Raw genomic sequence first — 57,671 nt, forward strand, 5'->3', positions numbered from 1 at the left:
ATACTCACCTTACTCGTTGGCAAGCTCACTATGCTCATATCAGTTGCTTTGATAGCGGTGCTTTTATTTTTATTGATGAAAAAAGTACGTAAAAATATCCTCAGCCTTTTAGCTATTTTGGTTTTGGTGGGTGGATTTATCTTCTCTATAGATTATGCCTTCGAAAACATCCTCCAAGAGCACCAAAAGACAAGGATCGAAGTTCTATTGGGAATGAAAACGGATTATCGGGGAGCTGGGTATAATGTTCATCAATCATTGATCGCTATAGGTTCTGGAGGACCAACTGGAAAAGGATTTCTTCAAGGAACCCAAACCAAATATAATTTTGTTCCTGAGCAAAGCACCGATTTTATCTTTTGTACAGTTGGCGAAGAGTGGGGGTTTTTGGGGACCGCAACGGTAGTGATTCTGTTTTTATTTTTGCTTATTCGGATTATCATTGTCGCAGAACGACAACGTTCCTCCTTTAGCCGGATTTATGGATATGGGGTAGCATCAATACTATTCTTTCACTTCTCCATTAATATCGCCATGACCATTGGCTTGGCGCCAGTGATTGGTATTCCTCTTCCTTTCTTTAGCTATGGGGGATCTTCCCTTTGGTCTTTTACTGTGCTACTATTTATTTTTATTAAAATGGATTCTTATAGATTGGAGTTATTGTAAAAGATAGTGCTTAAAATACTTAGAGTTTAAAGTAAATAAAGTTTAAAGTGTTTTAAGTGAGTAGTTTCCCGACTAATAAGAGCGCCTTTAGGGCATGGAAATAAGGAGTGGCATTTCCCAATTTCTTTGCTGGCCTTTGTGAGAAATTCTTAGTGTCATTCATTTGCGTGGAATACTATCAATTATGTAACATTTACTACTTGAATTTATTTGATCAAAAAATGCCCAAGGAAATATATTCCTCAGGCATTATGGAGATATTTAAAAGAAGTATTATTTCTTCAAATGTCCATCAATATAAAGATACATTTTCTCTAAAAGGTGAGCTCTATCAATACCTCTTACATTATGTTCTGATCTAGGATATACAAAATAGTCGACTTGCTTTTTCTCTTTAATGGCTTTCTGAACAAATGCTAAACTATGCTGCCAAACCACTGTTGGGTCAATGGCTCCATGAATAATTAGTAAATGGTCTTCCAGTTGATTTGCTTTCTCTAACAGATTAGCGTTTTTATAACCTTCAGGGTTTTGTTCTGGAGTATCCATATATCTTTCGCCATACATAATTTCGTAATACTGCCAATCGATTACCGGTCCGCCAGCCACTCCAGCTTTAAATAGGCCAGGGTTTGAGAGCATCAAATTAGTGGTCATAAACCCACCATAACTCCAACCTTGAATTCCCATTCTGTCACCATCAACAAAGTCTTGCTCCAATAAAAAATCAACACCCGCAAGTTGATCCTCCATCTCATATTTTCCTAGTTTCCTGTGGATGGCAGTTTCAAAAGCAAAGCCACGATTTGGTGTTCCCCTATTGTCTAAAGTGAAAACCACATAGCCTTTTTGTGCCATTAGTTGCATAAATATATTGGATCCACCCATCCAGCTATCTGTAACTAGTTGAGCGTGTGGACCACCATATACATAATAGAAAACAGGATATTCTACAGCGGTGTCAAAATTTGCAGGTTTAATCATTCTATAATGAAGCTCAATGCCCTCCTCATTTTCAATAATACCTAAAGTGGTTTCACCTAAGCTATAATCTTTCAGAGGATTCTCATCTCTTAATAACTCGTAAACTTCTTTGCCTTTGGTATTTCTTAAGGTATATACTTTGGCTACATCAGTTGATGAGTAGCTGTCAATAAAGAATTGCATGTTTGGACTAAAAACAGCATTGTGAGTACCGTGCTCTTTGGTAAGTTTTTTAACTTTCTTCGATTTAATGTTTACGCTATAAATATGCTTTTGAATTGGGCTTTCTTTAGTACTAGAGAAGAATACATTCTTTCCCGATTCATCGAAACCCAAAAATTCATTCACCATCCATTCGCCTTGGGTTAAAGCTACTTCTTCCAGTGGTTGTCCGTTGGTTTTATAGATATACATATGCATCCAGCCGTTACGCTCCGAGAACCAAATAAACTCGTCCTTCTTGTCTTTCAAAAAATACATAGGGAATTCTGGTTCTACCCAAGTGGTAGCTTCCTCCTCCAAAATAGTATGAACAAAACTACCATCCTCGGCATTATACTTATTCAACCAAATATGATTCTGGTCTCTATTCAAAACGGTGATATAGATATATTTTTCTTCAGGCCCCCAAGTGATACTAGTCAAATAATGGTCAACAGAATCGCCAGTTTGTACAAATAGTGTTTCTTGAGTATTTAAATTGAAGATGCCCAGCTTTACAACTTCATTTTTCATTCCAGCCATAGGGTACTTGATATTATTAACTTCGGCTTCACGAGCGGTAATATCAACCAAAGGATAATCTTTCACCATAGTTTGGTCGTTTCTATAAAATGCCAATGCATTTCCTTTTGGTGACCAGAATATACCATTAGTTATTCCGAATTCGCTTCTGTGAACACTTTGACCATTAACTATACCATTAACACTATCATTGGTAACGGTAATTTTTTCACTTTGTTTAGCAATGAAAAGGTTGTTTCCTAAAGTATAGGCCAAATCATTATTTACAGAAAATTGTGAGTTTTCAGCACCTTCTTCCCATGTATTAAGCTTTTCTAAAACTTTAGTTTTGGTATTAAATTTCAATAACATGTTTTCGTGATTGAAAGTTATCTCATTTTTCTCAGTCCATGAAAACCCTGGAATTCTACTTAGCTTTAATGAATCTTCTCCAAGCGCTAAGTCTGCAAAATCGGCAAGACTTAATATGGTATCAGCTTTTGCTTGATCACTAATGGAGCGGAGAACTATTTTCCCATTTTCTTTATAGCTAAAATTCTGGCTATTGCTTTGCCAAGATAAGCTAGAAAGCCTTTTGGGTAAAATGTTTCTGTTCTGATATATGGCGTCTTCAAAGGTGAGTACCTTGTCTTGAGCCCATAAAGAGGAGGCCATCAATATTAATATACCTAAAAGTATAAAACTTAATCTTTTCATTTTATTCATTTTATTATTGAGATGCAATTTTACAAAACCTTTTCTTAAGTTTTTATCGAAATATTCGATTTCATCTATTATTTGGAAATGGTGTAAAATGGGTATGTTAACTATACTTACTCATTTTTATTTTTGTAATGAGTTAAAGAAACTTAAACAATTCTATTTTTTATGGAAAGCCATTCGGATATTTAAATTATTTGAATAAATTTGCGCCTCGCAATATGGTATTCCATTTGCTATAAATTTGAAACTAATTATATTACAATGAAAAACATATTTAAATTATTTGTCGTTTTATTAATTGCTGGGTCATCTTTAACAGCTCATGCTCAGACAGCTAAGATTGGTCATGTCAATTTCCAAGAATTATTAGGAATCATGCCTGGTCAAGAAGCAATAAATCAAGAATTGGAAACTTTTGTAGCTGGTTTAGAAACTCAATTACAAGCTATGCAAAGTGAATTAGAAGCTAAGTATGCAGATTATCAAAATAATCAAGCTACAATGTCAGAAATCATCAGACAAACTAAAGAAAAAGAAATTATGGATTTGCAACAGAGAATGGAAGCATTCAATCAGCAAGCTCAGTACGAAATTCAAAATAAGCAAGTGGAATTATCAGAGCCTTTAATCAAAAAAGCTCAAGATGCCATTACAGCTGTTGCTTCGGAAAATGGATTCACTTACATCATTAATGCAAACGACCAAGTTTTACTTTACAAGAATGGTACGGATATTTTACCAATGGTGAAAGCTAAGCTAGGTTTATAGTTTAATGTTTAAAAATATTTAAAGCCATATCAAGCCAATTGATATGGCTTTTTTGTATCTTTGTTTTCTAGAAATAATCTTTTTATGGAAGCTTTTAAAGGTTCAATTATATCAAAATCTCCAGGGGTAAAAACCTCTATTTTCGCAGTGATGTCGCAAATGGCTAATGAACACAACGCCATTAATTTAGCTCAGGGTTTTCCTGACTTTGATGTGGATGCTGAGCTCATTAATCTCATTGCAAAGAATATGAGGAAAGGGCATAATCAATATGCTCCTATGCCTGGTTTACCAGAACTTCGACAGCAGATTGTTGCCAAAATCAAAAATACTTTTGGTGCTGAATATAATGCTGATACAGAAGTTACCGTAACATCAGGTGCTACTCAAGCATTATTTACCGCTATTTCTGCATTTGTTAGAGACGAAGACGAGGTCATTGTTTTTGAGCCAGCTTATGATTCCTATTCCCCTACCATAAAACTCAATAGAGGAATTGTTAAATATGCCAAGCTTCGCCTTCCCGATTATCATATCGATTGGACAGAAGTGAGTCGTATGATTTCTCACCGTACGAGAATGATTATTCTGAATACTCCTCATAACCCTACTGGAGCTGTGCTTTCAAAGAAGGATTTGGATGCTTTGCATAAGCTTACTAAAAATACGGATATCATTATTTTAAGTGATGAAGTATATGAGCACATTATCTTTGACAAGAAGAAGCACCACAGCCTTTCTGCTTATCCAGGATTAGCCGAAAGAAGCATTGTGGTGGCTAGTTTTGGGAAAACATTTCATGCTACAGGTTGGAAAATGGGTTATGCAGTGGCCCCAGAAAATTTGATGAATGAGTTTAGAAAAACGCATCAGTTTATTGTGTTTACTGTGAATACTCCAATACAACATGCTATAGCAGAGCATTTAAAAGATGAAGGTAATTATTTAGGATTAGGTTCTTTTTATCAAAAGAAAAGAGATTATTTCTTGAAACTGATTAAGAATTCAAGGTTTAAGCCTGTTCCCTCATTTGGGACTTATTTTCAGGTATTAGATTATTCAGAAATTAGTGACTTACCAGAGATGGAATTTGCAGAATGGTTGATAAAAGAGCATGGTGTTGCTAGTGTTCCAGTGTCGGCGTTCTATCATAAAAACGATGACCATAAAATGCTTCGATTCTGCTTTGCCAAGAAAGAAGAAACCTTAGAGAAAGCAGCCGAAATACTATGCAAGATTTAACAGTAACTTTCATTCAGTCCAATTTAGTTTGGAATGATTTTCGTGCCAACCTATTAACTTTCAGTGAAAAATTAAATGCTGTGTCAGAAAAAACAGACTTGGTTGTATTACCAGAAATGTTTAATACTGCATTTGTAGTTGAGCCAGAAACTGTAGATAAAGAAGCGGCTCATATTTCTTTAGATTGGATGATAAGGAATGCTCAAAAGTATGATACCGCCATTTGTGGAAGTATGATAGTTAATGAGGAGGGCAATTATTACAATCGTTTCTATTGGGTGGAACCAAATGGAAATATTCAAAAGTACGACAAAAGGCATTTGTTTACATTAGGCAACGAGCATTTGAAAATAACTGCTGGTCAAGAAAACATAATAATCGAGTACAAGGGTTGGAAAATAAAACCTTTAGTATGTTATGATCTTCGTTTTCCTGTATGGGCTAAAAACACTTATGCGAACGGTCAATATGAATACGACCTTCTTATTTATGTAGCCAATTGGCCAGCAGCAAGAAATTATGCATGGAAATCATTATTGGTAGCTAGGGCTATCGAAAATCAGGCTTATGTAGTTGGAGTCAACAGAATAGGACCCGATGCTAATGGAACTAAGCATACCGGATTCTCTAGCATTATTGAGCCGAAAGGTGAATTGATTTCTGAGGAGGTTGAAAATATAGAATCCTCTCAAACTATATCTTTATCAGCTGTCGATATGAATACCTATAGAGAGAAGTTTACAATTGGAATAGACTGGGATGAGTTTTCTGTAAAAAAAAATAAGCCCGATTAAAAGGATTAACCGAGCCTATTGTTTTCTATTAAAATCTTTTGGAATTGGCTCCTAAGAATTATTCTTAAGAACAGCTAGATTTTATTGTAAGATGTTTTATAGCTTTTGAAATTTAATATGTTGGTTCTTACCTTCAGAAATGGTCTCAAGAATATATGAGCCAACTGGTAGATTTGAAATGTCAAGAGTGTTAGTGTAGGTTATATTGTTCATAATATAAACGCTCTGCCCAGTGGCATTCAGAATTCTAATACGCTCTGGTAAACTTTTAAAGTTAACATTCAAAATATCATTGGCTGGGTTTGGATAAGCAATAAAGTCTAATCCTTTTATGTTTTTATTACCAGTAATATCGCTAACATCCATTATAGCTTTTATATACATTTTCCCTCCATTTGATTCCACATCAAAAGTTGTTTCATAAGTACCTGGAGTATTATAGTTTGAAGCGTCAAAGGTAAATTCATGTTGATTTGAACCATATCCCGTAGTGGTTCCTCCGTTATCGTTTGTGCTCAACCAAGATGCAGTATTACTAGTATTAACAATATAAGAAAGGTTTCCGCCTCCTTTGTTGTTGATGTTAAACGGAATAGTTTGAGTATCACCCATCTGTATGTCTACCCAAAATACGCTGGTGTCTGCGCTTATCATGGCAGAGTTTGTATAATCTAACTTCATAACTCCATGATTGTAGGTCCCCATCCAGGCTTCATTTTCACGAAAAAAGAAAGCTTGAATATAATTATTAATAAGGCCAGTAGTCTCATCAAAGTGAACAAATAAATTTTTATCATCTTCATAAATGCCCACACCTTTATAATTATAGAATCCTTGTTCACCGGCAAACCAAATAGACTGATAATCTGCTTGGAAGTTATACATCATAAAACGAATCCAGTCAAAAGGGATTAAAGAGTTACTAGTTTTAAACTCTGCTAATTGATTAATTTCATTATCATAATAATATAGTCCTTGAACAGGGGAGTAACCACCTGACCAAAGGTTATCTTTTTCATCATAGTCAAAATCAAAAGTAGTGATAGCCTCATGTGTAGTAAAAGATATTCCATCAAATTCAAGAAAACCCACATCATCCGAAGCAAGTATCTTTTTCCCTTCACTATTTATGTCAATTTTCCAACAATCGTTATTTAACTCAGGATAATTGATGTAATCAAACACGGTAAAAGTCATTGTTGAAGGAACTAAAGAGTATAACCAAGATTCTACTGTGTTTCCACCCAGAATCCAAAGTACACCTTCTTCATCCATTACCATATCCATAAACATAAATCCAGCACTTAATTCAGGAGTTCCTTCTCCAAAGTAGGCCCAGTTTGTACCATCAAACTTCCATAGTCCTGCCTCACCGCAGGCCCAAATGTTTCCATCAAGATCCTCAATAATCTTATGAATCCAAATCCAGTCCCAAGGGGCATTCATCACACTCCAGGGGTAATTAGTCCAGGTGGTTCCGTCGAATCTTGAGATTCCTTTTCCTTCACCAATCCATATATCTCCATTGATTTCGGTAATACTTGAAACTCTATCTACAGAAATACCTGCATTATCTGTATTATAAGTTGTTACAGTTTGTGAAAATATTCCTATAGTAATAATTGCAAAAAGGATAATTAGTAATTGTTTTCTCATAATAAACATGTTAATTAATCATTTGTTTGTGTCATTATTTTATCAGTGCAAACATTAGAAATTTCTTATTGAAAAGTGATTCCCACCACCTATACTAATACTATACTTGGCGTTTTGTCACCTATACAAAAACCATACAGTAAGATGTAATATATTGATATGCATAAGGATGAGATTTGTGAAAAACTTTACTAGGAAACGAGTATTTGTGGATTCTATTAGACTTAGTTTATTGCAAAACGGAAGGTATTCTGTAGAGAGTTCTATGATGGGATGGTTATAGATACTTCTATTCATGGAGAAAGATTGATTATATTCCTACTATTATTAAAAAAGATCTTCTTATTATTTGGAAGATCATTTTTTCCAGAAAGTAGGAGAGAAGATAATTAATACTGTGAATAATTCCAATCTTCCAAGCAGCATCAAGAAACTTAGTACCCATTTTCCAAAATCGGGGATATGTGCATAATTGTCAACAGGACCTAGTGAGCCTAAGGCAGGACCAATATTACCTAGTGCGGATGCTGATGCTCCAACTGCCGATATAAAATCAAGCCCAATAGCAGTCATGAAAACAACTCCTACTACAAAAGTAGTGATATAGAAAAGGAAAAAAGAGGAGACTAAGAATACAATATTTTGAGAAACAGGTCGATGATTGAGTCTTACAGGTAAAATGGCATGTGGGTGAAGTAATCTTCTGAATTCTAACAAACTATTTTTAATAAGAATGAGAATCCTTACTACTTTCACTCCTCCACCTGTGCTTCCTGCACTTCCTCCTACAAAAAAGAGAATAAAGAGAAGGAACCATAAACCTGATGGCCATAATAGGTAATCGGCTGTTACAAAACCGGTTGTTGTTATTATGGAGACTACTTGGAATAGACTATCCCTGAAGGCTTGTTCCCAACCCATATTCATTTTTAATATCAATCCTCCAGTAATAATCAAGGTAACTACAATAATAATTCCAATATATAATTGATATTCCTCATTAGCTTTTACTTTGGAGAACTTTCGTTTCAACATGAAATAATGTAGAGAGAAATTGGTTCCAGCCAATATCATAAAGAGGATGATGATATATTGGATATATGGCGAAAAGCCTGCTACACTGTCGTTCTGGGTTGAGAATCCTCCAGTGGCCATAGTGGCAAAAGCATGACAAACCGCATCGAAGAAACTCATATGTCCAATCATTAGAAGGATAATTTCTGCTACAGTTAATATGACATAAAGTCCCCAGAGTCTTTTGGCCATTTCTTTTACCTTGGGATGTATTTTATCCGCGGTTGGACCTGGTGATTCGGCTGTAAATAATTGCATCCCACCAATCCCTAGTAATGGTAAGATAGCTAAGGACAATACAATAATCCCCATCCCACCAATCCAATGTGTCATACTCCTCCAAAAAAGTAAGCCATGCGGAATAGACTCTATATCATTTAATATGGATGCTCCTGTTGTGGTGAATCCTGACATGGTTTCGAAAAAAGAATCGGTGAAGGATTCAAAATAGCCGCTTAAATAAAAAGGAAGACTACCAAATAATGAGATGGCCATCCAACTAAAGCTAACTATCAAGTATGCTTCTTTTTTTGAGATGTGCTTAGTAGCTTTTCGTGTGTAAACAACAGAGAATAAGCCAATAAAAATAGTAAACAATCCTGCTATTAATATAGGGAAGAATTCTGATGTTCCTTTCATGATATGGAAATCATAAAGTCCTTCAGGGTGGTAAAACCAAGAAAATGGCAATGCTGAAAAAATGGTTAAGCCTTCCAATATTAGTAAGAATCCAATTACTCGGAAAACCATTTTAAAATTTATAGATTGCCTTCGCATGTCTAGTGTTTAAATAGTTTGTTGATTTTATGAATCGCCTCAGGTAATGCAAAAACTACCGCTTTATCACCCTCTTGCAATTGGAAATCACCAACCGCAATAAAACTTTCATCATCTCTAATGATACCACCAATAATACTGCCTTTTGGCATTGATAATTTTTTTAATGGCTTTTTAGTAACGGCAGATTTAGGCATAGCTACTAATTCAATCACATCAGCATTTATTCCACTCAAACATTTAACGGTTGTTACTTTTGCCTCCATGGTATATAGGTTAATCACACTTGCAGTAGTTAATTTTTTGTTGATGATGGTATCAATACCTATGTTTTGGGCAATATCTATATATTCAATGTTTTCAACTAGGGCTATGGTTTTCTTTACACCAAGACTTTTTGCATGAAGACAAGTGAGGATATTTGTTTCAGTATGATTGGTCACCGCAATAAAGGCGTCCATTTCTCTAATACCTTCATCTTCTAATAGTTCCATATCTCTGGCATCTCCGTTAATGATAAGGGTATTCTCCAAATCGTTGGTTAGAGAATTGGCTCTTTTATTGTCATTTTCAAAGAGCTTGATGTTCATTTTGTCTTGAAGTTTGGAAGCGGTCATCCTACCAATTCTACCTCCTCCAATTAACATAATGTCTTTGATGTCAAAGTTTTGTTTACCACCCAATTCCAATAGTAACTTTACGCCATCAGGTTTCGTAATGACATAGGCCAAATCATTTTCACGAAAAGAATCATTGCCTGTTGGGATTATGGTTTTACCATTTCTATGAATTGCAACAGCTCTAAAATCAAGGTTAGGGTAATCAGTAGCCAATTGAGTTAGTGTTTTATTTACGACCAAAGCGTATTTGTCTAACTTTATTAGAAAAAGCTGCAATTTCCCCCCTGAGAATTCGAAAATTTCGGTAGCTGCAGTTTGATTCAATAGTTGAATAACCTCATTTGATACTACTTGTTCAGGATTGATTAAAATATCTACGCCTTTTTCTTCAAATATGGCGCGGTTTTTTTCGCTCATAAATTCCACATTGGAAATACGAGCTACGGTTCTTTTTACTCCAAGTTTTTTTCCGAGGATGGCTGTTAAAAGATTAATGGCTTCGTCATGCAAAACTGCAATTAGCAAATCAGCGCCTTTGATTCCTGCCTCTTCTAATACATCTACTGAAATAGAGCTTCCCACAACTGGCATAATATCAGTATGATTACCGATCATAGTTAAGATCTCTTCATTGGGATCGATAAATATGATATTATGATGCTCATCTGCTAATAGTTGAGCAAGGTGTAAACCCACTTCTCCGTCTCCTGCAATAATAATATTCATAGCCGCCAAAGTTAATAGAATCTGTAAAACTTTAAAATATTCTTTTCTTAAAAAGTATTTTTTGTAATTAAAAATCAATCAGGTAATTAGAGGCTTTTGTCTTAGCCTTTTCCAATTATAATGGCCATAAAAGAGTAGTGTTTTTGAAAAAATACAGGTGATTATAAACTTTTCTCAATGATTTCGAGAAGAGCATCAGCGGCTTCATCTTCGGGTACATTTTTCTGTATTAAATCATGCTTTTTGTAGATGTTTACTTTCCCGCGACCAGCTCCCACATAACCAAAATCGGCATCAGCCATTTCTCCTAAACCATTTACAATACATCCCATCACTGCAATTTTTAATCCTTTAAAAGCCGTTGTTTTCTTTTTAATGTCTTGAAGCTTCTCTTGAATATTGAATAGAGTTCTGCCACAAGAAGGACAAGCGATGTATTCTGTTTTACTCACCCGCTGCCTGCTGGCTTGTAGAATACCTAAACTGATTTCATTGGTATTGAAATTTGGTGAATCAATCCATAAGCCGTCCAGTTGACCTTTTAGAAAAAACGGTCCAGCTATTACTGCAGACTGTATCATTAATTTGTTTTCCGATTTTTCATGATTTCGAAGCTTCAATATGATAGGAAGGTTAATACGCAACTCATTAATACTATGTATAGCTTTATGTGTATCCGCAATATCACATTCGTCTGTTTTTTCTAATACTAATATTAAATGATTAATAGGGGAGACTAGTTTTGCAAATTCGGTGTTCCATTCTGATGCTTTTAGATTCAGAAAGTAGTTTTGGTCTTTGGAGAAATGATCGTTTTTGAGTTGTTCGAGGGAAAGTTGTTGGATGTGAGTGTTATAATCTTTGGAAACCCAGATGTCATCTTCAAAATAATAATCAGCTTCTAGTATGGTATCCGATTTAAGATCTGAATTTCCGATAACCGCAGGAACCTGTTGAGCTCCAAAGTTCAAGACTTTTACACTCTTTCTTCGGGCATAACTTGTTTGCTCGTCCTGATGTTTCCAAGGATTTTCTTTTGAAGCTTTTGCGATTTCAATGGCTACTGGAATTTCATATTCAGGCTCTTCTGTTAAAGAAACTCTTATGGTTTCTCCAATACCTTGACTCAATAAACACCCAATACCCACAGCAGACTTTATCCTGCCATCCTCAGCATCACCAGCCTCAGTTACACCCAAATGTAATGGGAAAGAAAGATTTTCTTCCTCCATCTTTTGTTTGAATAGTTCATTGGCCTTTACCATAACCAATACATTGCTAGCCTTTAGTGAAATAACCAATTGATTGAAATCTAGCGCCTTAAAAATTCGGATAAATTCCATAGCAGATTCAGCCATACCCTCTGCTGTGTTACCATATTTGTTTATTATTCTTTCGGAAAGAGAACCGTGGTTCACTCCAACTCTGATAGCTGTTTTATGGGTTTTGCAGATTTCAACTAATCCGCTTAATCTTTCCTTTATTTTATCAAGCTCTAAATGGTATTCTTCTTTGGACCAGCTTGTTCTTCCGCTCTTTTTATCAATATAATTTCCGGGGTTTATTCTTACTTTTTCTACTAGTTGTGCAGCTACATCTGCTGCTTTGGGATTAAAATGAATATCAGCTGAAAGAGGAATATTATATCCTCTTTTTTTTAATTCGTTTTTGATTTGGCCTAATGCTTGGGCTTCGCGAGTATCACGAGCCGTTATTCTGACCAAATGAGCTCCAGCATCCGCTATTCTGATGCATTGTTCAACAGTTGCATCAATATCCATGGTAGAAGTTGAGGTCATGGATTGTAAAATTAACGGTTCTAGGAGGCCCATTTTAATAGAGCCAATATTTACTATGTTTTTTTTGGGTTCAGATGAATTCATCTTTTTGAGTATTTAGATTGCAAAGATGCAAACAATATATTTACACTTTGTCATTAAACCGCATGAAAAAGTGTAGAAATGTGCCGAAAGACGTAGCTTGAATTTTCATTTCTGTCGTTTTGTCATGAAAAATGTCGTGAAAAAGAGGGTGTTTGCTTTGGCATAGGAATTGAGAAAGGTTGTTTACTTGAAGACAAAAAAACAAGAAATAAATAAAATAAAAATATATAAAAAGGAGATTTAAAATGGGAAAAATAATTGGAATTGACTTAGGTACTACCAACTCCTGTGTTGCGGTAATGGAAGGAAATGAGCCTGTTGTTATTCAAAACAGCGAAGGACGTAGAACAACACCATCAATTGTTGCTTTTACTGAGAATGGTGAGCGTAAAGTGGGGGATCCTGCAAAGCGACAGGCCATCACAAACCCTGAAAAAACAATTTTCTCTATCAAGAGATTTATGGGAGAAACATTCGACAGAGTTCAATTAGAAACAGGTCGTGTTCCTTACAAAGTTGTTAAAGGTGAAAATAATACACCAAGAGTACAGATTGATGATAGAAAATATACTCCACAAGAAATTTCAGCTATCACACTTCAGAAAATGAAGAAAACTGCTGAGGATTTCTTAGGACAAGAAGTAACAGAAGCTGTTATTACAGTTCCTGCTTATTTCTCTGATAGCCAACGTCAAGCCACGAAAGAAGCTGGTGAGATTGCTGGTTTAACAGTAAAAAGAATTATCAATGAACCAACAGCTGCGGCTTTAGCTTATGGGTTAGACAAAAAAGATGTAGACCAAAAAATAGCTGTATATGATTTAGGTGGTGGTACATTCGATATCTCTATCCTAGAATTAGGTGATGGTGTATTCGAAGTATTATCTACTAATGGTGATACCCACTTAGGTGGTGATGATTTTGACCAAGTTATTATTGACTGGTTGGCTCAAGAATTCAAGAACGACGAAGGTGTTGACTTGAAGAAAGACCCAATGGCATTACAGCGTTTAAAAGAAGCTGCTGAAAAAGCTAAAATTGAATTGTCTTCTTCTTTAGAAACAGAAATCAACTTGCCTTATATTATGCCTGTTGATGGTGTGCCAAAGCACTTAGTGAAGAAATTATCTTTAGCTAAATTTGACCAATTAACTCACGATTTAGTTCAAAGAACTATAGAGCCTTGTAAATTAGCACTAAAAGATGCTGGAATGTCAGCTTCAGATGTTGATGAAATTATTTTAGTGGGAGGTTCAACTCGTATTCCTGCTATTCAAAAAGTAGTAAAAGAATTCTTTGGAAAAGAGCCTTCAAAAGGTGTTAATCCAGATGAGGTTGTTGCAATTGGTGCTGCTATTCAAGGTGGTGTTCTTTCAGGAGATGTTAAGGATGTATTATTATTAGATGTGACTCCACTTTCAATGGGTATTGAAACTTTAGGTGGTGTTTTAACTAAGATGATTGAAGCCAACACAACTATTCCAGTGAAGAAAAGTGAGACTTTCTCTACTGCTGCTGATAACCAGCCTTCAGTTGAGATTCATATCCTTCAAGGAGAGCGTCCAATGGCTGCTCAAAATAAGAGCTTAGGTCGTTTCCACCTAGATGGTGTGCCTCCAGCTCCACGTGGTGTTCCACAAATTGAAGTTACTTTCGATATCGATGCCAATGGTATTCTTAACGTAAGTGCTAAAGACAAAGGAACAGGTAAAGAGCAGAACATTAGAATTGAAGCTTCTTCAGGACTATCTGATGAAGAAATCCAAAAGATGAAGCAAGAAGCTGAAGCCAATGCAGATGCTGATAAGAAAATAAAAGAAGAAGCTGATAAGCTAAACCAAGCGGATAATTTAGTATTCCAAACTGAAAAGCAGTTGAAAGAATATGGTGATAAATTACCTGAAGACAAAAAAGCAGCTATTGAAAAAGCAGCCGCTGATTTGAAAGAAGCGCATCAGAAAAAAGACTTCGCTGGAATTGATACTCACATGGAAGCTTTGAATGCAATGTGGCAAGAAGCTAGTCAAGAGATGTATAAAGGACAAGAAGGTCAGCCAGGTGCAGATCCAAATGCAGCACAAGGACAACCTAACCCAGGTGCCCAAGCTGATGGTGGCGACGAAGTAACCGACGTTGATTTCGAAGAAGTGAAGGAAGATAAATAATATCGAATAGATATAAATTCACCCTCCAGACCAATGGTTTGGAGGGTTTTTTTGTATCTTTAAAAATCCTTATTTTTACATCTTAATGAAAGAAATACAAATCATAAAAACTAAAATAGAAATTCATACGGAGCGAATCGTTTTGCTCTCCGGAAATGGGCAAAACGTAGGCAAAACTACATTTGCTTGTCAGCTCATCAAACATCTGAAAAATCTCAATCAGAAGGTTTATGCACTAAAGATTACTCCGCATTTTCATACGGAGACTCCTCCTTATTGTATTTTTAAAGATGATAGGTTTATTCTGTCATTGGAAAAGGAAATAAATACAGGTAAAGACAGCAGCCGATTTTTGGAAGCCGGCGCTGATGAGTCTTTTGTTCTTCAAGTGAAGGATGCTTTTTTAGCTGAAGCTATTAATTTTACTTTTTCTATGATTTCTGAGGATGTTAAGGTTGTGATTGAATCTGGAGCTTTTCGAAGATTATATATGCCTGCTCTGTTTTTATTTTTAATGAATGATAGAAAAGATACCATTAAAGAATCTGCCATTGGCCTAGCTTCATTGGCCAATAAGATCATTCTTTTTGATGGAATTGGGTTTAGTGAGAATGTTGAAAAAATTCAGCTTAAAAATGAGCAGCTTTACTGGAAAGATTAATTTTGCATTTAGCTTATAATGATGTGTTGGGATATTATATCGTAATAAATATCCACAAAGACACGAAAGTAGATATTATATTGTTGTTATCTTAGCTTTGTGTCTTAGTGCTTTCGAGGCTAGACAATTCTACCCTAAGATTCAGAGCATAAAGAATGAGTATATATGAAGACAAACCAAATAAAAGGCATTAGAGCCCAGATTTTCCACTTTATTTCTAAAGACCAATATGAGTTTTTTGAGGATGGTTTATTGATTATGGATCATGGATTAGTAAAAGCTCTTGGGTCTTATAAAGATTTAAAATCGCAATGGAGTTCACAAGTAGTCATAGAGCATTATAGAGATAGGATTTTGATGCCTGGTTTTATTGATGCACATATTCATGGAGTACAAACGGCTGTAATGGCATCCTATGGAGCCGATTTATTACAATGGCTCAAAGAATATACCTTTCCATTAGAAAACCAATTTTCTGATGCCGACTTTGCTAAAAAAGCTACTCATTTTTTCTTTAGGCAAATGCTGAAAAACGGAACCACAACAGCTGCTATCTATTCTTCAGTTCATCAGGAATCTATTGTAGCTATAATGGAAGAAGCGCTTCGGTTGAATATGAGGATTCAAGCAGGGAAAACCAATATGGATAGGAATGCTCCAGCAAATCTTTGTGAAGCTACAAATGAGACTTTCAAAATTGGAGAGGAACTCATTCAAAAATATGAAGGCAAAGGCCGATTGAACTATTTATTGACTCCTCGTTTTGCTATTACTAGTACTCCAGAGCAACTCCAACAACTTCAATTACTCAAAGAAAAATATCCTCATATAGGAGTACAAACTCATATTTCAGAAAATCATGAAGAAATAGAATCCACTAAAAACTTGTTTCCAGATAGAAAAGACTATTTAGATGTTTATGAACATTATGATTTAGTGGAGAAAAATACCCTTTTAGGTCATGCCATCCATTTCTCCGTAGACGAGTGGAAAAGAGTGAAAGAATCTAATGCTAGCTTAGTTCACTGTCCAACTTCTAATCTATTTTTAGGATCTGGATTATTCAACTTGCAAAAAGCTTGGGAAGAGGATATTCCCTTAGCTTTAGCCAGTGATGTGGGAGGAGGAATGAGTTTTTCCATGCTCAAAACTGCAGCAGCAGCCTATCAAGTGGCCGCTCTCAGAGGATATAAGGCCACCGCTTTGCAACTCTTCTATTTGCTAACCTTAGGAGGAGCGAGAGCAATGGGCTTAGATGATAAGATTGGCAATTTCGAAATTGGTAAAGAAGCCGACTTTATTCTTCTAGACTCCTCAAATATTGAGCTTGTAGACGAGCGTTTGAAAACCGCCAAAACCTTAGAAGAGAAACTTTTTGCTATTTTGATTCTTGGTGATGATAGGTTGATGGATAGTGTTTGGTTGATGGGGGAGAGTGTTGAGTTTTAAGGTACTCTTTCAGGGCTACTTATTAGATGTACCTGATGCGATGCAACAGGTTAACTTAAAATGCCCTTACAGGGCTTTGGTATCGTATTCCAGATTCTTTTGAGCCCTGAAAGGGCGACTTATCTTAAGCCAAGGTAAGGCCTTGGCTTAAAAAGATACCTGCTGAATAAGAGCCCTGTAAGGGCGGCTTAATCTTCCCATAGAAATTGTTCGTCATAACCTATTTCATACTCGTCAAGTAGCTCAAGATACTCTGTTTTAAAATCAACCTTTTTATGATGTTCTTTTTGGTTTAAGATATAGTTTTTGGTGTTATTAATTGCTGATGGACTTACGGAAAAAGCACCATGCCCACCTTGCCATTTGAAGTTTTTATAGTGTTCATGTTTGGTTTTTATCCATCTACTGCTGTGTATCTTTACTTCTTCAAATAGTTTTGCTAATGCCATGTTTTTCGATAAGATGCAAAGGATATGCACATGGTCTGGAACCCCATTTATGATGATTGGGATTGATATGTTGTCTTTTATTATCGAACCCATATACGCATATAGCTCTTCATCTTCTTCAGGTGTGATTTTTATGAAGTTGTTTTTTACATGGAATACCATATGAACAAAAATACAAGAGAGTGATTGCGACATTTTATTGTGTTTTTAGCGAGGTGATAAAGTTAAGAAGATTTTTTTAAGTCGATATTTCATGGGTTTGTGTTATGTTTTTACCTTAAACGATGTTATGTTCTTTTCAAAAGGGGCTTGCCAGATATAACTGATGCTATGTAGCATGTTGATTGGATTAAAGCACTCGGAATTTTTATCAATTAAATTCATCAAAAAATAACACCACAAATCCTCCATAATCGTATCTTTGCAGAGCCCTATTTTTGGGTGAACATTAGAGGATATTGATAACATACTCTAATACATTTAGATTAAATTATGGATTCACAAGTACACAATAAATCAGCACTCCATGTGCAAGCTGGTATTGAGAAACCAGCAACAGTAAATCCTCGTTTTGCCAGAGGAAAAAGAAAGAAACTTACTGAGCAGCCTGCCTCTTGGTTTTTAGAAGGAATCAGGAAAGGTGATAGAAGTATTTTAAGCCGTGCTATTACCTTGATAGAAAGTAATTTGCCAGCGCATCGTAAATTGGCTCAGGAGATTATAGAATTATGTTTGCCTTACTCTGGGAAGTCTTTCCGAATAGGAATTACCGGAGTTCCAGGCGTTGGAAAGTCTACATTTATTGAGGCTTTCGGTATGCATGTTACACAGGATCTGGATAAAAAGTTAGCCGTTTTGGCCATCGACCCCAGTAGTCAAAGAACTAAAGGTTCTATTTTGGGTGATAAAACCAGAATGGAAAAGCTCACCAATGATATTAATGCTTTTATTAGGCCATCCCCATCAGCAGGTTCGCTTGGAGGAGTCGCTCAAAAAACACGCGAGAGTATTATTTTATGTGAAGCCGCTGGATATGAAATTATTTTGGTGGAAACAGTGGGAGTGGGTCAAAGTGAGACAGCCGTTCATGGTATGGTCGACTTTTTTCTATTGCTGATGTTGTCAGGCGCTGGCGATGAGTTACAAGGGATTAAAAGAGGAATCATGGAAATGGCCGATGCCATCCTCATCAATAAGGCAGATGGTGATAATAAAAATAGAGCCGAACTCGCTCGTCGTCAATACGCCAATGCCCTTCATCTTTTCCCACCTACAGAATCGGGTTGGATACCTAAAACTCAGACTTGTTCCGCATATACCGGCGATGGTATTAGCGATGTTTGGACCATCATGGATAGCTATATTAATGAGACCAGAATAAATGGATATTTTGATCATAAGCGTAAAGAGCAAAAAAATTATATCTTGCAGGCTAGTATTGAGAATAACTTAAAACAAAATTTCTATAATAATGAAGAAGTGAAAAAGCTCTTTAAATCTATAGAAGAACGTATTTTAAGTGATGAAATTTCTGCCTATAAAGGAGCAGATAAATTATTGGAAACCTATTTTAAAAACATAGATTTTGGCTAAAGATAAGATTGAACTAAAAAAGGAAGAGAAGAAAATAAAAGCTCAAGAGAAGGCTGAAAAGCAAAAAAGAAGCGAAGCCTTTGAGCGATTAAAACCACTATTGTATTCCTTTGCTTTGTGGGGTGCTTTAATGGGAATAGTCTATATTCCTTTTGTTTACGATTTTATAATGAGTTTTTTAGTTGATTTTGTGGTTGATTCTACTGTAGCTTTAGGCAGCGTTTTGTTTATTCCCATTGAAACTTCCGGTAGTCCTTTAATAACAGTGGCAGGTTATACCATGAAAGTGATTTTTGAATGTACGGCCTATAATTTTTATCTCTTTGCCATAGCGTTAGTGGTTTTCGGAAAATGGTCACTTAAAGATAAGTTTCTGAATCTTATCATCTTTGTGGTCAGTATTTTCTTTTTAAATGCAGCCCGATTCATCATCATGGGCTATGTTGGAAAAGCTTGGCCTCATTTGTTTCACCAAATACATGATTATGTTTGGACCATCGTTTTTGGATTGGTGGTCTTCATTCTTTATATTTGGCGTAACGATAGAAGTATAGAATCATGATCAAGAAGATATCCATATTAATAAGTAGTACCATAGGACTGTATGCGCTTTGGTTATTAGGGTTGGAGAAGATTTATGCTCAAATATTAAAGTTTGGTGCTTCTTTCATCTTATCCCCTTTTTCTAATGTGACTCCTGTCTTAAAGCTCGATCAGGCCCATCCTGACTTTTGCGTGGCTGTGGGGCAAGATGGATATTGTATGGAGTTAGAGTTGTTTGGTTTATCCATCATTGTGATGTTGAGTTGGTATATCATGTTGGTGGCTTTGAATACTTCCAAGAAAATGCTTGTTACAGCCCTTAAACATATTGGAATCTTCTATTTGCTTCAAATTTTAACCATGGCCACATTGGCTTTATACGATTTTGGAACTTTCTTTCAACAAGTCAATAGTGCCATGCGTCAGAGTTTTATCATTATCGCTTTGATATTTATTATTTGGGATAATTACTTGTATGGGGTATTTAGGTTTGGAAAAGAGTAGGGTAACAAAGTCACCTTACTAGGCATCCCAAATGTTCTTGTAAATCCGGCACTTGATTTTTTATTGATAAATGCTTATATTTGATGTGCTTAAAAATTAACACCTCTCAAAATGAAAACGTTTCACACAATAATCAAGCAGATCTTGCTTCTGCAGATTTTGCTATGGGCCCCAGTTTTATCTGCCCAGCTTCCCTCAGTCAATATTTATTCCTTAGAAGGCCGCATGGTTAATGCGAGTAGTCTCAATAATGATAGCATGCCCATGGTTGTGGTATTCTTTAAAACCTATGAACAAAAATGTTGTCAACAGCTGGTTTCTATTTGTGAAAAGAAAGAGCAAGCCTTTTCTGATAAAGGCATCAAAGTGATTGGAATCTGTCTAGATTGCAATGGTGATATGGCTCGAATAAAGCCTTTTGTTTATGGTCATGATCTGCAAATAGATGTGTATGTAGATAAAAATGGTGATTTAAGGCGTGATATGGGAATTAATGCATTTCCCTACACCATTATTTACGATCACAATAAGGAACTGATATGTAAATATGCTGGTTACTGTGCCAATAGTGATGATTTGATTGGTGATAAACTCACGGAATGCCTAAAAAAAATCCATTCAAATAAATGATTCCCAGATTATAGCTGAATTATTTGATTGATTATTGGTAAAAGTCAATTGGATTCAATAGTATTAGTCGAGTAATATGGGATTTCTATTGGATTTTAACCAAAAGGCACTACTGTGGGCTTTTTAATTTATGTGTATTTTGTAAATTGCCCACTCAAATCCAAAATCCTTTTTATGAAAAAAACAATCAAGACTTTGCTAATATTATCCATTACTACCTTATTTACTGCATGTCAGCCTAATGTGGAGATCAATACGAATACATTGGACAAAGTAGATTTGACTTTTGATTCTATTAAAGCCATAGAATATGGGGCCGATGATTATGGAATGAAAAAATATGTGATGGCATTTTTAAAAAGAGGAACAAACCAAAGTCTTTCTAAAGATAGTTCCAATGCTTTACAGATGGCGCATATGCAAAATATAGATTTAATGGCGGAACAAGGAAGATTAGTTTTAGCTGGACCGTTTTTTGGTGATCAAGATTTAAGAGGAATCTATATTTTTAATGTGGAAAGTATAGAGGAAGCCAAAGAACTCACCAATACCGACCCTGCCATTGAGGCTGGAGTATTACAAATGGAATTGATGGAATGGTATGGTTCTGCTGCATTAATGGGTGTTAATGATGTGCACAATTCCTTGACAAAGAAATCTTTTACTGACTAGTTTCAAATAGTCAATGGGTTAAACTTGGCATATTTCTATAAAAGTCCTAATTTAGCAATCAATCTAATTAGCTAATTATGAAAAAAGCATTAATTGTAATTGTGGCTTTAGCTTTGTTGTTTTTTATGGGACCCAAAGTTGAACAACCAAGTGTAGATGGCAAAGTTCCTGAAGAGTTTGAGGAAGTTGATCTTGGATTATTAAATGAACAGATATCTAATTCTGAAAAAAATACTGATTTTATAAAACCTGATAATGAAAGTCGAATCATTTTTGCAGATTCTATTCCTGAAAAAACAGAATTTGTTCTTTTATATATCCATGGTTTTTCGGCTAGTCCCCATGAAGGTTATCCCTTAAATGAAGATTTTGCTCAGCGATATCATATGAATGCTTATTTCCCTCGTCTGCATGAGCATGGACTAGAAACTCCTCATAATTTATTGGATATGACACCAGATAAGCTTATTGAATCTTCAAAAGATGCACTCAAAGTAGCTCGTCAACTGGGTGATAAGGTGATATTAATGAGTACCTCAACTGGAGGGACCTTGTCTCTAATTTTGGCAGCTGATAATCCAGATATTGCGGGAGTTATTCTCTATTCACCGAATATTGAAATGGCGGAGGACATGACTAAAATGCTCACTTTCCCCTGGGGATTACAAATTGGGAAACTGGCTCAAGGTGAAATGATTGAATATCCTGATGATCCTCCTCTTGTTAGTAAATATTGGCAGTCGACTTATAGAGTGGAAGCAGTGGCCTATCTTCAAAGTTTGGTTGAAAATACAATGACTATTCGAACTTTTGAAAAGGTAACACAGCCCATATTTTTGGGATATTATTTTAAAGATGCAGAACATCAAGATGGTACTGTAAAAGTGAGTGCTATGCTCGATATGTATGAGCATTTGGGGACCCCTGAAAATCAGAAAATAAAGTATGCTTTTACAGAAGTAGGAGTACATCCTTTGGCAAGTGATATAAAATCAAAAGATATTGCCTCGGTGAAGCGTGAAACTTTTAAATTTGCAGAAGAGATATTACAGATCAACCCAAATTAAAAAATAAGAATATGAGTATACATATAAACGCCAAACCTGGCGATATTGCTGAATCTATTTTATTACCGGGCGATCCTTTGAGGGCAAAGTTTATTGCTGAGAATTTTTTAGAGGATGCCGTTCTTTATAATGAAGTGAGAGGAATGTTAGGTTATACAGGTTATTATAAAGGTAAACGAGTTTCTGTTCAGGGAACCGGAATGGGTTTACCTTCTATTTCCATTTATCTTAACGAGCTGATGCAGGAATATGGTGTTCAGAAGTTAATGCGTATTGGTACTTGTGGTGCCATTCACCCAGATATCAAACTTAAAGATGTGGTTTTAGGCCAAGCTTCTTCAACCGATAATGGTATGAATACCCATCGTTTTGGGGGAATGCATTTTGCACCAATAGCTGATTTTGGTTTACTCAACCAAGCTTATAATTATGCTAAAAGTAAAGGTATAGATGTGAAAGTGGGTAATATTTTGGCTTCAGATACTTTTTATAATGACGATTATGGAGTAGATCCCTATCAAAAATGGAGAGATTTTGGAGTAATGGTGGTAGAAATGGAATCTGCTGCCCTTTATACTTTAGCAGCAAAGTATGGCAGAAAAGCCTTAACCTTGCTAACGGTGAGTGATAGCTTGGTGACAGGAGAAAAATGTTCAGCTGAAGAACGACAATTGACTTTCACAGAAATGATGGAAATTGCATTAGAAATCGCATAAATAATAAATCGCCATGAATAAAACTGCATTAATTAGTGGAGCTACCGCCGGAATCGGAGAAGCTTGCGCTATAGAATTCGCTAAAAACTGTTATAACCTAATTCTTACGGGAAGAAGGATAGAAAGACTGGACGCCATCAAATCTAAGCTTGAAAAAGAGTATCATATTTCTGTATTAACTCTTAATTTTGACATTCGTGACCAAAAACAAGTGGAAAAAGCAATTGCCAGTATTCCAAATGATTTTAGAGAAATTGATGTGTTAGTAAATAATGCAGGATTAGCAGCGGGTATTAATCCAATTGATAAAGGAGTACTTTCCGATTGGGAGCAAATGATTGATACCAATATTAAAGGATTGCTCTATTTAAGTAAAGAAATTATTCCATTGTTTAAAGCCAGAGGAAAAGGCCATATCATTAACATTGGCTCCATAGCTGGAAAAATGGCTTACCCCAATGGGAATGTATATTGTGCCACCAAATCAGCAGTGAATGCTCTAACTGAAGGCATGAGGATCGATTTGTTACCCTATGGTATAAAGGTTACTCAAGTAGCTCCAGGGGCTGTAGAAACGGAATTTAGCATGGTGAGGTTGAAAACTGATGCTGAAACCGCTAGCAAAGTTTATAGTGGCTATCAACCCTTAGCGGCAGAGGATATAGCTAATGTTGTTTATTATACTGCGAGTTTACCCCCTCATGTGAATATAAATGATGTGCTAGTGATGCCATCAGCACAAGCTAATGCCTATATGTATCACAAAAAATAAAATATTCAATATTATTTCCTTTGAAATGTCTGATAAAGTTCTTACTTTTGAAAAGGAATCATTAAGATGAGCAAAATGGAAAACCAAAGAGAAACCTATGATTGGTCAGATAAAACAGTTTTAATAGCTGAGGATGTTGACGATAATTTTTTATTTTTAAAAACGTTTTTGCGTAAGACAAAAATTAATGTGCTTTGGGCAAAGGATGGCAAGGAGGCTATTGAGTTTTGTCAGAAGGATGATAATATAGATATAGTACTGATGGATATTCGAATGCCATTTATTGATGGCTATGAAGCCACTCGGAAAATTAAAGAATTCAAACCCGACCTGCCAATTATAGCACAAACGGCTTATGCTTTAAATTCAGACTACCAGAAGGTTTTTGATGCGGGTTGCGATGAATATATCACAAAACCCATTTTAGGAAAGATTTTGTTTCAGAAGATGGAGAAGTTTATTAAAAAATAGAGGATAGATATAAAGTAAAAAAAACGCTTCTTGAAGCGTTTTTTTTATGTCTTAAATTTTAATGTAAAATCTTAAATATCAACTCACGCAATATTTCACCACTGCTTAGATTTCCAGTGGCTCCCACACCCTTTGCCTTTAAATCGGCATCTTTTAAATAACCAATGATGGCAAAAAGTTTCATGGGTTGGTAGTTCCTAGCACATTGCTGATAGCGAAAAACTAATCCTGGGTGAATACCTAACCTTGAAGCGACACCTTTTGAGTCACTTTTGTTGGGAAGTTGGAATAAAACAAGCGACTTATAAAAGAAACTATGAAGTACAGGAATAACTCCATGAATGGAATGGTTTTTCTCATCACCTATGAAATACTGTACTATTTTATTACATTGGAGAATATCCTTTTCTGCAATAGCATTCTGCAATGCAAATACATTATACTCTTTACTGATTCCGGTGTTTTCTTCAATCACATCAGGAGTAATCAAATCACCTTTTTTAAGGCTTATGGTCAGTTTTTTGAGTTCATTGGTTATTTTGCTCAAATCATTACCAAGGTATTCTGCCAGTAAAGCACTTTCAGCCGGTTTAATTTTAAATGAATTTTTTTCAATATAACTTTGAATCCAGCTTGGGATTTTGTTCTCCCAAAGCTTTTTGGAATGGTAAGTGACTCCTTGTTTCTTAATGGCTTTGTACACTGTGGTTCTCTTGTCGAAATCCTTATGTTTATATGCTAAAACTAAAATTGTTGAGTCTGAAGGGTTTTTAAAGTAAGCTTCCAGCTCGTTTAATCCTTTTAAGTTTTGAGCTTCTTTCACTATCACTACTTGATGATTCGCTGACATGGGATAGCTTCTTACCAAATTAATCAAAGAGCTCACATTGGTATCTAGTCCATAAACCACTGTTTGATTGAACTCCCGCTCCATGGCATCCAACACATTCTCTTCAATAAAGCTCGTGATGGAATCTATAAAAAAGGCCTCCTCTCCTGATAATAAATACACAGGATAGTAAATCTTGTTTTGTAGATCTCTGAGGATGTCGTCGTATTGGAGTTCTGGCATATCTTTTAAATATCGAATCTAAGGTGTTTCACTGCTGTTCTATTATGTTTGATTTCCATCAAAGCTGCGATACCTATTTCTAAATGTTTCTCTGCGAAGTTTTCTGTTATTAATTTGTCACTTTTCGAGGTTTTAACCCCATCAGCAATCATGGGTTGATCGGAGATGAGTAAAAGAGCTCCCGTTGGTATTTCATTATGGAATCCAACAGTGAAGATGGTTGCAGTTTCCATTTCAATGGCCATGGCCCTAGTTTCTCTCAAATAATCTTTAAACTCGTTGTCATGCTCCCAGACTCTTCTATTGGTGGTATATACTGTGCCTGTCCAGTAGTCGAAACCTCGACTTCTAATGATACTCGAAATAGCTCTTTGTAAGCTAAATGCTGGTAAGGCAGGAACTTCAGGAGGCATATAATCATTACTAGTACCGTCTCCTCTAATAGCGGCAATAGGTAAAATGAAATCCCCTAATTTATTTTTCTTCTTTAGGCCCCCACATTTACCTAAAAACAAACAAGCTTTAGGTTCCACTGCACTAATTAAATCCATAATGGTAGCTGCATTTGGACTTCCCATACTAAAGTTAATGATGGTGATGTCCTCAGCGGTGGCCGAGGGCATGGCTAAATCTCTACTTGTAGGCTCAACTCCGTGTCTTTCAGCAAATAAATCTACATAATTTTGAAAATTAGTGAGCAGGATATACTTACCAAAGTCTTTCAGCTGTATTCCGGTATATCTTACCAACCAGTTACTGACAATTTGTTTTTTGGTTTTCATAGATGAAATTTCGCACAAATATAGGTAATTCTAGCTATTCTAGACTCCTCTTTTTAGCATATATTATTAACATTAGATTCAATTTTTTCAATTTAGAAACGCTATATTTTCTACTTTTACCAAAATTATAGTCATGAGTTTAAATCGCTTTAACCTTCCATCTAAAAAACTAAGACTTCGTCAGAACGAAGGAAAAGTGGAAGTGTTTGACGTACTTAGAAAAAAGTGGTTGATACTGACTCCTGAGGAAGAGGTTAGACAACTTTTTGTTCATTATATGATGGAAGAAAAGAAATATCCAGCTGGATTATTGGCTCTAGAATATAGTTTGAAAGTAAATTCCTTAAAACGACGTGCCGATGTGGTTGCTTTTAATCACTTTGGTCATCCATTGTTATTGGTAGAATGCAAGGCCCCATCAGTAAAAATAGATCAAAAGGTTTTTGATCAAATTGCACGGTATAATCTAAGTATGAAGGTGGACTACCTTATTGTTACTAATGGCTTAGAGCATTTCTGTTGCCAACTCGATTTTCAAAATCAGAAGTATTATTTTCTCCAGGATATTCCTTCTTATGACGAGATTGTTTAAATTCTGTTTACCAATGAGTGCTCTTAGTTTTCTATGACGGATATCAATGCGATAAAGTTCACTAATGTTAGAAATTTGCAAACATTTTATTCCGTTTTTTCCTTCGGAATATTCTACTTATTTTTGAAGTTTAAATTGAGATAAATGCTTTTTGCTGCTATAGATATAGGTTCCAATGCTGCCCGATTATTGTTTGCCAATGCTTACGATAAAGATGGAATAGTGAAATTAGATAAAGCTTCTCTTATCCGCATTCCAACACGATTAGGAGAGGATGTTTATAATGATGGTATTATTAGTAAAGAAAAGGCTAAATCTTTTATTAAAACAATGAAAGCTTTTAAGTTATTGATAGATGTATACCAGCCTATCGGATATATTGCTTGCGCCACAGCGGCCATGAGAGAATCTAAAAATAGTGAAGAGATTTTATCAAAGATTAAAAAAGAAACAGGTCTGAAAATCCAAATTATTGAAGGAAGACAAGAAGCAGAAATTTTAAGAAATACAAACCGAATCATTTTTCCAACACCTAAGCATTATGCTTTGTTTATGGATGTTGGAGGCGGAAGTGTAGAGTTGAGTATTGAAAGAGAAGGTAAGCTGTTGAAACAAAAATCTTTTAAGGTTGGAACATTGAGAATGCTCAACAACAAGGTGAAGAACAAAGTTTGGAGTGATATGAAAATGTGGTTGGAGGAGTACGATTCAAAATTCCATGATTTTCATATCGTAGGAACTGGTGGCAATATTAACCGGCTTTGTAAGTTGTATGGAAATAACGACAGACAAGAGTTGAATATTGGGAATTTAGAATTTGGTTATCAGCAGCTCAAAAATATGAGCATTGAAGACAGAATCTCTCATTATGGCTTTCGTCCTGATAGAGCCGATGTGATTGTACCTGCGGCATATATCTATCGATTTGTGATGAATACAGTTAAAGCCTCTTCTATTTTTGTACCTCGCAAAGGATTGGCTGATGGATTGATTCTGAAACAATATAAAGAGTATAAACGATTGTAAATAAAAAGTATATAAAATGTCAGAAGTTAAAAATTATATTCAAGAGAATAAGGAAAGGTTTCTTGAAGAACTATTTGGATTAATTAGAATTCCATCTATCAGTTCCATAGCAGAAAACAAGCCAGAAATGTATAGAGCAGCTGAATATTGGAAAAAACTGCTTTTAGAAGCTGGTGTTGATAAAGCAGGAATCTTTGAGACAGATGGTAATCCTGTAACTTATGGAGAAAAGATTGTAGATCCTGCATTGCCTACAGTTATGGTTTATGGTCATATGGATGTCATGCCAGTTGATCCTCTAGAATTATGGGATTCTCCTCCTTTTGAGCCAGAAGTAAGAGATGGTCGAATCTGGGCTCGTGGAGCTAATGATGATAAAGGACAAGGATTCATGCATGCCAAAGCGTTTGAATATGTTCTAAAAAATGATCTTTTAAAAGTGAATGTAAAATTCATGATTGAAGGAGAAGAAGAAATAGGTTCTCCAAATTTACCAAAATGGTGTGAAGCGCATAAAGACATGTTGAAAGCCGACGTGATTTTGGTTTCTGATACCAGCATGATTAATCCACAAACCCCAACTATTACAACTGGTTTGCGTGGCTTAGCATATTGGGAAGTGGAGGTTACTGGACCAAATCAAGATCTACACTCAGGATTATTTGGTGGTGCTGTGGCTAATCCAATCAATGTATTGGCTAAAATGATTACTCATTTACAAGATGAAAATGGTAAAGTAACTGTTCCAGGTTTCTATGATGATGTAGAAGAGGTTTCTGCTGAAGAACGTGAATTATTAGGAAGAGCGCCATTTAATGCTGAAGAATACAAGAAAGCATTGGATGTTGACGAGTTAGCCGGTGAAGATGGTTTTACTACTTTAGAAAGAACAGGAATTCGCCCAAGCTTTGATGTTTGTGGAATCTGGGGTGGATATACAGGAGAAGGTGCTAAAACAGTACTTCCTTCTAAGGCCCATGCCAAAATTTCAACTCGTTTGGTTCCTAACCAAGATCATCAGAAAATCTCTAAATTATTTGGAGCGTATTTCGAAAGCATCGCTCCTAAGAGTGTGAAGGTAAAGGTGAATTACCTACATGGTGGTTATGGTTATGTTTGTCCAATCGACTTTGTAGCTTATCAAGCTGCTGAGAAAGCACTAATTGATGTATTTGGTCAGCGTCCTGTACCAGTTCGCTCAGGAGGATCTATTCCTATTATTTCTGATTTCGAAAAGATTTTAGGAATTAAATCTGTATTGATGGGCTTTGGTTTAGAATCAGATGCCATTCACTCACCAAACGAAAACTACGCTTTAGAGCAATTCTATAATGGTATTGAGTCTATTATCGGATTCTATAAGCACTATGCTGAAATGACAAAATAAGAATTGTCATTTTAAAGATACAGCACTCTTCAATAACTGGGGAGTGTTTTTTTTATGCCATCCCCTAAAGAATTTATTTTATTTTTGTAGGACTATCAAATATCACAACTAAAACGACTATGAAAACCAAGCCAATAGCTGGAAACCTAATTCTTTCCTTATTTTTACTAATCAGCACCACTATGTTCTCACAAAATCAAAACTTTCATATCTATTTATGCTTTGGTCAATCTAATATGGAAGGGTCAGCAGCTATAGAGGAGCAGGATAGGGTCGTCGACCCTCGGTTCAAAATGATGGCATCAATGGATTGTCCAAACTTAGAAAGAGGAAAAGGGAAATGGTATACGGCTAATCCTCCTCTGTCTCAATGTTATTCGGGGCTTTCTCCTGCTGATTATTTTGGTAGAACCATGGTTGAAGAGCTTCCTCAAGATATTTCTATTGGCATTATAAACGTAGCCATAGGAGGATGTGATATACGTTTGTTTGATAAGGATTTATATCAAAATTATACCCGAACATATCCTGAAGATTGGTTTATTGATAAGGTAAATGGGTATGAAGGGAATCCATATCAATGTTTGATTTCTTTGGCTAAAAAAGCGCAGAAAGATGGAGTGATAAAGGGGATTATTCTTCATCAAGGAGAAACCAATACTGGAGATGAGCAATGGCCGAATTATGTAAAAACTATTTATGAAAATATATTGTCTGATTTATCATTGAATGCCAAAGAAGTCCCATTATTGGCAGGAGAAGTGGTACATGAAGAACAGGGTGGGATTTGTGCTAGCATGAATCCTATCATCAATCAACTGCCTGATTTAATTCCTACAGCACATGTAATTTCCTCCAGAGGATGCTTAGTTCGTGAGGATAGTGTTCATTTTAATTCGGAGGGTGTGAGAGAACTAGGTAAACGATATGCTCAGGAAATGTTATCACTAGTTAAATAGTGGGAGTGTATAATCCAGTCAAAAGAATAGTGCTATATTTACTCACTTAAAACGTACAAAAATCATTTATGGAATTCATTGTCCTTATTATTCTACTAATCGCATTGATAATTTTCTTTAGACTCAGAAATAGCAAAAAATCAGAATGGAAGATTCCTCAAAAACCTTTTCCAACTCCTTGGAAGGTGATTTTAATGGAAAATGTAGCCTTTTATAATTCATTAAATAGCGAAGAAGAGAAGCTTTTTGAGTTTAAGATTCAAGAGTTTTTATTGAATGTGAGAATCACTGGTATTGAAACTAATGTTGATCAAAAAGATGAGATATTGATTGCGGCCAGTGCCATTATTCCAATTTTTCAATTCCCTGAATGGAAATATACCCGTCTATATGAGGTGCTGGTATATCCATCCTCTTTTAATGAAAAATTTGAAACCCAAAGAGAAGGAAGGAGTATTTTGGGGATGGTAGGAAGTGGATATATGGCGGGCAAAATGATTCTCTCTAAAAAAGCATTGCATCATGGGTTTAGTAATGCAAGTGATAAGAAAAATACTGCGGTCCATGAGTTTGTTCATCTGATAGATAAAACAGATGGAGTTATAGATGGTGTTCCGGAATTATTGCTCGATAAGCAATATGTTATCCCTTGGATTGATTTAATCAATAAAAAGATAGATGAGATATATGCCAATAAATCAGATATTAACCCCTATGGAGCCACCAATAGAAGTGAATTCTTTTCAGTGATTAGCGAATATTTCTTTGAACGACCCCAGCTATTAAAACGAAAACACCCTGAATTATATCAACTATTAGAGGAGGTTTTTAATCAAGATATGAGTGCGAGAGCCTTGGAAAAGGAGAAATTGAGTATTGGTAGAAACAGTCCTTGCCCTTGTAATAGTGGCAAGAAATTTAAAAAGTGCTGTGGTAGAAATCATTATTAAGTACAGATCAATAATTATTGCTTAATTTTGAATTTATAAACATATCCTCATTTCAATATGGAAATCAAAGAAGCCATCATCAGTCGAAAGTCGATAAGAAAATATACTGGAGAATCTCTTACCATTAAAGATAAGGAATTGCTTCTGTCTTATTTATCTCAGCCCAAAAATTTAATTGGACCTTTCGGAAATGTCATCAAAATCATATTCAAAGATTTAGATTTAAAAGATGAAAAGATAGCAACATATGGATTTGTGAAGAAAGCACCTTCTTTTTTAGTGACTATATGTAAGAGAAATCAAGAGAATCTATTGGATTTGGGTTTTGTAGTAGAAAATTTAATTCTCTTTCTACAGCAAAATAAGATCAGCACTTGTTGGTTAGGAGGTACTTTTCAAAGAAAAAAATTACAAGTTGAAGAAGAATTAGAGGAGGGTGATTTTATTCCCATTATCTCTCCAATAGGATACGCAGCTGAACAAGCTCATTTGTTTGGGAAAATCATTCGCAAAATGGCTAAAGCCGATAGCCGTTTAGATTTCGATTCTCTCTTTTTTCAAAATGATTTTCAAAGTCCTATAATATCTGAAAAGTGGAAGGAGTTATTAGAGTATGTGAGATTGGCACCTAGTGCATCTAACAAACAGCCATGGAGAATTGTAATTACTAAGGATGAAAAAGCTCATTTTTTCATAGCCAGAACTCCAAAATATGGCAGCTCATTAGGCTATGATATACAAATGGTGGATATGGGAATTGCACTCGCTCATTATGTTATTGTCAGTGGAAAAACTGAAATCATCATCCAAAATCCTAAAATTACTTTACCAAATAACAACTATTCTTATTTGTTTAGTGTGAAATAAATAGACCCTCATTAATATTTAGTGATTTCTAAGTCCTGAATATTCGTTACAAAGCCTTTCTGAACCAATGTAATGAAGAATTTTCTTTTAAAATGAAGCATGCATTGGACATTGTTGTCGAAAAATAATAAATTCTACACTTAGCTTACTATTTGAAAGGATATATTTAGTTTGAATTTTTAGTTTAAACACTATAACGTTTAAAAATCATTTCTTATCTTTGGTTCTCAAAACAAAATTATGGCAAACGACACTCAAGCGCTTCTCAAAACAGATGACCGTATAATGGCTGAAGATATTAAAAGTCTTTTAGAGGAATCTGAAATATATTCATTACTCCGATCTGATAATCCAGCCTCCTCCGTTATGACTGCATATGTTGGCAGTACCTACGAAGGAATTACCATTATCGTAAATACGGATGAATACGTGAAGGCCAAAGAAATTATTCAAAACAGTCCATATGTTGATGTTGTTTCATTATTTTAATATTTATCAAACATGAATTCAGCAATTCATCAAGAAGTCCCAGTAACTGAAGCACCAATTAAAATTTACTCTGAAAAAGTAATTTGGATGTTTTCCGTACTCTTTGCAACTATTTTCGGTGCTGTTTTACTTCTGCAAAATTTAATTAGTATTGGTAAAAAGAGGCTGGCATATTCTATTTTAGGAGCTTCTATTTTATATACCATCCTCACCATTTTTTTAGTGAATATACCAAAGGAACCAAAAGCTTCTTATGTTTTGATATTGAACATGGTTGGAGGGTTCATACTTGTGCATGTATTCCAAAAAAGGAACTTTATGGATGAAAGTATTTACCCAAAGAAGAAGTTTTGGCAGCCATTGATTATTTCTATCATGATCACCATTCCTTTTATTTTAGCTATGATTTATGCTTAATTGAAAAGGTATTTCAGTTTTAACTTTTTTCTCACAAACAATTTCATGATTTAAGCTTTTTTAATCTCTATTATTTTAGATTAAAATTAATTTTGCTGTTAAATCAAGAACATGTCAGAAATTACCAATTTTTACGAGAATCAACTCCGCAAATATACTGCACTAGCAGAAGAATATACCCAGAAAAACAGAAGGCTTTCTTTATTTCGAGTCCTCTGGTTCTTGCTTTGGGTTTTAGCTATTTTTATTTCTACTTCTTTTGATCTGGCTATTGTTTTTGCTACTATTATTATTGGATTGGCCACCTTTGTCATTTTAGTGACTTGGCATAATCGGATTCTGAAGCTAAAGAAAGCCTATGAATTATATAGAGATATCAATGACTATGAACTTAAGGCATTAAATAATGATTATTCAAATTTTGAGGATGGTGAAGAATATATAGACGAGAAACACTATTTCAGTTACGATTTAGATGTATTTGGCCCTTTCTCTTTGTTTCAGTATTTAAACAGAACTTATAGTCCTCAAGGGAAAACTGATTTAGCCAACAGATTAGGGGAGGGTTTTATTGAAAAACCAAAAATATTAGCACAACAAGTCGCTATAGGCGAATTGGCAAAGAGGCACGAGTGGATGCAAGAATTCCGAGTTTTAGGAGCTCAAACCACCGCAAGCCAAAAAAAGAAAGCCAGCCCGATTTCAAGTTTAAATGAATGGGCGGTACGAAAAGGAATATTTAGTCATTGGGCTTTTAAAATAGTTGTTCCATTTATATCCCTTCTCAGCTTTTTTATGTTATACCTTTTGATAAATGGGCAATTGGGATTCAATACATTCATGTTGTATATGGTGGTTCCTCTTGGGTTTTCTGGTTATTTCGCCAAGCGAATCAATGCCAATCATATAGAGCTGGGAAAGCAATCCTCTGCTTTACAACAATGGAAGTCAGTTTTTGAATCTTTTGAAAAACAATTATTTGACTCTGACACATTAAAAGAACTTCAAGAAAATTTAAAACTTGAAAATGAAAGCGCTTCAATAGCTATTAAGAAATTGTCGAAATTATCACAAGCTTTCGATACCCGTTTGAATTTGTTTGGCTGGTTCATCCTCAACTTTTTTTCTGTTTGGGATGTATTGCAGAGTATCCGATTGGAAAATTGGCGACAAAAATATGGAACTTCAGTAGGGAAATGGTTTGCTGTTTTGGCAGAAATGGAAACTTTAGTATCTCTAGGAACATTTAACTATAATCATCCAGAATCTATTTTCCCAGAAATTATTGAGGAGGGTTTTGTTTTTGAAGCTGAAGAAGCAGCGCATCCATTACTTCCAAAAGATACTGGAGTTGCCAATGATATTAGTTTTCCGGGTTTAGGTCAGTTTAATATAGTTACCGGAGCAAATATGGCAGGAAAGAGTACCTATTTAAGAACGGTAGGCGCACAATTAATACTCTCTATGGCTGGTTCAGCAGTATGTGCGAAAAGGCTGAGAATCACTCCGATTCAAATGTTTACCAGCATCAGAACCAAAGATAGTTTAGCTCGTAATGAATCCTATTTCTATGCAGAATTACTTCGCTTGCAAGGGATTATAGAGGAGCTTAAATCAGGAATGCCATTATTTATCATCCTTGATGAGATATTAAAAGGCACCAATAGCAAAGACAAGGAAATGGGGAGTAAGGCTCTAGTGGCTCAGTTGATTGGCTTAAAAGCAGTTGGTTTGATTGCTACTCACGATCTTCAGCTAGGAACTTTAATTGATAGTTTCCCGGATTCCGTTCAAAACAAATGCTTCGAAGTAGACTTAGTAGATGGGAAATTGCATTTTGATTATAAATTAAGAGATGGGATTTCGCAAAACCTGAATGCCACTTTCTTGATGAAACAGATGGGAATAACTGGGATTTGAGGCTTAGGGCTTAGGGCAAAAAGCAAAGGGCTATAATGTTTTAGCTTTATTCCAATACACATCCATTTCGGTAAGACTCATATCTGAAATGTCTTTTCCATCTTTCTTGCTTTCACTTTCTAGGTATTTAAACCGCTTGATGAATTTTTTATTTGTACGTTCTAATGCATCTTCAGGATTGATATCCAAGAACCGAGCGTAGTTTATTAATGAAAACATCAAATCGCCAAATTCAGCTTCCATCTTGTCCTTCTCGTTTTCTTTTTCTGCTTCTGCTTTAAATTCTTGTAATTCCTCCTCTACTTTCTCCCAAACCTGCTCTGGTTTTTCCCAATCGAAGCCAACTCCTTTTACTTTCTCTTGAATGCGGTAGGCTTTAACTACTGCCGGTAAAGACTGAGGTACGCCATCAAGAACCGATTCACGACCTTCTTTTAATTTTAGTTTTTCCCAGTTCTGTTTTACAGTTTCGGCATCATTAGCTTTCACATCGCCATAAATATGAGGATGGCGAAATATTAACTTCTCACTAATTCCATTTAAAACATCGGCCATATCAAAAGAATGAGTCTCGCTTCCTATTTTGGCATAAAAAACCATATGCAGCATTAAATCGCCTAATTCTTTTTTTATTTCGGTCATGTCTTTATCCAAAATGGCATCTGATAATTCATATACTTCTTCAATGGTTAGATATCGGAGGCTTTCTAAAGTTTGTTTTTGGTCCCAAGGACAACCCGCTCTAAGCTCATCCATGATGGTTAATAGTCTTTCGAAGGCTTTTAATTTCTCCTGCATTATAGTTTTTTTGCAAAAGTAGTTTTTTAATTCGTTACAATAGAGTGCTTTTTATTACGTTGTCTTATTTTACAGAAAAAAGAGGAGGAGACATCTAATTTTCTTTTCTTTGCAAACTGAAAATACATCATGGGGATTCTTAAAAATAGTTGGATTTTATTTATATTGTTGTTGGTCGTTATAGTGCCAGTGCGAAGTCAATCCGCCTATTCTAAATTTAAAGTGAAATCCTTCAAACACAAAAAGTATAATAGCAATCTTCAGATTGAGCCCCGTATCTATTATGGATTTCTTATCAATCATCACACCGAATTAGAACCTTTTAATTCTCATATTCCAGGTTTTGAAATCAGTTTGGTAAAAGATACCTATGGAAAGAAGGAATGGGAAAAGATTCATAATTATCCTATTATAGGAGTGAGCTTGTTTTATAGTACCTTATCTGACCATCCTGCAGTAGGCCAGGTTGTTGCGGTTTGTCCTTTTGTTTCCTTTCCTATTATCAGGCATAAAAATGATTATTTCGGATTTCGATTGGGAGTAGGTTTAGGCTATCTAACCAAAAAATTCGATCCGCTAACAAATTATAAGAATATTGCCATTGGTTCTCATGTAAATGTGGCTATTAATTTAATGTTAGAATATAGGAAGCAATTGAGTAAGTCAACTGCATTAACAGCTGGTTTTAGTTTGATTCACTTTAGTAATGGAAGTACCGCTACACCAAATTATGGTTTGAATCTTCCAATGCTTTCTGCAGGTGTAAGTCAGCGATTGAGTGAGCCAAATAGTAAGATTGCACAAAGAAAACCTAGCATACCTCCTTGGAGTTATAAGCCTAATAAAATATTTATATTTAATGTTTTAGCAGGGTATGCCACAAAAAATATGGGGGATGTTTTTGGAGAGCGTTTTGATGTTTATATGGCTTCAGTGAGTACTCTAAAATATTTTAATGAAATTAGTGCTTTAGGTTTTTCATTTGATTTTAGTTATGACGGTAGTCATGAAGCCAAGCAAGAACAAGTAGGGATAATTAATCCTAGTTTCATCACCATTATGCGACCTGGAATTGCACCAACTTATGAATTTAGAATGTCAAGATTGATTATTGGAGTAGGTGTTGGATTTTATTGGGGCGGAAGAGAAAAATCGGAGGGTGATATTTATGAATCTATGACATTAAAAGTTTTGGCCTATAAAAATACTTTTGTAACTGTTAATTTAAGAGCTCATGGGGCTCGTGCTGCATTTGTTTCTTATGGTCTAGGTTACCGTTTACAATACGATTGGGGGAAGAGATAATGGAAAAGAGAAACGCATTAAGATTTCTGAAATGGATTAATATTTTTACCTTTTTTATATTATTGTTAGGGTTGAATTCTTGTAAGAAAGGAGACCCCACTGATTGTTTTAAAAGTACAGGTTCAGATATTACTCAGGAGCGTCCAGCTACCACTTTTGATAAAATTGTTTTAAGTGATAATGTGAATTTGGTTCTTACCCAAGGAAACGACTATTCTATCTCTGTACACGGCGGGAAAAATGTGCTAAAGAAAGTTAGGACAGATATAGATGATAGGGTGTTGAAAATTGAAAACAGAAACTCTTGCAATTGGATGAGGAATTTCGATAGAGAGATTACTGTTTATGCCAATTTTGAAACCATTAATGAAATAGAATATCGAGGAAGTGGAGATATTAGTTGTACCAATACTATTGTTCAAGATTCTTTAACTTTAAATATTTGGGAAGGTGCAGGAAAAGTGGAAATGGATGTTGAAATGTATAGGAACTTCATCTATTTTCATATAGGAACTGCAGATGTGTATTATAAAGGTAATACACATTTAAGTTATGTTACTGGCTCTAGTTTTGGACCTATCTATGCACAGAATCTAAGATCTACTTTTACCTATATTGCCAATCATGGTTCTAATAACTGTTATGTTCAAGCAAATCTACGTATTGAAGCTACTATTTCTAGTCTTGGGAATATTTATTATTGGGGAGATGCTGAAGAATTGGTTGATAAAACTGGTAGTGGCATTTTAATCAAGATGGATTAAAGAATTTTCTATTTTTACATATGGGTTTGGTCAAAAAACATAGCACTTCATTTCTATTATTCATCATCAGTATTATTCTGGTCTTTTCTGCCGCTAATGTAAAGTGGGGAGGCGAAAGATGGCATTCTATTATTCGCGACGATGGAAAGGGATATTATGCATATTTACCTGCTATATTCATCTATCAGGATTTATCTTTTGGATTCTACGATAAAATTGAAAACGAGAAGTATTTTATTCCGCAATTGGTCTTCGATTATAGAAATGAATACCAAGGTAGTATAGTAAATAAATATTATGTAGGTACTGCCATAGCCGAACTGCCCTTTTTTTTGATGGCTCATGCTCTAAGTGAACCCATGGGATATGATAGCGATGGATATTCAAAGATTTATTATGTATTTGTCAATATCGCAGGATTGTTTTATATGGTGCTTGGTTTGTATTTATTATGGAAGATCCTCCTTTTGTATCAGATTAAAAAATCAAATATCAATATTGTTCTGCTCTCTATTGGATTAGGAACACATCTGTTTTATTACGCCGCTTTCGAGCCTTGTATGTCGCATGTGTATTCCTTTGCTGCTGTAAATGCTTTTGTATTATGGAGCAAGAAATGTTTTATTGAAGCTAAGAGCAAATATCTCATTATAGCTGCTCTTATGTTCGGGATGATAGTTCTGATTCGGCCTGTAAATGGTTTGGTTATATTGGCTTTACCATTTGTTTCTGGCTCTTTCCCTGTTTTTAAACAAAGACTTCAAGAACTATTCACAAAAAAATATCTTGCAACTATTGGAGCTCTTTTGAGTGTTTTTGGAGTGTTGTTTATTCAAGGCATAATATATTATCTACAAACTGGCCACTTTATTATTTATTCATATGGAACTGACCATTTTGATTTTCTTGATTCTCATATGATAGATATTTTATTCAGTTATAAAAAAGGACTATTTCTTTATACTCCGATATGCCTTTTGGCTTGCTTTGGAAGCTATTATTTATTTCTAAAGAATAAGTTTCATTTTTTTAGTTTACTCGCATTTTTTCTAGTTTTGACATACGTGCTAGCCAGTTGGTGGAGTTGGTGGTATGGTGGAAGTTTCTCATCAAGAGTCTATGTGGAGTATCTTTTTGTCTTTGCCATCCTCTTGGCTTTTGCTTTGGAACATATTACCATTAAAAAGTGGCGCAACTTATTTATGGCGAGTTTGTTCTTTTTAATATTATTTAATCAGAAACAGACCTATCTTTATCGTATTGGTCATATTCATTTTGTAGATATGGATAAGGAATGGTATTGGAACTCTATTATTGATCCTCTAAAGCTTAAATAGTACTCCCCAAAGTGCATAAGGTTTTTTATATCTTCATCATCGCTTGTTAATTAACTCATAAATACCCTGCATATATATCATTTGCTAATAATAAGATCGATTTTACAGTACTTTTGTATAGTGCAATAAAACAGGGTCGTAGCTATAGAGTCGGCAGATTTGAATCAAATACTTTTTTAAATGGTAGACAACTTAGTTTTTGACATCCTTGTCTTTTGCAAGGAAATGAAATCGTTTACGTCAAATAAGAAGAATAATAAAAAACAAAATATGAAACACTTATCATCAATGATGTTGTTTATTTTGGCAATAGCTATATCAGGCTTTGCACAAGAAAAGCAATCAGTAAAAGCTACCGAATTTGGAATGCTACCAACGCCAACAGTAGTTCCAAGTATTGCAAAACAAATTGCAAATGGAACCATTCAATTAGCGGATCCTAATATGGACCCATTACCAGGGCATCCTAAGAGAAGAGGAGTAAATAATGTGGTACCAGGAAAAGGATTACCAGTTAATGGTGATGCATTAGTTGCTAATCAGGAAAGAGCGGTTAAGAAACAAGGTAGAGAAGCTTTATTGGTTTTCGATGCCAATACTTCTCCATATACTCCTTCGGATCCAACTGGAGCAGTAGGTCCAAACCACTTTGTTGGTGCTTGGAATACTGGATTTAGAGTTTTTGATAAGGAAGGAAATCCATTGACTTCTGCAATGAGTTTATCTACACTATTTCCAGGGAATAATGCCGGAGACCCTATTGTTTTATACGATGTAGAAGCTGATAGGTTTGTAATCACAGAATTTGATCACAGCCCTAATGGTTTAAATATTGCTATTTGTCAAGGACCAGATCCTGTAAATGACGACTGGCATGTTTATACTTCAGGATTAGGAACAGGAGCATTCCCAGATTACCCTAAGTTCTCTATTTGGTCTGATGGTTACTATATCACTGCCAATATCAATAGTTCCAATAGAATCTTCATTATGGAAAGAGATAAGATGCTAGTTGGTGATGATGCGCAGTTCGTATTACTTCCAATGCCAGGTCTTGCAAAAAATGGATTCTATAGTCCACAGTTTTTCAATACCACCGATGGCAATTTACCTCCAGTTGGAGAACCTGCTTATGTGGTATATATGCAAGATGATGCTTGGTCTGGAGTTTCTGAAGATCATTTAAAAATATGGAGTGTTACAGCCGATTGGGAAGATATTTCAAATAGTGAAATCTCTACCGCCGTTCAAATTCCAACAACTCCATTTGTATCTGTTTTTGATGGCGGGTCATTCTCAAATAGACCACAACCATCAGGGCCACAACAAGATGTATTGCAGGCAACAGTAATGAACCAAGCACAATACCGTAGATTCGCTGACCACAATTCAGCTATCTTTAATTTTGTTGTAGATGTCGAATCCTCAGGAGAAAAAGCTGGTATTCGTTGGTACGAGATGCGCCAAACTGCTGATGGAGAACCATGGGAGATTTATCAAGAAGGTACTTTCGTAAGTCCTAATAATAATAAAGATGCTTTCTCGGGGAGTATGGCTATGGATGGTCAAGGTAATATTGGAATGGGATATACAACAGTGAGTTCTACTGAAAAGATTGCCATTTATTTTACAGGACGTTATGCTTCTGATCCAGTTGGACAAATGACCATTGATGAAAGCTTAATTGCACAAAGTACAGCAAATAATCCTTCCAATAGATTAGCGGATTATGTACACTTAACTTTAGATCCTAGTGATGATAAGACTTTCTGGCATATTGCAGAGTATTTTAATGGTGGTAGAAAAGATGTGGTAGGAGCTTTCAAAATCGCCCCTGATTTTCAGAATGATATAGGAGTGGCTTCAGTCGATCAACCTGAGGATGGTTTGTTAACAGATTCTGAGTTGATTACCATAACTGTTTTTAATGCAGGAGAGGCAGAGCAAGCGAATTTTGAAGTGAATTATCAAATAGATGGTGGCGATATTATAACAGAAATATTTACTGCTACTATTGCGCCTCAGGGATACGAGAGTTTTACTTTTGCTCAAACAACAGATATGAGTACAATTGGTCAAACCTATGAAATCATGGCTTTTACAAGCCTAGCAGACGATGAGGATCCTAGTAATGATGCTGTAATTAAAGAGGTAACGCATTATGGTCCTACCGATTTAGGAGTTACAATGATAAATACACCAATGACTGGTGAGAACTTAAGCTCAGACGAACAAGTAAGTATCTCTATTAAAAACTTTGGTACTGAAGAACAAAGTGATTTTGATGTGTCTTATGATGCCGATGGTATGGTAGTATCGGAAGTGGTTAGTGGTCCTTTGGCTTTTGGTGAAACCCTAGATTATACTTTTACCTCCCCTGCTGATTTATCAGATTTAGGGATGCATTATATGAAAGCTTATACCTCATTAAGTGGTGATACAGATATGAATAATGATACTACACATAAATTAGTTGTGAATAGTAATTGTATTCCAATGGCCAATTGTGCCAATGATCATGAAATTGCTAGAATTCAATTGGGAACCATTGATAACGAAAGTGGTTGCTCTGAGAATGGATATGGTGACTTTGTAAATCAAATGACTGATTTGGTAAGAAACACAAGTCATGAACTCATTATGTCTGCCTCTTATGGAGATCAGTTCGTAAAAGTTTGGATAGATTTTAATGATGATTTTGTTTATGATGCTGATGAAGTAGTTGCTGCTTTTGAAATGGCAGATGGACAAGGTTCTGGTGACTATACACAAACTGAAGAATTAATTATTCCACAAAATGCTAACTTAGGTGAGCATTTAATGAGAGTTAAGTTAAGTTGGATTGTTCCCATTGGTGATGACCAAGCTTGTAATGATATTCCTGAAGGTGGTGAAACTGAAGATTATATGGTTAATGTTTTGTCTTATGTTGGAATTGAATCCATGCCTCTTCAAGAAGCGGAGATGATTGTGGCCAATATGGGTAATAATCAGTTTAGAGTTTCTATGAACTCTGCTGAAACTACTGAGCCGTTGAGAATCGATGTTCATAATACTATGGGTCAATGTTTATTGCATAATAGAGTCATTAAGACTAACGATCGCTATACTTACGATATTGATATGTCTTATGCAAAGCCTGGATTATATATCATTAGATTTGGAACTGATGAATATGGTAAGGTGAGAAAGATTTTGGTAAAATAAACCCAATACCATGAAACAAAAAAAGCGGAACCAATAGTTCCGCTTTTTTTGTTTTCAGAGCTTTTTATGCAAAAACAATATCTTTAATCACTTCTTTTCCAACGGCATAATTGAGGGCTTTCTTTAACTCGTCGCGGCGATAGCTTAGCTCGTGGCGTAACGCTGCAGAATCTAAATGAACGTAGAGAATCGACTGAGAAACTCGTTTACTTATAGTATGGTTGCAGATATGCTTTCCCATGATGTTTTCCCACTCTTGAAGGAGTCTGGTTTCGTCAACACCCTCCTCTAAATCATTTTCTTGGAGTACTTTTTTTAAAACATCTCCGATACTCATTTCTTTTCTTCCACTAAACATATCTTATGAATTTAAAGGGCTAATAACTTGATTTTCGATACTAAAGATTTTATGATCCATAGAATTATGTTCGAAAATATGCTCGATTCTTTCTTTCTGGGTATCAGTAATAAATACTTGCCCAAACTCTTCCTCATTAACTAATTTAATGATTTGCTCTACTCTTTGGCTGTCTAATTTATCGAAGATATCATCGAGTAAAAGAATGGGTTTTTGCTTTTTAATTTGGCGCATATATTCAAACTGAGCCAATTTGATGGCTATCACATATGACTTTTGTTGGCCTTGTGAACCATATTTTTTAATAGGGTAGGAGGAAATGGTAAATTCTAAATCATCTTTATGAATTCCAACAGATGTATATCGAATGGCTTGGTCTTTTCTCAAATTTTCTTTGAGTAAGAGGGAGAGTTCATTTTGATGAAGCTGTGAATTATATTTAATGCCCACCTCTTCCTTTCCATCGCTTATAAAACTAAAATATTTCTGAAATATAGGGCGAAAATCTTCAATAAATTGAGCTCTGACTTCAAAAATTTGACTCCCCAAATCGTTTAATTTATGATCCCACATTTCTAATAGATCGGCATCAAAACTTCTGTTCTCGGCAAAGCTTTTGAGCAATGCATTTCTTTGTTGTAAGGCCTTATTATAATTGAGGAGGTTGGTGAGGTAGAGTCCGTTAAATTGTGATATCACACCATCTAAATACTTTCTTCTCACATCGCTATGGTTGTTGATGAGGTCTCTATCGTAAGGTGAGATCATGACGAGTGGTAAGAGTCCGATATGGTCGGCCAAGCGATCATATTCTTTGTCATTGAGTTTGAACTGCTTTTTCTTATTGGGTTTAAGTACGCATTGTACCTTATCGTTAGAGCCATTTTGCTGTTCATAATATCCATGTATGGCAAAGAAATCCTGAGTATGACGTATGTTTTGAGAATCTATAGGATTAAAATAGCTCTTGCAAAATGATAAATAATAGATAGCATCCAAAATATTGGTTTTGCCCACGCCATTATTCCCAATAAAGCAATTTATCTTAGGAGAAAAGGAGATATCTCCCTCCGTATAGTTTTTGAAGTTTGTGAATTTCAGTTGTTTAAGGTGCATGGTTAGGTTTCTTCTTTACCATTCAAAGATAGAGAAAAATAGCAGCCTCAAGCAATAAAAATATGAAATCAGAATTAGCTGATAATCAATTTATGAGTTTCTTGAAGACCTTCACTATTGCTAATTTGAATAAAGTATAATCCAGCAGGGTAGAAGAGGAATCTATAAAAAGGTTTTTACCAAGCGCAATTGATGTGAATACTCTCCAATTTCCTTATTAAATATCCCTTGATGATCAAGAGTATCTATTCTTACTTGTCCACTCGCATGAATAATCTCGTTTGGCGAAATAATAATACCCACATGAATAATATTACCCTCCTCATTATCGAAGAAAGCCAAATCTCCAATTTTAGCCTCCTCTAAAAAATTGAGTACTTCTCCTTGGGTGGCTTGTTGAGCGGCATCTCTAAAGAGTTTAATCCCCGCCATTTTGTAAACCATTTGTGTTAAACCTGAGCAATCAATTCCGAATGGCGTTTTTCCGCCCCATAAATATGGAGCATTCAAATAAGTCATGGCCAGCTTTAAGATTTCTTCAGAATTGGGTTTTGTAATCTCTACTATATCTTCGGGGGCTTCAAAAACCATTGTATTAAGCTTCATTTCTTTTCCAGAAAAGCTACAAGCTGGAGGAATAATCTGTTGGCCAAAGGGACTAGTGATGTTTGTAATCTCTTTGTTTACAAAATTGTTTTCTTGAGAAGCTAAAAAATCTTCGCTATTCATTTCTAATTGCTGTTTAGGATCTATATATCCTTCGTAATTATCGTATGAATTGCGAATAAGAATCCAATTTTTGGTCGTTTTTTCAAGGACTTCAAAAACATCGCCAAATAATAATTGGGAAATCATTTCACTGGTATCTGATGGATCTTTCCTCATGGGAACTATCGAAAGGTGGCAAAAACCAAAGCTCATAAGTTTGTATTTATTGGAATACAAAAATATACATTTTTCGACCTTCGGCATTCTTTTTTTAAGCATAAGTTTCCAAGTTTTATTGCCTAGCATCTGTTTAGTGAAATTATTATCTTTACTTTGCACAAATAAGTTATTTGAAAAGGAGAATGAAGAAATTAATATATTTTCTAAGATACAGATATACAATTATCTATAAAGTAATTTTGTTTTTGGCAGCCATGATAATCATGGTTTATTTCTTTCCAAAAACAGCCCGCTTTAGTTATGATTATAGTCAGGGATACCCTTGGACTTCTCAAAGCTTGATAGCTCCTTTTGATTTTGCGGTATTGAAAACGCCTCAAGAAGTTGAAAAAGAAAAGGAATTGCTACTGATGGAGGTAATCCCCTATTACAGATATGATGAAAAGATTGGAGACTCTCTAAAGCCAATAATACAAAAGGAATTTGAAATGAAATGGGCAGAGCATTATGGCGCTGCCGAAAAACTAGCCAAGAAGAAAAGAACCTGGGAATTTATCCATCAGAAATTTTCTTTGCTTGTACAAAAAGGGGTAAGAAGTTCGGTTATTAATAGGAACTCCAATGGTCATGTGAGTCTTTTAAAAGGAAATCAAGCTACAGTTATTCCTTTGAGTTCGATTTATACACTCTCCACTGCTCAGTATATGCTGGAGCAGGAATTAATAAATGGAGGGAATATAGATCAAACCATTGCCAAAGAAATTATTGCGGCTCATTTATTCCAAAATGTTTCCTATGATGAATTAATGACCACCAAAGAGGAAGAGGCCTTATTATCCAACTTATCATTATCCTATGGTTTGATACAAAAAGGAGAATTAATAATTGCAGAAGGGGAGTTGGTGACTACGGAAAAGTATCAGATTCTGGAGTCCCTAAGAGCCGAGTTTGTGAAACAAGTGGGAGGATCTAAAGAGTATATATGGACCACTATTGGTTTGGGGATTCTTATCATCATTGTGTTTTTATCATTGGCCATCTACTTAAACTTATTCAGACCTTCTATTTTACGTCATTCGAGCCAAATACTCTTGATTTTGGTGAGTATGATGCTTTTTGTGATTCCAGAAAGCCTTCTCATACAAAATTACCCCGATTATATACTTCTGTTGCCACTCCCACTATTGGCTATTATTATTAGAAGTTTTTTCGATGTGAGAACAGCTATGTTTGTATATCTGCTCACAGTAATCATTATTTCATCTTTCATCCCAGATGGATATAATTTTATTTTCCTTCAATTAATTACAGGTATTATCACCATAGTTTCTATTCATCGATTAAATAAACGGCGACAGTTTTATCTAACAAGCTTATGGATTTTCCTCTCCTATTCTTTTATATATGTGGCCTTGCTCTTGGTAAGAGATGGGAGTTTAAATCACATTGAAATTGATACTTTTTACCTTTTAGCCATTAGTGCAGCTTTGTCCTTATTTAGTTATCCCATTATCTATTTATTTGAAAAACTGTTTGGGCAAATTACGGCACTTACCTTATTGGAGTTATCTGACACTAATAATAAGTTGCTTCGAGATTTGGCTCATAAAGCACCAGGTACTTTTCAGCACAGTCTTCAGGTAGGAAACCTTTGTGAGGCTGCTTTAATAGAAGTAGGAGGGAATGCACTATTAGTAAGGGCTGGAGCTCTTTATCATGATATTGGGAAAATGTATAATCCCATGTATTTTATCGAAAACCAAACCACTCAAGTAAATCCTCACGACGAGTTGAGCTATGAGGAGTCTGCAGAAATTATTATTAGTCATGTGAAATATGGGGTTAAGCTGGCAAAAAAGCATCGCCTTCCTGAAATGATTATAGATTTTATAAGAACGCATCATGGAAATAGAAAGGCAGAGTATTTTTATAGAATGGCAGTGAAAGAGGAGGGAGTGGAAGAAGTAGACGAGAGTATTTATACTTATCCTGGCCCTATTCCATTCAGTAAAGAAACAGCAGTTTTGATGATGGCTGATAGTATAGAAGCGGCAAGTAGGAGTATTCCTAAGCCAGATGAGAATATCTTGAGTAATCTAGTTGATCAAATTATCACCGGACAAATGCAATCAGGCCAATTTGATAATGCTGACATCACCTTAAAAGAAATCAATCAAATCAAGAAAATTTTCAAGAAAATGTTACTTACCATCTATCATATTCGTATTGAATACCCAGATTAGATTCTTTTTTATCATCATTTCCTTATGTTTTATTTTGGTAAGTAAGTGATACTGTTAGCCAGAAACCTTCTTCTCGCTTCTGTTTTCTAAGGCCACCTTGTTTTTCTTTTTAACATATTGATGTCTATAGGTATAGAAGTAATAATTTCTTTGTTTTTCTACCTATGGTCTACCTTAAATCTACCTGTTTATTTTGGCCATTGAAGTAATTGAGAGTTTATTTGTGACCTGAAAACAAATAAAATGATTGTCATGAAAAAATGGATTCTATTATTATTGATTACCCAGATGCTTTTTGGTGTTATTTCCTGTAAGAAAGAAGAAGAACAAGTAAAACCTGAAGTGGAAATTCCACAGGGAGAATCTCCGTTTGTTGCACCAAATGTTATGGATGAAAACACACGTGCTATCATTTCTGAGATTGATACCAGCGATTTTACTTTTGTATTTAAAGGAGAATCTGAAATAACAAAAACACTGGAAGTGGGAAGTATTTTAGTAGATAGTGCTTCTGAGATGGCTCCATATGGTTATCTAAGAAAAGTAAAAAGCATCAATAGTAAAGATGGAGAGTTAACTATTCAAACTGAGCAAGCCGTATTAACTGATATTGCAGAAGAAGCCAGCATCAGGTTTAGTACAGGTCAATTGAATAGGAGTCATATTCAAAAAGTAGTCTTTGCTGAAGGTGTTAACTGGTCTGAGCATAAGGACCCAAATTTTTCAGTTTTTTCATTTGATTACAGAAAATCCATTAGTGGAAGCAATGGTGAATTTGTAATGGAAGGACATACTTCTTTAGATATGGAATTCTTCTTTAATTTCGATTGGGAATGGGTATGGGAATTGGACTGGTCACTGGGCCATCCAGTGGTTAAATTATTTGAAAGTGGAGTTATTATTGACCAAGCAGCCTCTATTCAAACTCAAGCCACAGGAATTATGGAAATTGATAAGAAAAGGTATTCCCTTGCTAGTTTTTATTTCACACCATGGACTTTTATGGTAGGTCCTGTTCCTGTTGTCTTTTATCCTCGCATTGAATTGTTTTTGGAATTAGATGGCAGTGTAACTGCTGAATTTACAGCAGGGGCTAGCGAAGATTTTCATGCTGAGTTAGGGGTGAGATATACTTTGGAAGATGATTGGAGAGAAATTTCGAATTATACCTATACAACTGACTTCTCAGCGCCTAATATGAGTATGGATGTTAATTATACTGCTGATATAGGTCCAGAGATATCATTATTGCTTTACGGTGTAGCTGGACCATTTGCTAATGTTACAGCTTTTGGGCAATTGTCCTCTCATCTTGAAGGAGTGCATGGGTATTGGGATTTGGATTTTATAGTTGGTTCCAGGGCTGAGGTTGGTGTATTAATAGATGTATTGGGGTTTAGGGAGGATAAAGCTTTTCTTATTGATCTTTTTAGAGATACCTTATTACATTATGATAATGAACCATTTGGGAATGCTATTTATTTAGATAATCCAATTAATGGTAGTAATTATGCTTTAGGAAATAATATCATGCTAACGGCAAGCTATACAGGTTCTGTGCCCGATCAAGTGGTGTTTAATATCAATGATGATGTGGTTTTTCAAGATGATGATGCCCCGTTTGAGTACTTATGGGAGACAGAAGGATTGGAAGCTGGGGCTTATGAAATAAAAGTAAAAGAAATGCTTGGAGGCGTGAAAATATCTGAGGATGATGCAATGATTAGTCTGCAGCAGGTATTTTGGAGCGAGATTGATTTAAATGATTTGGGAATTGGTGATAACACACGGTGTACTGATTTTGTTTTCTTTGGGTCAAATGATGCTTGGATGACTACATCAGAACCAGGTGCCGGTAAGCTTTTAAAGACTGTGGATGGCGGTGATACTTGGCAAGTAATTACAGCGAGTAATTTGGGCATCGAAAAAATGAATATGTTTAATAGCAGTGGTCAAGGATTTTATCTAACCTCTAACCAAAAAGTATATCATACTGCGGATAATGGTTTAGGTTTTGAAGAGTTGGAATATGGAAATGAATTCTATACCCAGCCTACCTTTCAATGGAAAGATATATTTGGAATTGGAACTAATTTGGATGGAGAAATAATAGCTGTTGGAAAAGACACTGGTATACCCTATCAATTTGAAATATATCGTGCCAACTCGGCAAGTCATGAGCCCATAAGTGATTATGGAATTCCACATCCTAATGAATATGGTTACCCTCCTCAAATTTATACCAGAGGAAATACAGCTATAGTTTACGGTATACAAGATGAAAATGTAGCAGATAAGAGTTATTATTTAACCTCTAATGATGGTGGACTAAGTTGGATCGATCATGAATTTGGAGGAGTGACTCTTCAGGATATTTTAGAGGATGCCGCTATATTAAATGAAGACCAATGGTGGATTGTGGGACAGAATGAAAATGGAGCAGCTTTAGTTCTAATTACAGAAAATGCTGGGCAATCTTGGGAAGTATTAGAATTTGATGATATCGATGGTTTCCATTCGGTACATTTTGTAGATGCAAATGAGGGTTATGCAACCATAAATAAGTTGACTAGCAATAAAATGCCTAAGCTTTATCAAACTCTTGATGGAGGTCATTCTTGGGATCCTGTTTTTGGAGTAGAAAGCATTTATGGAATGGAAAAGGTAAGCTTTATCGGAAATGAACTTGGAGTTGTAATTGGTCAAGGTCCTATTATTTATAAATTTGGAATTGGCGATTAAAATTCATAGATAACAGAAAGTAAAGGCATTCTTCTGATGGAGGGTGCCTTTTTAGTTTTTCAGAATCAGCATTCCAACTTTACAATCTAGACATTTCTTAAAATCGCAATAATGGGTTTTAAGCTGTATCATGGCTTGTGATTCCAATGCGTTCTTTGGCTTTTTTCCAAGCTCAGCAAATTTCTTTGTGATTTGGTTCTTTTCTGCAATAATTTCACTTAAAAACCCTATGGCTCTATCTTCATATTTGCTTTCGCCTTTGTTTCTTCCATAAACAAATAGAAATGGAATTACAGCATTTATCATTAGGCCCATCCTACTTGCAGCTCCCAGCTTTTTAATTCTTGAGGAGGATGGGACATCAAATCTATAGTGGGTATCCCAAAAGGCTGAAGCATGAGATTCAAATAATTGGTGGAGTTGCTTGAGTTCCGAAGTTTCCAATATTTTACTAAATAAAAAGTCACTTCGGCTCATTAAAAAGGCTAATTGTGCAATTCTAATATCTGGAAAGGCTGCTGGTCGCAACCTCATATATTTCCACAAGTGCTTTGGCATGGGGACCAACTTGTACTTCTTGCTTAAAAACGCGTATTCTTGTTTTAACTTTTGGTGATATTCACCTTCTTTGACCTCCTCCAATAATCCTGCTTGCCCAAACAATAGGGCTTCAATTTGAAATAGTTGATCTTTATGTTTTGCCAGAATATTTGGTTGAGTAGAACGTGCTAATATTTGAAAAGGAAGTTGATTTATCTTTTGTCCAAAATATCCCGAAATGCTAATGAAAAAGGCCATTTCCCAATCCATTAAGGCGCTTTCTAATAATTCTGAAACCGATGCTGATTTGTTTTCTAATCGTTCTATCGCCAAGCGTTCCAGCCAGTTGCTCCATTCAAAATCGTTAATACCTTCCAATTGTTGAGCGCATGGAATCCAGTTTTTATTATGAAGTAGGTATTCATACTTTTCTAATGAATATGAATCAAATTTACCTTTAAGTTCCAAACATTTTAATTGCTGTTCATCTTGGGTTTTTACTATCTTATCACACTCATAAACCACATGAAGGATGGTGTTGTTATATGCTGGGTCTTTTTGATGTTGGTGTCTGTTCCAATCGGAAGATCGGACATGAATTTCTACATTTCCAACCCAAGTAGTTTCTCCAATATGGATTTTTGCATTAAAAAAATCAGGGCCAGAGTCAGTATTTAGAATACCAGGTTTTATGATATTTATATCTTCTCCATCGGTTGTAAATAAAGGAGTATGGAATAGTTGATACCTCCATAAATAGTAAAAAAAGGCTTCGGTCATGACACGTTTAAGTTTAGGGATGACCAAGGTACGAAATATTTTTATTTGATTTTAAGAGTTGAAAACGAATATTAGAGGCTTTTTTTGATAAAATAATAAGAAAAGAGGTTGACCATATTCAGCATTAGAATTCTTAATCACCTAATATAACTCTTGAACCTTAAATGATAAACCAGTAGACCCTATCATAAATCTTAAATCAAAAAAACCTATCATAAATCATAAATCATAATTCAAGATTCGTTAATCTACAATCCTAAATCTATCAGTCTACCTTAATAAGCTCACCTTCGGCGCATTGGTATTTAGTGGAGTCATATTTACCAAATAGGGAGTAGTCATGTGTAGCCATAAGAACCGCTCTATCTTCCCTACTGATTTGGAAAAGTAAGTCCATAATTTCCTGAGAGGAGATAGGATCTAGGTTTCCAGTGGGCTCATCTGCAAGTATAAGTAGTGGATCATTAACTAAGGCACGAGCAATACTTAAGCGTTGTTGCTCTCCACCTGAAAGCTGATAGGGCATATTCTTTCCTTTGTTTTTCAAACCTGTTTTGCTCAAAAGCTCCGCTACCTTGTCTTTCATATGATCTTTGTCTTTCCAACCTGTGGCCTTCATGACAAAAATCAGGTTTTCCTCTACATTTCTGTCAAATAACAGCTGGAAGTCTTGGAATACAATCCCCAATTTTCTTCTTAAAAATGGAATTTCTTTGTCTTTTATTTGAGGAAGATCCACATCTGTAACACTAGCTTTCCCTTTTAGAATTGGAACATCTGCATAAAGCGCACGTAATAAACTACTTTTTCCACTCCCCGTTTCGCCAATTAAATAATTGAATTCTCCAGTTTTAAGTTCGTAGTTCACATTCTTCATTACCAAGCTGTCACCCTGATAAATATCTACTCCTTCTAATCGAATGACGGTTTTTTGCTTCATGCTATTATTTTGCCGCTAAAATAATGTATTTTCATGAGCCAAATAAAAAATGGGTTCACAAATTACAAAGTGGAGCCATTATTATATTCTTTTAGCATAAAGATAAGTTTGGATAACTTCAAGCTCCATGCTTCAAACTCTTAATCCAAATCTTAAATCTTTTGAATTTACTTGCTGTATTTTTATGGCTTTGAATGATGTCAGGTTTTTTGAAGACATTATCTGCATTTTCTTCACCAGAAATCTCTTCTGCAAATGGTTTTATACCCTTGTTTTTATTTTTAGAGTATTTAGATTCTTGATATTTTAAACTGCAAAACAAACTATTCGACATATTTTTCTCAATATTGTATGCACAAAAATAAACTTTCGGAATGTTCAAAATGGAGCATTTCATTATAGGACCTATTAATTCAGGGATTTACGTAAGGAGTGTTTAAGATAGACAGTACGATAATCATGACAGAAGCTTTGTTATTTAAATCTAAAGTTAAATGGCTAAATCAATTAAGAACCATTCCGAATAATTACTATATTTGATCAAATTTTTTTCTTAATGCAATTATTCCACATCTTAAAAAAAATACCAAGTCAGATATATCTGTTTTCGGGCATATTATTATTTGTTTTTGTATTCCCTTTAATTGATAGAGTCACTATTTTTGATTTTGTTGGTCCGCTTGCCTATAGTATTATGACCATATCTATTTTGTCGGTAATAGAAAGAAAAAAGCAGAAGAAATTAAAGTACTTATTTATTCTAGTAGCCATCAGTATCATTTTCATTTGGGTAATGTATTTTAGTCCTCGAAGTTATTTGAGTTTGGTTTCGTTTGTGTTAAGTCTTTCTGTCTTTTTTACTACCATTGTTTTGCTGATTCAGCAGATTGTACAAAGCAAAGAGGTAAATACTAAGGTTATTTTAGAAGCAATTAGCGCTTACCTTTTGTTGGGAGTTATGTTTACTTTAACAAATTCATTAATTTGGACATTTGATCATGATAGTATCGGAATTACAAGTCCAGATATTGCAGATTTTGTGTATTATAGCTTCATAACCCTTACTACTATTGGTTATGGGGATATTTCACCAGTTAGTGATTTGGCAAAAATGACAAGTATCTTATTTGGATTATCGGGTCAATTATATTTAACCATTATTATGGCATTCATTATCGGAAAATTTTTAAATAGATAATAAACAAAACTAATTAATATGAAAACCATCAATTTACTGCGAGCGCTAATTCTGCTTTTAGTGTCCGTTTTTATTTTTAGCTCCTGCACAGAGCAGAAAAAACAACTACCACCAACCCAGGTTACTGTGGTTCAAGTTTTACAAAAGGATGTTCCCATCACTCATGAGTTTATTGGACAAACCTATGGTTTATACGATATTCCTATTCGAGCTCGAGTTCAAGGGTTTCTAGAGGGCATTCATTTTAAAGAAGGAACAGTAGTGAAAAAAGGCGATCATCTTTATTCAATTGATGCTCAGTCTTATAAAGCTGATGTAGCAGGCCAATTGAGTGATGTAGCTGGAGCAAAAACCGGTTTGGTGAAAGCGGAAAATGATTTAAACAGATATAAACCTCTTGCTGCAGCAAATGCTGTTAGTCAGTCGGATCTTGATAATGCTGTTGCTCAGTATGATGCAAGTGTAGCGCAAGTTGCAGCAGCCCAAGCAAATTATGAAATTGCTCAAATTGAATTAGGCTATACCGAAATCTATTCACCAATTGATGGAATTATTGGTAAAACCAACGCCAAAGTTGGTGAGTTTGTTGGGCAAGATCCAAATCCTGTTATTTTAAATACTGTTTCCGATGTGAGTTCTGTTAATGTAGAATTCTTTTTGCCTGAGGCTCAGTATTTGATGTTGGCCCGTGCATTTAAAGGATATCTCGAGAAATCGAAAAGTCCAACAGCTGATGATGATAAATATTTAGAATTGGCATTGTCGGATGGTAGCATATTTGAGCATCATGGTGATGTGGTATTTATTGATAGAGAAGTAAATCCAAGCACAGGTTCCATATTGGTTCAGGCGCGTTTCCCAAATCCAGAGGGTCTCTTACGTCCAGGTCAGTATGCTAAAGTTAGAGCTCATTTAAATGATATAAAGGATGCTTTGCTAGTGCCTCAATCTTGTGTGATTGAATTACAAGGTCAGTATTCAGTTTTTATTGTTGATGATAGCAGTCATGTTCAGACTGTTCAAGTAGAAATGGGACCTAAGTATAAAGATTACTGGGTAGTATCAAAGGGCTTAAAGTCTACCGATAAAGTGGTTTTTGATGGTGTTCAAAAAGTAGGAAATGGAATGAAAGTTATTGCCAAAGAGGTCACTTATAAATCCAAGGCCCTTAAACAATAAAATTGAGAAAAGATGGCAGAAGATAAAGGAAATTTTTTTGTGCACCGGCCTATTGTTGCAATGGTAATTGCTATTGTGATTGTGATTGTGGGTGCCGTGATGCTTTTAGGATTGCCAATTGAGCAATACCCTAATCTAACTCCACCTATTGTTCAGGTGAGAGGAACATACACAGGAGCCAATGCGCTCAACGTTGAAGAATCAATGGCTACGCCACTAGAGCAGTCGATTAATGGTGTTGACAATATGATTTACATGAAATCTACAAATGCCAATGATGGTAGCATGTCGATAGATATTTCATTTGATGTGGGGACTGATCCTGATATGAACACCGTATTGGCTCAGAACCGTGTTTCTGCTGCTACGGCAAAATTACCCGAAGCAGTTAAGAAATACGGTGTAACCACTGAAAAATCACTTCCGAATATTTTAATGCTGGTAACCTTGACTTCTGATGGTAGATATGATCAGGATTTCCTTGGTAATTATGCTTTAATAAATATTAAAGATCAGTTGGCCAGAATCAAAGGAGTCGGGCGTGTTAATGTTCTTGGAGCCTCAGATTATTCCATGAGAATTTGGATTAAACCTGATAGATTGACCCAGATGGGCTTAACTGTTCCCGAGATTCTTAATGCCATAAACGAACAAAACGTGGTAGTTCCTGGTGGTAAGTTTGGCGCCGAACCTGCTCCTGCAGGAACAGAGTTTACCTACACTGTAAGACTGCCAGAGCGGTTTAATTCACCGGAAGCTTTTGGAGAAATTGTAGTTAGAACCCAATCCGATGGTTCTCAAGTGAAATTGAGAGATGTAGCCTCCATAGATTTAGGAGTGGAAACTTATAATGCTTTTACTAGATTAAATGGCGAAACCTGTTCTATCATTGCTTTGTATCAAGCTCCGGGTTCCAATGCAGTTGAGTTAGCACAAAATGTAATTGCAGAAATGGATCTTCTTAAGACGAACTTTCCAGAGTCTGTAAAATATGATGTGTCTTTAGATTCTACGGCACCAATTACGGCTGGTATTAAAGATATTATAGTTACACTAATCATTGCTTTAATTTTAGTAATTTTAGTGGTATTCATCTTTATACAGGACTGGCGAGCAACCTTAATTCCAACTCTTGCTATACCAGTTTCTTTGGTAGGCGCATTTATATTCTTCCCATTATTAGGTTTCACTATTAATGTACTTTCACTATTAGGACTGGTATTAGCCATTGGTATTGTAGTGGATGATGCTATTGTCGTAGTAGAGGCTGTTCAGGTTAATATTAGCAAAGGCATGAAAGCCAAAGAAGCCACTTTAGATGCCATGCGTAAAGTAACTGCTCCTGTTATTGCAACAACCTTAGTATTGGTCGCAGTTTTTATTCCGGTAGCAGGGATGGCAGGTATTACCGGTTTGCTTTATCAGCAGTTTGCTATTACTATTGTGGTTTCTGTTCTCGTTTCTTCTGTGAACGCACTTACACTTAGTCCGGCTTTATGTTCTCTATTGTTGAAAGAGCCCAAGCCTTATAAAGGTCCTTTGGGATGGTTCTTTGCTAAGTTTAATAACGGAATGAACAAGACAACAGATGCATATATGAGCTTTACTTCAGTTGTAACTCGTAAATTGAAGCGTTCGGCTATATTTATTTTATTAATTTCTGTGGCTGCTGGTTTCTTCGGAAAACTAGTTCCTGGTGGATTTATTCCTGAAGAAGACATGGGATATTTCTTCGTGAATATCCAATTACCAGATGCTTCTTCATTACAAAGAACCGATGTGGTAGCCAAGAAAATTGAGCAGATATTAATGAAGCACCCAGAGGTTGAGTATATATCTACAGCTACGGGATTCTCCCTGTTAAGTGGTGCGATGTCTTCTAATACTGGTTTCCTTTTTGCCAGTTTGAAAGATTGGAGTACCAGAGAGAAAACAGCCAAAGATTTAATTCGTGAAATAAATGGTGAATTACATGTAGGTATAAAAGAGGCTCAGGCTTTTGCTTTTGGTCCTCCAGCTATTCCTGGTTTAGGCAGTGGTTCTGGATTTAGTATCATGTTGCAAGATAAGGGAGGAAATACCCCTCAATACTTATCTGAGAATATGATGAAGTTTATCAAAGAAGCCAATGCTAGACCTGAAGTAGGAAGTGCTTTTTCTACCTTTCAGGCGACTGTTCCGCAGCGTTATATGGATGTTGACAAGGAAAAGGCATTGAAAATGGGAATCAGCTTAAGCGATTTATACCAAACGGTTGGTGCTTTTATGGGTGGTGCTTATGTAAATGACTTTACTCGTTTTGGTCGTTTATATAAAACCTATATTCAAGCAGAACCCCAGTATAGAAACAAAGAATCTGACATCAGTAATTTCTTTATCAGAAATAATATAGGAGAAATGGTGCCATTAGCTACGATTGTTACCATTAAACCTATTGCTGGACCTGAATATACCAATCGATTTAACTTATTTAGAGCTGTTGAGGTTACAGGATCTCCAGCTACAGGATTTACCTCTGCACAAACAATGTCAGCTCTTGAGGAAGTCGCAGCCGATGTATTACCAAGTGACATGAGTTACGCATGGAACGCGATGTCTTATCAAGAAAAGAAAGCTTCAGGTTCCTTAGGTATTATCTTAACCTTTTCTTTAATATTTGTATTCCTTATATTATCAGCTCAATACGAAAGTTGGTCATTGCCATTAAGTATTTTGCTAGGAACTCCATTTGCCATTTTTGGTGCCTTATTTGCACTTTGGGTGGCTCGTTTGGGGAGTGAAACTTTTGAGAATAATATTTTTGCGCAAGTGTCATTTGTGATGCTTATAGGTATGGCAGCTAAAAATGCCATTTTGATTGTGGAGTTTGCAAAGGACGAGTTTGATAAGGGTATTTCTCTAGTTGAAGCGGCTTTAAGTGCGGCTCGTTCTCGTTTCCGACCAATTTTGATGACTGCCTTTAGTTTTATTTTAGGTGTATTTCCATTGGTTGTAGCAACAGGTTCTGGTGCTGAATCTAGAAAAGTGATGGGAATGGCTCTGTTAGGAGGTATGGGATTAGCAACACTTCTAGGAGTGTTTATGTATCCAATGCTTTTTGTAGCTATTGGTAAGTTGTTTGGTTACGAAAAACAACGTGATAGAAAATTAGCATTAGAGCAAGAAGCAATAAAAGCTGAATAGTAGATTTAAAATAAGACAAATGAAAATATTAAAATATATCATAGTTTTTGGTGTCCTTACAGCTTTTTTAAGCTCTTGTATGATGGGACCAAAATTTCAAAAGATAGAGGTGGAATCACCACAAGCCTACTTGGGAGCAAATATCACCACTGATTCTATTAATTTAAAATGGTGGGAGATTTTCGACGATCCTGTTCTCGATACTCTTGTCGTACATTCCTTAATTTATAATAAGGATGTCTTAATGGCAGCAAAGAGAATTGAACAAGCAAGAGCATATTATGGCATGACAAAAGCCGAT

Annotated in this window: 50 protein-coding genes (1 of these 50 running past the window's edge); 35 read left to right on the forward strand and 15 right to left on the reverse strand. The window is 35.4% G+C overall.

Translation table 11 applies throughout. The features are described from left to right. Positions 1-669, forward strand: a 669-nt coding sequence (gene rodA, locus HNS38_RS01195; protein ID WP_172345849.1) for a rod shape-determining protein RodA, incomplete at its 5' end; no start/stop codon positions are given. 273 nt (positions 670-942) lie between these two features. Here rodA and HNS38_RS01200 read toward each other — a convergent pair. Next, positions 943-3,093: a DPP IV N-terminal domain-containing protein gene (locus HNS38_RS01200; protein ID WP_172345850.1), complete on the reverse strand. Its 2,151-nt coding sequence runs from the start codon at positions 3,091-3,093 to the stop codon at positions 943-945. Between the two features lie 267 nt (positions 3,094-3,360). Between HNS38_RS01200 and HNS38_RS01205 the strand changes: the two genes are divergently transcribed. The 3 genes from HNS38_RS01205 to HNS38_RS01215 all read left to right on the forward strand — a co-directional run bounded on the left by HNS38_RS01205 (position 3,361) and on the right by HNS38_RS01215 (position 5,903). Further along, positions 3,361-3,867, forward strand: coding sequence for an OmpH family outer membrane protein (locus HNS38_RS01205; protein WP_172345851.1), 507 nt, complete (start codon positions 3,361-3,363; stop codon positions 3,865-3,867). Between the two features lie 84 nt (positions 3,868-3,951). Beyond that, on the forward strand, positions 3,952-5,109 hold the full coding sequence (locus HNS38_RS01210) for a methionine aminotransferase (protein WP_172345852.1): 1,158 nt from the start codon (positions 3,952-3,954) through the stop codon (positions 5,107-5,109). Further along, positions 5,097-5,903, forward strand: a complete 807-nt coding sequence (locus tag HNS38_RS01215; RefSeq protein WP_172277251.1) for an amidohydrolase — start codon at positions 5,097-5,099, stop codon at positions 5,901-5,903. Before HNS38_RS01210 ends, HNS38_RS01215 begins: the two co-directional genes overlap by 13 nt. A gap of 96 nt (positions 5,904-5,999) precedes the next feature. Here HNS38_RS01215 and HNS38_RS01220 read toward each other — a convergent pair whose 3' ends face one another. From HNS38_RS01220 to ispG, 4 genes are all read right to left on the reverse strand, one after another. Then, positions 6,000-7,559 carry a T9SS type A sorting domain-containing protein gene (locus HNS38_RS01220; RefSeq protein ID WP_172277248.1) on the reverse strand — a complete coding sequence of 520 codons (1,560 nt, stop codon included), beginning with the start codon at positions 7,557-7,559 and terminating at the stop codon, positions 6,000-6,002. Between the two features lie 357 nt (positions 7,560-7,916). Next, positions 7,917-9,410 carry a TrkH family potassium uptake protein gene (locus HNS38_RS01225; RefSeq protein WP_172277245.1) on the reverse strand — a complete coding sequence of 498 codons (1,494 nt, stop codon included), beginning with the start codon at positions 9,408-9,410 and terminating at the stop codon, positions 7,917-7,919. A 2-nt stretch (positions 9,411-9,412) separates the two neighbouring features. Beyond that, on the reverse strand, positions 9,413-10,756 hold the full coding sequence (gene trkA, locus HNS38_RS01230; protein WP_172277242.1) for a Trk system potassium transporter TrkA: 1,344 nt from the start codon (positions 10,754-10,756) through the stop codon (positions 9,413-9,415). 161 nt (positions 10,757-10,917) lie between these two features. Further along, on the reverse strand, positions 10,918-12,639 hold the full coding sequence (gene ispG / locus HNS38_RS01235) for a (E)-4-hydroxy-3-methylbut-2-enyl-diphosphate synthase (protein ID WP_172277239.1): 1,722 nt from the start codon (positions 12,637-12,639) through the stop codon (positions 10,918-10,920). 245 nt (positions 12,640-12,884) lie between these two features. On the opposite strand from ispG, the gene dnaK reads away from it, so the two are divergent. From dnaK to guaD, 3 genes are all read left to right on the forward strand, one after another. Further along, positions 12,885-14,804: a molecular chaperone DnaK gene (gene dnaK, locus HNS38_RS01240; RefSeq protein ID WP_172345853.1), complete on the forward strand. Its 1,920-nt coding sequence runs from the start codon at positions 12,885-12,887 to the stop codon at positions 14,802-14,804. An 85-nt stretch (positions 14,805-14,889) separates the two neighbouring features. Then, complete coding sequence (locus HNS38_RS01245) at positions 14,890-15,465, forward strand: hypothetical protein (protein WP_172277233.1); 576 nt, start codon at positions 14,890-14,892, stop codon at positions 15,463-15,465. Between the two features lie 165 nt (positions 15,466-15,630). Beyond that, the gene (gene guaD, locus HNS38_RS01250) at positions 15,631-16,914 is read left to right on the forward strand and encodes a guanine deaminase (RefSeq protein ID WP_172277230.1); all 1,284 of its coding nucleotides are present in this window, start codon (positions 15,631-15,633) and stop codon (positions 16,912-16,914) included. A 188-nt stretch (positions 16,915-17,102) separates the two neighbouring features. On the opposite strand, the gene HNS38_RS01255 is transcribed toward guaD, so the two are convergent. After that, a complete protein-coding gene (locus tag HNS38_RS01255; RefSeq protein ID WP_172278039.1) occupies positions 17,103-17,558 on the reverse strand; it encodes a transposase in 456 nt (151 codons plus the stop codon). Between the two features lie 297 nt (positions 17,559-17,855). On the opposite strand from HNS38_RS01255, the gene meaB reads away from it, so the two are divergent. The 9 genes from meaB to HNS38_RS01300 all read left to right on the forward strand — a co-directional run bounded on the left by meaB (position 17,856) and on the right by HNS38_RS01300 (position 24,331). Next, positions 17,856-18,956 carry a methylmalonyl Co-A mutase-associated GTPase MeaB gene (meaB, locus tag HNS38_RS01260; protein ID WP_172345854.1) on the forward strand — a complete coding sequence of 367 codons (1,101 nt, stop codon included), beginning with the start codon at positions 17,856-17,858 and terminating at the stop codon, positions 18,954-18,956. Further along, positions 18,949-19,518: an exosortase/archaeosortase family protein gene (locus HNS38_RS01265; protein ID WP_172278035.1), complete on the forward strand. Its 570-nt coding sequence runs from the start codon at positions 18,949-18,951 to the stop codon at positions 19,516-19,518. The genes meaB and HNS38_RS01265 overlap by 8 nt, the downstream gene beginning before the upstream one ends. After that, positions 19,515-20,003 carry a hypothetical protein gene (locus tag HNS38_RS01270; RefSeq protein WP_172345855.1) on the forward strand — a complete coding sequence of 163 codons (489 nt, stop codon included), beginning with the start codon at positions 19,515-19,517 and terminating at the stop codon, positions 20,001-20,003. The genes HNS38_RS01265 and HNS38_RS01270 overlap by 4 nt, the downstream gene beginning before the upstream one ends. 111 nt (positions 20,004-20,114) lie before the next feature. After that, on the forward strand, positions 20,115-20,633 hold the full coding sequence (locus HNS38_RS01275; protein WP_172345856.1) for a redoxin domain-containing protein: 519 nt from the start codon (positions 20,115-20,117) through the stop codon (positions 20,631-20,633). A 174-nt stretch (positions 20,634-20,807) separates the two neighbouring features. Then, positions 20,808-21,305 carry a YciI family protein gene (locus HNS38_RS01280; protein ID WP_172345857.1) on the forward strand — a complete coding sequence of 166 codons (498 nt, stop codon included), beginning with the start codon at positions 20,808-20,810 and terminating at the stop codon, positions 21,303-21,305. 77 nt (positions 21,306-21,382) lie between these two features. After that, a complete protein-coding gene (locus HNS38_RS01285; RefSeq protein WP_172278028.1) occupies positions 21,383-22,372 on the forward strand; it encodes a carboxylesterase in 990 nt (329 codons plus the stop codon). 11 nt (positions 22,373-22,383) lie between these two features. After that, complete coding sequence (gene deoD / locus HNS38_RS01290) at positions 22,384-23,088, forward strand: purine-nucleoside phosphorylase (protein ID WP_172278026.1); 705 nt, start codon at positions 22,384-22,386, stop codon at positions 23,086-23,088. A gap of 13 nt (positions 23,089-23,101) precedes the next feature. Next, positions 23,102-23,860, forward strand: a complete 759-nt coding sequence (locus tag HNS38_RS01295) for an SDR family NAD(P)-dependent oxidoreductase (RefSeq protein WP_172278024.1) — start codon at positions 23,102-23,104, stop codon at positions 23,858-23,860. Between the two features lie 75 nt (positions 23,861-23,935). Further along, positions 23,936-24,331, forward strand: coding sequence for a response regulator (locus tag HNS38_RS01300; RefSeq protein ID WP_172278021.1), 396 nt, complete (start codon positions 23,936-23,938; stop codon positions 24,329-24,331). A gap of 58 nt (positions 24,332-24,389) precedes the next feature. Here the strand turns inward: HNS38_RS01300 and holA are convergent, their stop codons facing one another. Further along, positions 24,390-25,403: a DNA polymerase III subunit delta gene (holA, locus tag HNS38_RS01305; RefSeq protein WP_172278019.1), complete on the reverse strand. Its 1,014-nt coding sequence runs from the start codon at positions 25,401-25,403 to the stop codon at positions 24,390-24,392. 5 nt (positions 25,404-25,408) lie between these two features. Next, positions 25,409-26,185 (reverse strand): AMP nucleosidase, encoded by a 777-nt coding sequence (locus tag HNS38_RS01310; protein ID WP_172278017.1) that lies wholly within the window; start codon positions 26,183-26,185, stop codon positions 25,409-25,411. 133 nt (positions 26,186-26,318) lie between these two features. On the opposite strand from HNS38_RS01310, the gene HNS38_RS01315 reads away from it, so the two are divergent. The 9 genes from HNS38_RS01315 (at position 26,319) to HNS38_RS01355 (ending at position 34,792) form a co-directional block, all read left to right on the forward strand. Then, positions 26,319-26,777, forward strand: a complete 459-nt coding sequence (locus HNS38_RS01315) for a type I restriction enzyme HsdR N-terminal domain-containing protein (protein WP_172278015.1) — start codon at positions 26,319-26,321, stop codon at positions 26,775-26,777. A 144-nt stretch (positions 26,778-26,921) separates the two neighbouring features. Further along, a complete protein-coding gene (locus HNS38_RS01320) occupies positions 26,922-27,803 on the forward strand; it encodes an exopolyphosphatase (protein WP_172345858.1) in 882 nt (293 codons plus the stop codon). A 16-nt stretch (positions 27,804-27,819) separates the two neighbouring features. After that, positions 27,820-29,190: a dipeptidase gene (locus tag HNS38_RS01325; protein ID WP_172278011.1), complete on the forward strand. Its 1,371-nt coding sequence runs from the start codon at positions 27,820-27,822 to the stop codon at positions 29,188-29,190. 119 nt (positions 29,191-29,309) lie between these two features. After that, positions 29,310-30,149 (forward strand): sialate O-acetylesterase, encoded by an 840-nt coding sequence (locus HNS38_RS01330; protein ID WP_172278009.1) that lies wholly within the window; start codon positions 29,310-29,312, stop codon positions 30,147-30,149. A 68-nt stretch (positions 30,150-30,217) separates the two neighbouring features. Continuing rightward, positions 30,218-31,099, forward strand: a complete 882-nt coding sequence (locus HNS38_RS01335; protein WP_172345859.1) for a M90 family metallopeptidase — start codon at positions 30,218-30,220, stop codon at positions 31,097-31,099. Between the two features lie 57 nt (positions 31,100-31,156). Then, complete coding sequence (locus tag HNS38_RS01340) at positions 31,157-31,966, forward strand: nitroreductase family protein (protein WP_172278005.1); 810 nt, start codon at positions 31,157-31,159, stop codon at positions 31,964-31,966. A gap of 240 nt (positions 31,967-32,206) precedes the next feature. Beyond that, the gene (locus HNS38_RS01345; RefSeq protein WP_172278003.1) at positions 32,207-32,455 is read left to right on the forward strand and encodes a putative signal transducing protein; all 249 of its coding nucleotides are present in this window, start codon (positions 32,207-32,209) and stop codon (positions 32,453-32,455) included. Between the two features lie 12 nt (positions 32,456-32,467). Next, on the forward strand, positions 32,468-32,872 hold the full coding sequence (locus HNS38_RS01350; protein WP_172278001.1) for a hypothetical protein: 405 nt from the start codon (positions 32,468-32,470) through the stop codon (positions 32,870-32,872). Positions 32,873-32,983: 111 nt separating this feature from the next. Beyond that, entirely contained in the window at positions 32,984-34,792 is a 1,809-nt protein-coding gene (locus HNS38_RS01355; RefSeq protein WP_172345860.1) for a hypothetical protein, read from the forward strand. A 30-nt stretch (positions 34,793-34,822) separates the two neighbouring features. On the opposite strand, the gene mazG is transcribed toward HNS38_RS01355, so the two are convergent. Beyond that, positions 34,823-35,590, reverse strand: a complete 768-nt coding sequence (gene mazG / locus HNS38_RS01360) for a nucleoside triphosphate pyrophosphohydrolase (RefSeq protein ID WP_172277997.1) — start codon at positions 35,588-35,590, stop codon at positions 34,823-34,825. Positions 35,591-35,719: 129 nt separating this feature from the next. Between mazG and HNS38_RS01365 the strand changes: the two genes are divergently transcribed. The 4 genes from HNS38_RS01365 to HNS38_RS01380 all read left to right on the forward strand — a co-directional run bounded on the left by HNS38_RS01365 (position 35,720) and on the right by HNS38_RS01380 (position 42,203). Beyond that, positions 35,720-36,895, forward strand: a complete 1,176-nt coding sequence (locus tag HNS38_RS01365; RefSeq protein WP_172345861.1) for an acyloxyacyl hydrolase — start codon at positions 35,720-35,722, stop codon at positions 36,893-36,895. After that, on the forward strand, positions 36,895-37,659 hold the full coding sequence (locus HNS38_RS01370; protein ID WP_172277993.1) for a GIN domain-containing protein: 765 nt from the start codon (positions 36,895-36,897) through the stop codon (positions 37,657-37,659). The genes HNS38_RS01365 and HNS38_RS01370 overlap by 1 nt, the downstream gene beginning before the upstream one ends. Positions 37,660-37,679: 20 nt before the next feature. Continuing rightward, positions 37,680-38,996 carry a hypothetical protein gene (locus HNS38_RS01375; RefSeq protein WP_216663609.1) on the forward strand — a complete coding sequence of 439 codons (1,317 nt, stop codon included), beginning with the start codon at positions 37,680-37,682 and terminating at the stop codon, positions 38,994-38,996. Positions 38,997-39,266: 270 nt separating this feature from the next. After that, positions 39,267-42,203 (forward strand): GEVED domain-containing protein, encoded by a 2,937-nt coding sequence (locus HNS38_RS01380; RefSeq protein ID WP_172277989.1) that lies wholly within the window; start codon positions 39,267-39,269, stop codon positions 42,201-42,203. A gap of 64 nt (positions 42,204-42,267) precedes the next feature. Here HNS38_RS01380 and HNS38_RS01385 read toward each other — a convergent pair whose 3' ends face one another. From HNS38_RS01385 to HNS38_RS01395, 3 genes are all read right to left on the reverse strand, one after another. Continuing rightward, positions 42,268-42,561 carry a DUF721 domain-containing protein gene (locus tag HNS38_RS01385; protein WP_172277987.1) on the reverse strand — a complete coding sequence of 98 codons (294 nt, stop codon included), beginning with the start codon at positions 42,559-42,561 and terminating at the stop codon, positions 42,268-42,270. 3 nt (positions 42,562-42,564) lie between these two features. Then, on the reverse strand, positions 42,565-43,677 hold the full coding sequence (locus tag HNS38_RS01390; protein ID WP_172277985.1) for a DNA replication/repair protein RecF: 1,113 nt from the start codon (positions 43,675-43,677) through the stop codon (positions 42,565-42,567). 162 nt (positions 43,678-43,839) lie between these two features. After that, positions 43,840-44,598, reverse strand: coding sequence for a C40 family peptidase (locus tag HNS38_RS01395; protein ID WP_172345862.1), 759 nt, complete (start codon positions 44,596-44,598; stop codon positions 43,840-43,842). Between the two features lie 149 nt (positions 44,599-44,747). On the opposite strand from HNS38_RS01395, the gene HNS38_RS01400 reads away from it, so the two are divergent. Then, on the forward strand, positions 44,748-46,808 hold the full coding sequence (locus HNS38_RS01400; RefSeq protein WP_172277981.1) for an HD family phosphohydrolase: 2,061 nt from the start codon (positions 44,748-44,750) through the stop codon (positions 46,806-46,808). A 252-nt stretch (positions 46,809-47,060) separates the two neighbouring features. Then, positions 47,061-49,550: an Ig-like domain-containing protein gene (locus tag HNS38_RS01405; RefSeq protein ID WP_172277979.1), complete on the forward strand. Its 2,490-nt coding sequence runs from the start codon at positions 47,061-47,063 to the stop codon at positions 49,548-49,550. 51 nt (positions 49,551-49,601) lie between these two features. Here the strand turns inward: HNS38_RS01405 and HNS38_RS01410 are convergent, their stop codons facing one another. From HNS38_RS01410 to HNS38_RS01420, 3 genes are all read right to left on the reverse strand, one after another. Continuing rightward, positions 49,602-50,870: a DUF2851 family protein gene (locus HNS38_RS01410; RefSeq protein WP_172277977.1), complete on the reverse strand. Its 1,269-nt coding sequence runs from the start codon at positions 50,868-50,870 to the stop codon at positions 49,602-49,604. 265 nt (positions 50,871-51,135) lie between these two features. Beyond that, complete coding sequence (locus HNS38_RS01415) at positions 51,136-51,810, reverse strand: cell division ATP-binding protein FtsE (protein ID WP_172277975.1); 675 nt, start codon at positions 51,808-51,810, stop codon at positions 51,136-51,138. Positions 51,811-51,928: 118 nt separating this feature from the next. Further along, positions 51,929-52,144 carry a hypothetical protein gene (locus HNS38_RS01420; protein WP_172277973.1) on the reverse strand — a complete coding sequence of 72 codons (216 nt, stop codon included), beginning with the start codon at positions 52,142-52,144 and terminating at the stop codon, positions 51,929-51,931. A 222-nt stretch (positions 52,145-52,366) separates the two neighbouring features. On the opposite strand from HNS38_RS01420, the gene HNS38_RS01425 reads away from it, so the two are divergent. The 4 genes in view from HNS38_RS01425 to HNS38_RS01440 are tightly spaced (at most 19 nt apart) and all read left to right on the forward strand, a layout consistent with a single transcriptional unit that may run on beyond the window. Further along, positions 52,367-53,008, forward strand: a complete 642-nt coding sequence (locus HNS38_RS01425; protein ID WP_172277971.1) for a potassium channel family protein — start codon at positions 52,367-52,369, stop codon at positions 53,006-53,008. Between the two features lie 18 nt (positions 53,009-53,026). Then, on the forward strand, positions 53,027-54,187 hold the full coding sequence (locus tag HNS38_RS01430; protein WP_172277969.1) for an efflux RND transporter periplasmic adaptor subunit: 1,161 nt from the start codon (positions 53,027-53,029) through the stop codon (positions 54,185-54,187). A 12-nt stretch (positions 54,188-54,199) separates the two neighbouring features. Further along, entirely contained in the window at positions 54,200-57,370 is a 3,171-nt protein-coding gene (locus HNS38_RS01435; RefSeq protein ID WP_172277967.1) for an efflux RND transporter permease subunit, read from the forward strand. Between the two features lie 19 nt (positions 57,371-57,389). Further along, positions 57,390-57,671, forward strand: the 5' portion of a protein-coding gene (locus HNS38_RS01440; protein WP_172277965.1) for an efflux transporter outer membrane subunit. It continues 1,137 nt past the right edge of the window; only the first 282 of its 1,419 coding nucleotides appear in the window; it begins with the start codon at positions 57,390-57,392; its stop codon lies beyond the right edge, outside the window.

Origin of the sequence: Lentimicrobium sp. L6, assembly GCF_013166655.1 — a bacterium.
Lineage (GTDB): Bacteria > Bacteroidota > Bacteroidia > Bacteroidales > UBA12170 > UBA12170.

What these genes read in the sequence shown, in the direction of transcription:
- HNS38_RS01430 (WP_172277969.1), top strand. Translation starts at nt 53,027, where the DNA reads ATGAAAACCATCAATTTACTGCGAGCGCTAATTCTGCTTTTAGTGTCC.
- HNS38_RS01335 (WP_172345859.1), top strand. Translation starts at nt 30,218, where the DNA reads ATGGAATTCATTGTCCTTATTATTCTACTAATCGCATTGATAATTTTC.
- HNS38_RS01245 (WP_172277233.1), top strand. Translation starts at nt 14,890, where the DNA reads ATGAAAGAAATACAAATCATAAAAACTAAAATAGAAATTCATACGGAG.
- holA (WP_172278019.1), bottom strand. Translation starts at nt 25,403, where the DNA reads ATGCCAGAACTCCAATACGACGACATCCTCAGAGATCTACAAAACAAG.
- HNS38_RS01315 (WP_172278015.1), top strand. Translation starts at nt 26,319, where the DNA reads ATGAGTTTAAATCGCTTTAACCTTCCATCTAAAAAACTAAGACTTCGT.
- trkA (WP_172277242.1), bottom strand. Translation starts at nt 10,756, where the DNA reads ATGAATATTATTATTGCAGGAGACGGAGAAGTGGGTTTACACCTTGCT.
- ispG (WP_172277239.1), bottom strand. Translation starts at nt 12,639, where the DNA reads ATGAATTCATCTGAACCCAAAAAAAACATAGTAAATATTGGCTCTATT.
- HNS38_RS01345 (WP_172278003.1), top strand. Translation starts at nt 32,207, where the DNA reads ATGGCAAACGACACTCAAGCGCTTCTCAAAACAGATGACCGTATAATG.
- HNS38_RS01280 (WP_172345857.1), top strand. Translation starts at nt 20,808, where the DNA reads ATGAAAAAAACAATCAAGACTTTGCTAATATTATCCATTACTACCTTA.
- dnaK (WP_172345853.1), top strand. Translation starts at nt 12,885, where the DNA reads ATGGGAAAAATAATTGGAATTGACTTAGGTACTACCAACTCCTGTGTT.
- HNS38_RS01340 (WP_172278005.1), top strand. Translation starts at nt 31,157, where the DNA reads ATGGAAATCAAAGAAGCCATCATCAGTCGAAAGTCGATAAGAAAATAT.
- HNS38_RS01425 (WP_172277971.1), top strand. Translation starts at nt 52,367, where the DNA reads ATGCAATTATTCCACATCTTAAAAAAAATACCAAGTCAGATATATCTG.
- HNS38_RS01385 (WP_172277987.1), bottom strand. Translation starts at nt 42,561, where the DNA reads ATGTTTAGTGGAAGAAAAGAAATGAGTATCGGAGATGTTTTAAAAAAA.
- HNS38_RS01300 (WP_172278021.1), top strand. Translation starts at nt 23,936, where the DNA reads ATGGAAAACCAAAGAGAAACCTATGATTGGTCAGATAAAACAGTTTTA.
- HNS38_RS01365 (WP_172345861.1), top strand. Translation starts at nt 35,720, where the DNA reads ATGGGGATTCTTAAAAATAGTTGGATTTTATTTATATTGTTGTTGGTC.
- HNS38_RS01395 (WP_172345862.1), bottom strand. Translation starts at nt 44,598, where the DNA reads ATGAGCTTTGGTTTTTGCCACCTTTCGATAGTTCCCATGAGGAAAGAT.
- HNS38_RS01330 (WP_172278009.1), top strand. Translation starts at nt 29,310, where the DNA reads ATGAAAACCAAGCCAATAGCTGGAAACCTAATTCTTTCCTTATTTTTA.
- HNS38_RS01295 (WP_172278024.1), top strand. Translation starts at nt 23,102, where the DNA reads ATGAATAAAACTGCATTAATTAGTGGAGCTACCGCCGGAATCGGAGAA.
- HNS38_RS01320 (WP_172345858.1), top strand. Translation starts at nt 26,922, where the DNA reads ATGCTTTTTGCTGCTATAGATATAGGTTCCAATGCTGCCCGATTATTG.
- HNS38_RS01225 (WP_172277245.1), bottom strand. Translation starts at nt 9,410, where the DNA reads ATGCGAAGGCAATCTATAAATTTTAAAATGGTTTTCCGAGTAATTGGA.
- HNS38_RS01390 (WP_172277985.1), bottom strand. Translation starts at nt 43,677, where the DNA reads ATGCACCTTAAACAACTGAAATTCACAAACTTCAAAAACTATACGGAG.
- HNS38_RS01355 (WP_172345860.1), top strand. Translation starts at nt 32,984, where the DNA reads ATGTCAGAAATTACCAATTTTTACGAGAATCAACTCCGCAAATATACT.
- HNS38_RS01420 (WP_172277973.1), bottom strand. Translation starts at nt 52,144, where the DNA reads ATGTCGAATAGTTTGTTTTGCAGTTTAAAATATCAAGAATCTAAATAC.
- HNS38_RS01405 (WP_172277979.1), top strand. Translation starts at nt 47,061, where the DNA reads ATGAAAAAATGGATTCTATTATTATTGATTACCCAGATGCTTTTTGGT.
- HNS38_RS01350 (WP_172278001.1), top strand. Translation starts at nt 32,468, where the DNA reads ATGAATTCAGCAATTCATCAAGAAGTCCCAGTAACTGAAGCACCAATT.
- HNS38_RS01435 (WP_172277967.1), top strand. Translation starts at nt 54,200, where the DNA reads ATGGCAGAAGATAAAGGAAATTTTTTTGTGCACCGGCCTATTGTTGCA.
- HNS38_RS01275 (WP_172345856.1), top strand. Translation starts at nt 20,115, where the DNA reads ATGAAAACGTTTCACACAATAATCAAGCAGATCTTGCTTCTGCAGATT.
- HNS38_RS01255 (WP_172278039.1), bottom strand. Translation starts at nt 17,558, where the DNA reads ATGTCGCAATCACTCTCTTGTATTTTTGTTCATATGGTATTCCATGTA.
- HNS38_RS01285 (WP_172278028.1), top strand. Translation starts at nt 21,383, where the DNA reads ATGAAAAAAGCATTAATTGTAATTGTGGCTTTAGCTTTGTTGTTTTTT.
- HNS38_RS01325 (WP_172278011.1), top strand. Translation starts at nt 27,820, where the DNA reads ATGTCAGAAGTTAAAAATTATATTCAAGAGAATAAGGAAAGGTTTCTT.
- HNS38_RS01375 (WP_216663609.1), top strand. Translation starts at nt 37,680, where the DNA reads ATGGGTTTGGTCAAAAAACATAGCACTTCATTTCTATTATTCATCATC.
- HNS38_RS01380 (WP_172277989.1), top strand. Translation starts at nt 39,267, where the DNA reads ATGAAACACTTATCATCAATGATGTTGTTTATTTTGGCAATAGCTATA.
- HNS38_RS01415 (WP_172277975.1), bottom strand. Translation starts at nt 51,810, where the DNA reads ATGAAGCAAAAAACCGTCATTCGATTAGAAGGAGTAGATATTTATCAG.
- deoD (WP_172278026.1), top strand. Translation starts at nt 22,384, where the DNA reads ATGAGTATACATATAAACGCCAAACCTGGCGATATTGCTGAATCTATT.
- HNS38_RS01215 (WP_172277251.1), top strand. Translation starts at nt 5,097, where the DNA reads ATGCAAGATTTAACAGTAACTTTCATTCAGTCCAATTTAGTTTGGAAT.
- HNS38_RS01400 (WP_172277981.1), top strand. Translation starts at nt 44,748, where the DNA reads ATGAAGAAATTAATATATTTTCTAAGATACAGATATACAATTATCTAT.
- meaB (WP_172345854.1), top strand. Translation starts at nt 17,856, where the DNA reads ATGGATTCACAAGTACACAATAAATCAGCACTCCATGTGCAAGCTGGT.
- HNS38_RS01370 (WP_172277993.1), top strand. Translation starts at nt 36,895, where the DNA reads ATGGAAAAGAGAAACGCATTAAGATTTCTGAAATGGATTAATATTTTT.
- HNS38_RS01200 (WP_172345850.1), bottom strand. Translation starts at nt 3,093, where the DNA reads ATGAAAAGATTAAGTTTTATACTTTTAGGTATATTAATATTGATGGCC.
- guaD (WP_172277230.1), top strand. Translation starts at nt 15,631, where the DNA reads ATGAAGACAAACCAAATAAAAGGCATTAGAGCCCAGATTTTCCACTTT.
- HNS38_RS01220 (WP_172277248.1), bottom strand. Translation starts at nt 7,559, where the DNA reads ATGAGAAAACAATTACTAATTATCCTTTTTGCAATTATTACTATAGGA.
- HNS38_RS01410 (WP_172277977.1), bottom strand. Translation starts at nt 50,870, where the DNA reads ATGACCGAAGCCTTTTTTTACTATTTATGGAGGTATCAACTATTCCAT.
- HNS38_RS01210 (WP_172345852.1), top strand. Translation starts at nt 3,952, where the DNA reads ATGGAAGCTTTTAAAGGTTCAATTATATCAAAATCTCCAGGGGTAAAA.
- HNS38_RS01270 (WP_172345855.1), top strand. Translation starts at nt 19,515, where the DNA reads ATGATCAAGAAGATATCCATATTAATAAGTAGTACCATAGGACTGTAT.
- HNS38_RS01310 (WP_172278017.1), bottom strand. Translation starts at nt 26,185, where the DNA reads ATGAAAACCAAAAAACAAATTGTCAGTAACTGGTTGGTAAGATATACC.
- HNS38_RS01205 (WP_172345851.1), top strand. Translation starts at nt 3,361, where the DNA reads ATGAAAAACATATTTAAATTATTTGTCGTTTTATTAATTGCTGGGTCA.
- mazG (WP_172277997.1), bottom strand. Translation starts at nt 35,590, where the DNA reads ATGCAGGAGAAATTAAAAGCCTTCGAAAGACTATTAACCATCATGGAT.